Source organism: Edaphobacter sp., from assembly GCF_028283685.1.
GTDB lineage: Bacteria > Acidobacteriota > Terriglobia > Terriglobales > Acidobacteriaceae > Edaphobacter.
In genome coordinates, this window is sequence record NZ_JAPWKF010000008.1 from 1 (window position 1) to 57,671 (window position 57,671).

At 59.7% G+C, this 57,671-nt stretch carries 35 protein-coding genes (1 of these 35 running past the window's edge); 15 read left to right on the plus strand and 20 right to left on the minus strand.

Features of this window, described 5'->3' with window-relative positions:
* The 3 genes from PW789_RS15090 to PW789_RS15100 all read right to left on the minus strand — a co-directional run.
* On the minus strand, window positions 1–241 hold a 241-nt coding region (locus tag PW789_RS15090; protein WP_299377945.1), incomplete at its 3' end, for a hypothetical protein.
* Window positions 242–338: 97 nt separating this feature from the next.
* Window positions 339–3,893, minus strand: coding sequence for a TonB-dependent receptor (locus tag PW789_RS15095; protein ID WP_299377948.1), 3,555 nt, complete (start codon window positions 3,891–3,893; stop codon window positions 339–341).
* Between the two features lie 221 nt (window positions 3,894–4,114).
* Window positions 4,115–5,143 carry a LacI family DNA-binding transcriptional regulator gene (locus PW789_RS15100; protein ID WP_299377950.1) on the minus strand — a complete coding sequence of 343 codons (1,029 nt, stop codon included), beginning with the start codon at window positions 5,141–5,143 and terminating at the stop codon, window positions 4,115–4,117.
* 147 nt (window positions 5,144–5,290) lie between these two features.
* On the opposite strand from PW789_RS15100, the gene PW789_RS15105 reads away from it, so the two are divergent.
* Entirely contained in the window at window positions 5,291–6,898 is a 1,608-nt protein-coding gene (locus PW789_RS15105; RefSeq protein WP_299377953.1) for an arylsulfatase, read from the plus strand.
* A gap of 4 nt (window positions 6,899–6,902) precedes the next feature.
* Here the strand turns inward: PW789_RS15105 and PW789_RS15110 are convergent, their stop codons facing one another.
* Both PW789_RS15110 and PW789_RS15115 read right to left on the minus strand, forming a co-directional pair.
* The gene (locus tag PW789_RS15110) at window positions 6,903–8,468 is read right to left on the minus strand and encodes an acido-empty-quinoprotein group A (RefSeq protein WP_299377955.1); all 1,566 of its coding nucleotides are present in this window, start codon (window positions 8,466–8,468) and stop codon (window positions 6,903–6,905) included.
* Entirely contained in the window at window positions 8,465–9,193 is a 729-nt protein-coding gene (locus PW789_RS15115; protein ID WP_299377958.1) for a c-type cytochrome, read from the minus strand. The genes PW789_RS15110 and PW789_RS15115 overlap by 4 nt, the downstream gene beginning before the upstream one ends.
* Before the next feature lie 166 nt (window positions 9,194–9,359).
* Between PW789_RS15115 and PW789_RS15120 the strand changes: the two genes are divergently transcribed.
* Window positions 9,360–10,253, plus strand: a complete 894-nt coding sequence (locus tag PW789_RS15120; protein WP_299377960.1) for a TIM barrel protein — start codon at window positions 9,360–9,362, stop codon at window positions 10,251–10,253.
* Window positions 10,254–10,485: 232 nt separating this feature from the next.
* On the opposite strand, the gene PW789_RS15125 is transcribed toward PW789_RS15120, so the two are convergent.
* Both PW789_RS15125 and PW789_RS15130 read right to left on the minus strand, forming a co-directional pair.
* A complete protein-coding gene (locus PW789_RS15125) occupies window positions 10,486–11,388 on the minus strand; it encodes a DNA-formamidopyrimidine glycosylase family protein (RefSeq protein ID WP_299377962.1) in 903 nt (300 codons plus the stop codon).
* Window positions 11,381–16,162: a DEAD/DEAH box helicase gene (locus PW789_RS15130; protein WP_299377964.1), complete on the minus strand. Its 4,782-nt coding sequence runs from the start codon at window positions 16,160–16,162 to the stop codon at window positions 11,381–11,383. The genes PW789_RS15125 and PW789_RS15130 overlap by 8 nt, the downstream gene beginning before the upstream one ends.
* A 224-nt stretch (window positions 16,163–16,386) precedes the next feature.
* On the opposite strand from PW789_RS15130, the gene serB reads away from it, so the two are divergent.
* The 3 genes from serB (at window position 16,387) to PW789_RS15145 (ending at window position 18,798) form a co-directional block, all read left to right on the plus strand.
* Window positions 16,387–17,601, plus strand: coding sequence for a phosphoserine phosphatase SerB (gene serB, locus PW789_RS15135; protein ID WP_299377966.1), 1,215 nt, complete (start codon window positions 16,387–16,389; stop codon window positions 17,599–17,601).
* A gap of 151 nt (window positions 17,602–17,752) precedes the next feature.
* Window positions 17,753–18,082 carry a PadR family transcriptional regulator gene (locus tag PW789_RS15140; RefSeq protein ID WP_299377967.1) on the plus strand — a complete coding sequence of 110 codons (330 nt, stop codon included), beginning with the start codon at window positions 17,753–17,755 and terminating at the stop codon, window positions 18,080–18,082.
* Window positions 18,079–18,798 (plus strand): hypothetical protein, encoded by a 720-nt coding sequence (locus PW789_RS15145; RefSeq protein WP_299377969.1) that lies wholly within the window; start codon window positions 18,079–18,081, stop codon window positions 18,796–18,798. Before PW789_RS15140 ends, PW789_RS15145 begins: the two co-directional genes overlap by 4 nt.
* A 40-nt stretch (window positions 18,799–18,838) precedes the next feature.
* On the opposite strand, the gene PW789_RS15150 is transcribed toward PW789_RS15145, so the two are convergent.
* Together PW789_RS15150 and PW789_RS15155 are read right to left on the minus strand one after the other, a co-directional pair.
* Complete coding sequence (locus tag PW789_RS15150; protein WP_299377970.1) at window positions 18,839–20,254, minus strand: hypothetical protein; 1,416 nt, start codon at window positions 20,252–20,254, stop codon at window positions 18,839–18,841.
* A complete protein-coding gene (locus PW789_RS15155; RefSeq protein WP_299377972.1) occupies window positions 20,254–21,462 on the minus strand; it encodes a hypothetical protein in 1,209 nt (402 codons plus the stop codon). Before PW789_RS15155 ends, PW789_RS15150 begins: the two co-directional genes overlap by 1 nt.
* A 156-nt stretch (window positions 21,463–21,618) precedes the next feature.
* Here PW789_RS15155 and PW789_RS15160 point away from each other — a divergent pair, with 156 nt between their 5' ends.
* Window positions 21,619–22,842, plus strand: coding sequence for a dipeptidase (locus tag PW789_RS15160; RefSeq protein ID WP_299377974.1), 1,224 nt, complete (start codon window positions 21,619–21,621; stop codon window positions 22,840–22,842).
* Window positions 22,843–22,914: 72 nt separating this feature from the next.
* Here PW789_RS15160 and PW789_RS15165 read toward each other — a convergent pair whose 3' ends face one another.
* Window positions 22,915–24,348: a sulfatase-like hydrolase/transferase gene (locus tag PW789_RS15165; protein WP_299377975.1), complete on the minus strand. Its 1,434-nt coding sequence runs from the start codon at window positions 24,346–24,348 to the stop codon at window positions 22,915–22,917.
* A 367-nt stretch (window positions 24,349–24,715) separates the two neighbouring features.
* Here PW789_RS15165 and PW789_RS15170 point away from each other — a divergent pair, with 367 nt between their 5' ends.
* From PW789_RS15170 to PW789_RS15185, 4 genes are read left to right on the plus strand one after another with little or no spacing between them, the layout of a single operon-like run.
* A complete protein-coding gene (locus PW789_RS15170) occupies window positions 24,716–26,248 on the plus strand; it encodes a sodium:solute symporter family protein (RefSeq protein WP_299377977.1) in 1,533 nt (510 codons plus the stop codon).
* A 10-nt stretch (window positions 26,249–26,258) separates the two neighbouring features.
* On the plus strand, window positions 26,259–27,041 hold the full coding sequence (locus PW789_RS15175) for a 6-phosphogluconolactonase (protein WP_299377979.1): 783 nt from the start codon (window positions 26,259–26,261) through the stop codon (window positions 27,039–27,041).
* Window positions 27,038–28,204: an amidohydrolase family protein gene (locus tag PW789_RS15180; RefSeq protein ID WP_299377981.1), complete on the plus strand. Its 1,167-nt coding sequence runs from the start codon at window positions 27,038–27,040 to the stop codon at window positions 28,202–28,204. The genes PW789_RS15175 and PW789_RS15180 overlap by 4 nt, the downstream gene beginning before the upstream one ends.
* Window positions 28,201–30,504, plus strand: coding sequence for a family 20 glycosylhydrolase (locus tag PW789_RS15185; RefSeq protein WP_299377983.1), 2,304 nt, complete (start codon window positions 28,201–28,203; stop codon window positions 30,502–30,504). Before PW789_RS15180 ends, PW789_RS15185 begins: the two co-directional genes overlap by 4 nt.
* Before the next feature lie 33 nt (window positions 30,505–30,537).
* Here the strand turns inward: PW789_RS15185 and PW789_RS15190 are convergent, their stop codons facing one another.
* The 3 genes from PW789_RS15190 to PW789_RS15200 form a co-directional block, all read right to left on the minus strand.
* Window positions 30,538–31,350, minus strand: a complete 813-nt coding sequence (locus tag PW789_RS15190) for a GntR family transcriptional regulator (protein WP_299377985.1) — start codon at window positions 31,348–31,350, stop codon at window positions 30,538–30,540.
* Between the two features lie 453 nt (window positions 31,351–31,803).
* Window positions 31,804–33,132 (minus strand): cytochrome P450, encoded by a 1,329-nt coding sequence (locus PW789_RS15195; protein WP_299377987.1) that lies wholly within the window; start codon window positions 33,130–33,132, stop codon window positions 31,804–31,806.
* Window positions 33,133–33,290: 158 nt separating this feature from the next.
* On the minus strand, window positions 33,291–34,250 hold the full coding sequence (locus tag PW789_RS15200) for a fatty acid desaturase (protein ID WP_299377989.1): 960 nt from the start codon (window positions 34,248–34,250) through the stop codon (window positions 33,291–33,293).
* A gap of 518 nt (window positions 34,251–34,768) precedes the next feature.
* Between PW789_RS15200 and PW789_RS15205 the strand changes: the two genes are divergently transcribed.
* Window positions 34,769–38,041, plus strand: a complete 3,273-nt coding sequence (locus PW789_RS15205) for a fatty acyl-AMP ligase (RefSeq protein ID WP_299377990.1) — start codon at window positions 34,769–34,771, stop codon at window positions 38,039–38,041.
* Between the two features lie 10 nt (window positions 38,042–38,051).
* Here the strand turns inward: PW789_RS15205 and PW789_RS15210 are convergent, their stop codons facing one another.
* Window positions 38,052–38,753 (minus strand): hypothetical protein, encoded by a 702-nt coding sequence (locus PW789_RS15210; RefSeq protein WP_299377991.1) that lies wholly within the window; start codon window positions 38,751–38,753, stop codon window positions 38,052–38,054.
* A 307-nt stretch (window positions 38,754–39,060) separates the two neighbouring features.
* Between PW789_RS15210 and PW789_RS15215 the strand changes: the two genes are divergently transcribed.
* A complete protein-coding gene (locus tag PW789_RS15215) occupies window positions 39,061–41,307 on the plus strand; it encodes an MMPL family transporter (RefSeq protein ID WP_299377992.1) in 2,247 nt (748 codons plus the stop codon).
* A 96-nt stretch (window positions 41,308–41,403) separates the two neighbouring features.
* On the opposite strand, the gene PW789_RS15220 is transcribed toward PW789_RS15215, so the two are convergent.
* Both PW789_RS15220 and PW789_RS15225 read right to left on the minus strand, forming a co-directional pair.
* The gene (locus PW789_RS15220; protein ID WP_299377993.1) at window positions 41,404–42,207 is read right to left on the minus strand and encodes a hypothetical protein; all 804 of its coding nucleotides are present in this window, start codon (window positions 42,205–42,207) and stop codon (window positions 41,404–41,406) included.
* On the minus strand, window positions 42,207–45,554 hold the full coding sequence (locus PW789_RS15225) for a TonB-dependent receptor (RefSeq protein ID WP_299377995.1): 3,348 nt from the start codon (window positions 45,552–45,554) through the stop codon (window positions 42,207–42,209). The genes PW789_RS15220 and PW789_RS15225 overlap by 1 nt, the downstream gene beginning before the upstream one ends.
* 310 nt (window positions 45,555–45,864) lie before the next feature.
* On the opposite strand from PW789_RS15225, the gene PW789_RS15230 reads away from it, so the two are divergent.
* Window positions 45,865–47,247: a hypothetical protein gene (locus tag PW789_RS15230; protein WP_299377997.1), complete on the plus strand. Its 1,383-nt coding sequence runs from the start codon at window positions 45,865–45,867 to the stop codon at window positions 47,245–47,247.
* Window positions 47,248–47,271: 24 nt separating this feature from the next.
* On the opposite strand, the gene PW789_RS15235 is transcribed toward PW789_RS15230, so the two are convergent.
* Genes PW789_RS15235 through PW789_RS15245 form a run of 3 tightly spaced genes read right to left on the minus strand, consistent with a single transcriptional unit; the run spans window position 47,272 to window position 51,038 of the window.
* Window positions 47,272–47,898 carry a response regulator transcription factor gene (locus PW789_RS15235; protein WP_299377999.1) on the minus strand — a complete coding sequence of 209 codons (627 nt, stop codon included), beginning with the start codon at window positions 47,896–47,898 and terminating at the stop codon, window positions 47,272–47,274.
* Window positions 47,899–50,082 carry a sensor histidine kinase gene (locus PW789_RS15240; protein ID WP_299378001.1) on the minus strand — a complete coding sequence of 728 codons (2,184 nt, stop codon included), beginning with the start codon at window positions 50,080–50,082 and terminating at the stop codon, window positions 47,899–47,901.
* Complete coding sequence (locus tag PW789_RS15245; RefSeq protein WP_299378003.1) at window positions 50,079–51,038, minus strand: substrate-binding domain-containing protein; 960 nt, start codon at window positions 51,036–51,038, stop codon at window positions 50,079–50,081. The genes PW789_RS15240 and PW789_RS15245 overlap by 4 nt, the downstream gene beginning before the upstream one ends.
* Before the next feature lie 403 nt (window positions 51,039–51,441).
* Between PW789_RS15245 and PW789_RS15250 the strand changes: the two genes are divergently transcribed.
* Together PW789_RS15250 and PW789_RS15255 are read left to right on the plus strand one after the other, a co-directional pair.
* Entirely contained in the window at window positions 51,442–54,720 is a 3,279-nt protein-coding gene (locus PW789_RS15250; protein WP_299378005.1) for a carboxypeptidase-like regulatory domain-containing protein, read from the plus strand.
* A 59-nt stretch (window positions 54,721–54,779) separates the two neighbouring features.
* On the plus strand, window positions 54,780–56,369 hold the full coding sequence (locus PW789_RS15255; protein ID WP_299378008.1) for a sulfatase-like hydrolase/transferase: 1,590 nt from the start codon (window positions 54,780–54,782) through the stop codon (window positions 56,367–56,369).
* 103 nt (window positions 56,370–56,472) lie between these two features.
* Here the strand turns inward: PW789_RS15255 and PW789_RS15260 are convergent, their stop codons facing one another.
* On the minus strand, window positions 56,473–57,671 hold the 3' portion of the coding sequence (locus PW789_RS15260; RefSeq protein WP_299378012.1) for a uroporphyrinogen-III synthase. It continues 460 nt past the right edge of the window; only the last 1,199 of its 1,659 coding nucleotides appear in the window; the start codon falls outside the window, past its right edge — the gene reads right to left on this strand; it ends in the stop codon at window positions 56,473–56,475.

Below are 57,671 nucleotides of genomic sequence, written 5' to 3' on the forward strand. Positions count from 1 at the left end.
GTCCGGGCTTGAGCGTGGGGGACTGGAAGTCGTGTTCGTAGAGGGCGTGGCCGATGTAGCGGCGGTACTTCTCGTCGGCGGGCCAGCAGTGCGGGATGGAGACGGGTTCGGGTTTGTCGGCGAGGGTGGGCTTGAAGGTCCAGCCGGGGCCGTCGAGCGAGATGCGTTCCGCAGCATGTGCGGCGAGGGGAAGTGCGGGGAGAAGAGCGGCCAGCAGAAGGCGGCGTCGCAGCTTGTTCATAAGTGTCCTCAGTGTCCTCGGGTGGCAGGGAAGATTCTACGAGACGAAAAGAAGGGCAGAGTTTGCGCTCTGCCCCTCCAGTAGGTATGCGGCAAATTTAGAAGATGAGTTTGGCTGCGAGCTGGAGTGAGCGACCATCGGCTGCGCTGGTGATGGCGCCGAAGGAGCCGTTGGTGTTGCAGCCGCCTGATCCCGAGGTGGGGGTACCGAAACTGTCTCGCGCCGTGATGGTGCAGGGAGCAGCGATACCGTTGTTGCCGCCTGCGGGAACGGTGTTGGCGGAAGCGGAGAAGGAGGTGTTCGGCAGGCCGAAGTTGGCGTGGTTGAGGACGTTGAAGGCTTCGGCGCGAAGCTGAATCTTCCAGCGCTCGGTGATCTCCGTGGTCTTGAAGATGGAGAAGTCGAAGTTTTCGGTTCCCGGTCCGCGCAGGCGGGGCAGCGAGCGCGGGACGTTGCCGAAGGTGTAGTCGGTGGGGTTCTGAAAGGCGAAGGTGTTGAACCACTTTGCGGTGCTGGGGTTCTTGATGCTGGCTGATTCGCCGGGAACGTAGTTGGGGCGGGTTGCGCTATAGGCGTTGGCGCCGGTGATGTTGAGCGGTGTTCCGGTCTGGAAGACACCGATGAGGTTGAACTGGAAGCCGCCGATGGCGCGATTGATCCAGGCGTTGCCGGAGGAGAACTTCTGGTTGCGGCCGAAGGGCAGGTTGTAGAGGGCGCTGACGGTGGCGCGCTGCGAGACGTCGGAGGGGTCAAGCGAGTACTCCGCGTGACGGTTATAGACGTTCTGGTAGCCGTTGTTGGCGGCCAGTCCGTTGAGGTAGGCGAGTGGAGAGGTGATGCTGTCTTCGAGTGTCTTGCTCATGGTGTAGCCGAAGAGCAGGATGAGCCCGTTGCGTGCCTGACGCTGTGCGGAGAGCTGCAGGGCGTGCGACATCAGGTTGGCATCGTGCGGATTGTAGACGGAGACTGAGCTGTAGTACGGGTAGGGCAGCAGGGACTGGGCGCGGGTGATGGTGGCGGCGCCGAGTGAGCCGGTGATCTGTCCTGCGTAGGGATTGGGCACGGAGGCCTGCAGGGCAAGGCGTCCCAGGCTGAAGTACTTGGGGTCGAGCGAATTCATGTTGTAACCACCGGCGGGCAGATGAACGCCATGATTGCCGACGTAGGTGGCCTGAACAACGATGGAGTAGGGAATCTCACGCTGCACGCTGAGCGTGTATTGCTGCGACATGGGCGTCTTCCAGCGAGTGGGATCCTGATACCCGGGCGACTGGCCGAGGAAGCCGAGGGGACCGAAGGCGGCGCCGAGCGGCTGCAGCGGATTGGTGGGGAAGCCGTTTTTGAACTGGAAGGCTACGAGGCGGGTGTCGTTGCCTGAAGGGTTGTAGCTGGTGTTGGTGGAGGAGAAGCCGTTGGTCTGACCGGTGTAGATCGAGTTGAACATCAGCGGGTAATACATGCCGAAGCCGCCGCGCAGGACGGTCTTGCCGTCGGCGGTGGCCTTGTAGGCGAAGCCGATGCGCGGACCGAAGTCGGTGAAGCTTTCGGGGACGAAGTTGCGGCCTACGCCGCCGGTGTTGGCGTACTGCATGATGCCCTGGAAGCCACCGGAAGAGAGGTTGGGGTTGAAGTTACTGTAGCCGTTGTTCTGCTCATAGGGCTGCTGCTGATAGTCCCAGCGCAGGCCCAGGTTGAGGGTAAGCCGGTCGGTGGGCTGCCAGTCGTCCTGCAGGAAGAAGGAGGTACTGATGGCGCGGTCGGTCTCACCGAGATTGGTGGTGATGCTGGCTGTACTGACGGCTCCGGCAAGGAAGCTGGCGTAGCTGTAGCCGGTGTTGACGAAGCCTGGAGCGGCAGCAGCACCGGAGGGATCGGAGGTGAGACCGGCGGCGAAGCTGAAGTTGCCGGAAGGCGTGTTGCGCTGGAGGTTGCCGCCGATGTTGTAGCGCAGGTCGGTGCCCATCGTCAGGGTATGGCGCTGGATGACCTTGGTGAGCGTGTCGGTGATCTGCGGCAAGGTGTAGGTGCGCAGGCCGATGGTCTGCACGGAGGCGGGCAGGCCGTTACCGACGGTGGGCAGGGCGAAGTTGGGAACGTTGGAGGGCAGGCCGAGTTGCTGGGGCCAGTTGCCGCCGGCGCTGACGGCCTGGAAGGGGAACTCCTGCCGCTCGACGGAGAGGCGCAGGTCGTTGATCAGCGTGGAGGAGAAGGTATGCGTGTCGCCGGCGAGGATTTCTTTGGCGATGTAGGTGTCGTAGCGGTTGGCGACGGTGGGATCGGGATAGTAGGTGCCACCACCGGTTCCGCCGTTGGTGAAGTTGTTGTAGTAGGCGTAGCGGACGAAGACGGTGTCCTTGTCGCTGAGACGGTAGTCGACGCGGCCGAGGGCGTTGTACATGTTGCTGATGCCGCGGTTAAGAAAGAGGAAGTTGTTGGTATTGGTAAACGCGTTGGTCGGGGTGACGTTGGGCAGCGGGTAGAAGGTGTTCTGGTAGTTGAGCGCGACCGGATCGAGGTTGGTGACCTGGTTGTTGAGGTATGGCTGGCGTGTGGCGATATTGCCGTTGATTGTGGTGGTGTAGGGATTGTAGAGCTGGATCTTGTTGCCGTTGGAGTCGGCGAGGCCGGAGAAGTCTCCGGTGCGCTGCGCGGCGGTGGGCACGGAGAGGTACTGCGGGTTGGACTGGATGAAGCGGTAGGCCTCGTAGTTGGCGAAGAAGTAGGCGCGGTTGTGGACGATGGGTCCGCCGATGGCGCCGCCGAACTGGTTGTAGCGCAGGACGGGCTTGGTGAGAGGCGGCCGGGCAAAGTAGTTGCGCGCGTTGAAGACGTCGTTGCGCAGGAACTCGTAGATGGAGCCGTGGAAGTTATTGGTGCCGGAGCGGCTGACCAGATTGACGACTCCGCCGAGGGTAAAGCCGTACTGGGCGGAGAAGGAGCCGCTCTGCACCTTGAACTCCTGGATGGAGTCGGTGTTGGGGTTGACGGCGATCTCGCCGGTGGTGGTGGAGAGATTGCTCTGGCCGTCGAGGATGTAGGAGTTCGATCCTGTGGGCGAGCCGTTGATGGAGATGGCCGAGAGGTTGGTGCCGCGATTGGCGAAGCCGGACTGTGCGACGGTGGTGTTGATGCGGACGCCGGGCGTGAGCGTGGTCAGGGCGATGGTGTTGCGTCCGTTGAGCGGAAGCTCCTGGATGGATTTTTCGCCGACGACGGCGCCGAGGGTGGCGGAGGTGGTGTCGAGGACGGCCTGCGAGGCATCGACCTGTACGGTCTCGGTGGCACCGCCGACGGAGAGCTGCACGTCGGTCTCGACGCGGGAGCCGACGGTGACGGGGATGCCGGTGGTGACGGAGGTCTGGAAGCCCGGGCGCGAGACCGTCACGCGGTAATTGCTGCCGAGCACCAATGGCGGCGAGTTGTAGAAGCCCGCGTCGTTGGTGGTGAGCGTGAACTTGTTCTGCGTGTCGAGGTTTTCGATATCGACGGTGGCACCGGTGACGGTTGCGCCGGTGGAGTCTTTGACTGTGCCGATGATGTTGCCGGTGCCCTGCTGCGCAGAGAGGGGCCCTGCAAGGAAGACAAACAGACCGAAAAAGACGAACAAAGCCGCGAGCCGGTGTCCCCGGCGCCGTGTGAAATGGTTGAACATGCGTCGCTCCTGACCGTGTAACCCGGCGTTCCAAAACGCAAAGTTAATCGGTTAACATTCGCCGGGGAGCTTAGATTCGGCCATAAAGGCTTGTCAAGCAATTTTCTGAAATGCGGCACGTCTTTGGGAAGACCGCAGGCTTGTGAGCTTGCGGCGGTCTGCAGAAAAGTTCAGCTACGGTTGCAAATAACGAAATGTGGCGTGTCCCGTTCGTCGTGGGCTCAGGCGGTTTTGCCTTCGGAGAGAGTGAAGGGAAGCAGGATGCGGCGGCGCGGCTGGGCGGGCTTTTCGATGGAGTCGATGAGCATGTCGGCGGCGAGCTGCCCCATCTCGAAGGTGGGGATGAAGAAGGCGCTGGGTCGCGGCCGCAGACCGCCGGCGTTGGCCGAGTTGGCGCGGGCGAGGATGGCGACGTCGCCGGGAACACTGAGCTGGCGTGCTTCGACGTAGTCGTACATGTGCACGAGCAGAGAGTCGTCGGCGGTGAAGATGGCGGTGGGGCGATCCTTGCGGCGGGAGAACCAGCCATCAAGGATGGTGAAGGCCTTGACCTGGTCGTACTCGGTGCAGCCGATGTGTTCGGGCTTCAGCTCGAGGCCAGCTTCGGTGAGACCACGGCGCAGGCCCTGCAGCAGATGAATGTGGGTGGGCAGCGTGGCGGCTCCGCTGAGGAAGGCGATGCGGCGGTGGCCTCGGTCGACGAGATAGCGTACGGCGGATTCGGCGAGCGCGGCGTCATCGACGCCGACGTAGTTGATCGCCGCACGGCCGTAGTAGGAGTTGATCATCGTGAAGTGAATCTTCGCAGCATCAAGCTCATGGATGGTGTCGTTGATGTCGCGCGTGGTGCAGGAGCGCGTGTTGATGAAGATGAGGCCGTCGGTGAAGCGGCTTTCGAGGATCTGGTCGCGAGTGGCGCGTCCGGGACGGCCGGAGGGCGAATAGATCAGCAGGTTGTAGCCGCGGCGCATGACGGTGGCCTGGATGCCGGAGAGAGCCTGCGCGATGAACTGGTTGAAGAAGATGGGATCGCGCATGGGGACCATGAGGCCGAGCAGGCGGGTGCGCCTTTCGGCGAGGGCTTTGGCGAGCTCGTTGGGAGCGTAGCCGAGTTCCTTGGCGATCTTCTGGATAAGCTCGCGCTTGACGGCGCTGACGCGGGTGGTGTCTTTGTTGTTGAGCGCGATCGATACCGCGGCGACGGAGACGCCTGCACGCTTGGCGATATCGGATAGCTTGGGTGCGGACATGAACGAGGTGCCTCCGGCCGGGTAGATAACAACAACGCCAGTTGCCTTCCAGTCTAAAGAGTTCTGCCGCGTTCGTGTCGCGCGGGTCCGACGTTCCGGGACTTCAATGATGCTTTATGCTGCAAGGGACCAGAGGGAGAGGGCCGGATGGACCGCAGAGAATTTATTGCGTATGGCGCTTCTGCGCTATTGAAGGCAAAGAGCAACCCGGCGGAAGAAGCCCAGCCGGTGGTTGGAGCGTCGAGCAATGTGCAGGCCCTGGCATCTGTCGGCAAGACGAACATTGTGATGATTATGGCGGACCAGCTGCGCCAGGACTGCGTGGGCGTGTATGGCAACCGGGTGATTCGGACGCCGCACCTGGACCGGCTTGGGAACGAGGGAATTATCTTCGAGCAGGCCTATAGCTCGACGCCAAGCTGCACGCCCGCCCGAAGTGCGCTGATGACGGGGATGAGTCCGTGGAAGCACGGGATGCTTGGCTACTCCAATATTGCGACCAATCCCTATCCGGTGGAGAAGGCGCGCGCGTTGTCGGAGGCGGGATATTTCACGATGGCCGTGGGGAAGAACCACTACTATCCGATTACGAATCCGCATGGTTACAACCATATGGTGACGGACGAGCACTGCAGCTACTGGTTCGATCAAAGTGGACCGCAGACGGCTCAATCGTATGAGCCGCGTTGTGATTACGAGTCGTGGTTCTGGTCGCAGATGCCGGACAAAGATCCGCACAAGACGGGCCTGGGCTGGAATGACCGTACGGCCAAACCATTTGTCTTTCCGGAAGAGATGCACGCCACGTATTGGACGGGGACGACGGCGGTGCGGTTTCTGGAGCAGTACGAGCGCAAGGATCCGTTCTTTCTGAAGGTGTCATTCATTCGTCCGCACAGCCCGTACGATCCGCCGGAACGATTCTTCAAGATGTATGAAAAGGCCGACCTGCCCAAAGCAGAGGCCGGTGAGTGGGCAGTGAAGTATGAGCCGCGCAGCAGCGAGCGCGACGACCTGTGGCATGGCAAGCTGAGCGACGAGATGATCCGCAACTCGCGCCAGGGCTACTACGGCTCGGTCTCATTCATGGATGAGCAGGTCGGACGCATTCTTGAGGTGTTGGAGCGGCGGGGCATTCTTGAGAGTACGCTGATCGTCTTTTTCTCGGACCACGGGGATATGCTGGGCGATCAGAACATGTGGCGCAAATCGTATGCGTATGAGCAGTCGGCGCATATTCCCATGCTGATGCGAGTGCCGAAGTCGATGGGGCTGCGGCGCGGTCAACGGGTGGAGGGCACGGTGGAGCTGCGGGATGTGCTGCCGACGTTTCTTGAGGTCGCCGGGGTGGATGCTCCGAAGAGCATGGACGGCCGCAGCATGCTGGAGCTGGTGCGCAACGGGAAAGAAGGATGGAGGGAGTACCTCGATCTGGAGCACGACCTGACGTACGACAGGACAAATCACTGGACAGCACTGACGGATGGCAGGTGGAAGTACATCTTCCATGCCTTCGATGGGCAGGAGCAGCTCTTCGACCTGAAGAAGGATCCCAATGAGCTGAACGATCTTGTGGCGAAGAGCAGTTCCGGCAAAGATCTGGCGATGTGGCGCGGCCGCATGGTGGAGCATCTGCGCGAGCGCGGGCCGGAGTGGGTGGAGGGCGACAGACTCATGCTGCGCCCGAAGAGCATGCTGCACTCGCCGAACTTTCCGGGCTACGTCCCGATGGAGAAGATCGCCGGGTGGCGATGAGGCTTCAGCGCAGGACGAAGGCGTAGAGCGTGTCGCCTGCGGCGGCGACGAGGTACTGGAGGCCGTCGAGCTCGTAGGTGATGGGGCCGTTGCTGACGATGCTGCCTAGTCCAGCGTGCCAGAGGATGGTGCCGTTGGCTGCGTTGAAGGCGACGAGGTTGGTGGTGGTGTCGCCGGTGAAGAGCAGATTGCCCGCAGTGGTGAGGATGCCGGAGCGTCCGCCGGAGCTGGGCCACTTGTGATTCCAGCGCACCTTGCCGGTGCGGTAGTCGAAGGCACGCAAGGAGGCCTCGGACCAGCCGCCGCGATCGTTACCCGCCCAGCCTTCGGGCTTCTTGTTGTTGTCGTAGATGTAGTAGACGCTGTAGGCGTCGTACGCCGGAACATAGAAGAGGCCGGTCTGCGGGCTGTAGCTGGGCGGATACCAGTTGGCTGCGCCTGCCTGGTTGGGCGAGACGAGTGCGCCGTTAGTGTGGGCCATCTTCTCCGGGTTGGGGATGGGTGAGCCGTTCTTGCTGACGCCGAGGGTCCAGTTCTGCATGGCGAAGGGGGTGCTCAGCAGGTTTTTTCCGGTAGCGCGATCGAGCAGGAAGTACCAGCCGTTGCGGCTGGCCTGCGCGACGAGCTTGCGATGCTTGCCATCGATGATGCCGTCGATCAGCACGGGCGTCTGCACGGCGTCCCAGTCGTGGGTGTCGTGCGGATTGGGCTGGAAGTACCAGACGAGCTTGCCGGTGTCGGGGTTGAGGGCGCAGATGGTGGAGGTGTAGAGATTGTCGCCGAGGCGGGCGAGACCATTGATGACGGGCTGCGCGTTGCCGGTGCCGAAGTAGTAGAGATTGAGTTCGGGATCGTAGGTGCCTGCCACCCAGGTCATGCCGCCGCCGTGCATCATGGCCTCGTCGTTGGGCCAGGTCTTGGCCTCGGGATCGCCGGGGTTGGGATGGTCGTACCAGCGCCATTGCAGGGCTCCGGTCTCGGGATCGTGAGCCTCGATGTAGCCGGGGTTATCGAAGTCGTCGCCGCTGATGCCGACCATGACGTGGTTCTTGACGATGACGGGAGCGACGCTGCCGAAGTAGAACTGGTCCGGATTGCCGATGGAGGCATGCCACTTTTCTTTGCCCGTGGTGCGATCGATGGCGACGAGGTTGCAGTCTTCGGTCTCGAAGTAGACGGTGTTGCCGAGGACGGCGGCGCCACGGTTGCCGATGGTCTCACCACCCTTGCTGGCCCAGTCGAACTGCCAGAGCTTGCGGCCGGTACGCGCGTCGACGGCCCAGACGTGGCTGGGCACGGTGAAGTAGAGTACGCCATCGACCTCGAGCGGCGTGGCGGAGATGCGCTTGCCGCCGCCGGTGGTCGTCTCGACGCGGAAGTTCCACGCGGGCTGGAGCTGTTTGACGGTGGCGGTGTTGATCTTCGTCAGCGGGCTATAGCGGCGGCCGGAGTAATCGCCGTTGTAGGTGGGCCAGCTGTCGGTGAGCTTGTTGAGCGCGGCGGTGTCCTGTGCGCGCACGCAGGCAGGGGCGAGAGACAGGGCGAGGAGAGAGGCCGTCAGCAGCTTCATTTCAGGGAGTCCAGATAGGTGGTCATGTTGTGCATGTCGGCGTTGGTGTACTTGCGGAGCAGTTCCTCATGCGCTGTGTAGGGATTGTCGGTGGTGACGGTGATGCCGGGGACGCGGTTGAAGGAGAGCGTCTCGCCGGACTTTTCGCGGAGCATGACGGTGAAGTCGTCGATGTGAACGACGTCGCCGGTGTAGGTCTTACCGGAGCGCAGCTTCACGGTGACCTGTACTTTTTTCTTGAGGAAGAGGCCGGAGTTGGGGAAGAGGAACTTCTGCTGCAGCGCGGAGGCGGAGTACTTTTTACCGATGCCTGCGAGGTCACCGGTGACGGAGTGGCACTTGGTGCAGCCGCCGGCGCCGTTGAAGTAGGCCTCGCCAGCCTGGGCGTCACCGTTGAGCAGGCCGGTGGGCTGCGAGTTGCCGCCGCTGCGCAGAATGCCGTTGATGGAGGCGGTGAGGAACTGCGAGAGATCGCCGAGCTGCTTGTCGTTGAACTTGTAACTGTGACCGGGCAGTGTGGTCAGCAGCGGTCCGAGCTCCTTGCCGTAGAGCATCTCGCGGCGATCGTGGAGGACGGGAAGCGAACGGATGAGGTCGGGTCCGTTGGCGGTGCCTCGCGCGTCGTCGCCGTGGCAGCTGGCGCATTTGCCCGCGTAGATAGCGGCTCCGCGATCGCGGCGGTCGGGATCAACGGGCGAGTGGGGGAACTGTGCCAGCAGGGGCACAGATATCAGGGGTAACAGGGCAGTGACCTGCAGAGATCTCAGCAACAGCCATTTCACTTCGTCCAACTCCAGGGCCGATGGGTTGTTCAGCAGTTTACAGAATGACGCGTAACGTGTGCCTGCGGCAGCACATCCTTTATACTGGCTCGCCAGCACAGGAGACAGGATGAACCGTCGCGAATTTTCAAGATTGTCGGCCGCCGCATCACTTGCAACACTGCTTCCGGGCCATAAGGCCCTTGCCTCCAACGCAGCAATGCCGCCTGTGAGTGGCGGGCAAAAGTTTTCGGTGATGTTGTGGTCCTTGCCCAAGGGGCTGAGCTTTGATCAGCGGCTGGAGCTGGCTGCTGCCGCAGGATTCAACGGTGTCGAAGTCGGCAACGAGTACGAGAAGTGGACCAAAGACGAGTGGAAGCACAACCTGGACAAGCTGCATGAACTGGGTCTTGCAGTAGACAGCGCTGTACCGGGGCGCAATCCGCTGGCGAACCACGCCAAGCGGCAGGCGCTGCACGACGACCTGATGGCCGCGATCCCGGGAGCGAAGGAGCTGGGCTGCAAGCAGTTCATCTATACGGCTTATACGCGCGTACCGGGGCAGACGCCGGAGCAGCAGCGGGCTGCGATCGTCGACTCGCTGAAGTATGCGGCGGACCTTCTGGAGAAGGACGAGATCGAGATCGTACTGGAGCCGATCGATCTGTTGGAGTATAAGGATGAGGCTGTGAACAGCGTGGCCGAGGCCTTTGAGATCACACGCGCGGTAGGCAGTCCGCGGATCAAGGTCCTGTACGACTTCTACCATGAGCAGCGCCAGGCCGGAAATCTGATCGAGAAGCTGGAGAAGAACATCGACCAGGTGGGGCTGGTGCATATCGCCGATGTGCCCGGGCGTCATCAGCCGGGTACCGGTGAAGTTAACTACAGCAACATCTATCGCAAGCTGGCGGAGCTGCACTACGACCGCTATATCTGCATGGAGTTTTCGCCGGTGGGCGATCCGGTGAAGGTGCTGAAGGCCGCACGGCTTGAGGCGATTGAAGCGATGAAGCTTGGGTGAAGCTCGTCGCGGAGAAGGGCTGAGGATGATTTATCCTCAGCCCCTCTAACACCACTCTTTGATTAAAGAGTTCCTCGGCCAACCCTCGGCACGGTGCGCTATCGAGCGCAGATTATGTGCGTACGATGTTCCTCAACCATGCAGTCAACGTCCAAAACGATCTTCGCCTGACGCGGGTTACAGCATTCCGCTTCTTCGTGTGGGAGGCGTTTTGCTTGATGCGTGTTGGCGTTCAGCAGCCGATTCTGCCGCGTTTCACGATGGTGCTGGTGCCGACGGGAGCTGCGCCTTCACCGGTCCACGGCTGACACTGCGGGCACCAGTAGGTGGAGCGTGCGCCGAGTCCCTGCCTGCGCATCATGATGGCGGTGCCGCAGCGGCGGCATTCCTGCCCCTGGCGGCCGTAGACCCACAGTCGTTCTTCGCGATCCATCGCGTGCGTTGTGCGGCGGTTGCCGGAGTACGTGACGATGGCGTGGCTGCCGTCGTTGATGTTGGCGCGCATGTAACGCTGCGCGAAGTCGACCATCGTCTCCATCTCTGTTTGCGTCAGCGTAGGCATCGTCCGAAACGGATGCACCCTGGCCGCGAAGGCGACCTCGCTCTTGTAGACGTTACCGAGACCTGCCATCACGCGCTGGTTGAGCAGGGCGTTGCCGACCTCTGCTTCGGGATGTTCGCGAGCGAATGTCTTCAGCTGCTCGACGCCTGCTGCGACGGTGAAGTCCTGCGAGAGGATATCGGGGCCGAGCTTCGGCACCTGTGAGCTGCGTTCGAGTGTGCGTGTGGTGTAGAACTCCGCGATGGGCACGTTGAAGGCGACGGCCTCCCAGTCTGCGGTGCGGATGACGACGCGCATGCGCGAGCGTCCCATTTTCCAACGCTCGCCGGTTCGGTAGAGGTGCCAGCTTCCGCTCATCAACATGTGGGTGACGAGGATGAGGTCGCCGCTGAAGAAGATGAGCAACCACTTGCCGCGCGATTCGACTTTTTCGATGGTGCGTCCGGTGAGCGGTGTGTCGTCGTTGACACGCGCAAGTTTTGCCAGCCCTGTTTCGAAGCCGGTGACGATTTTGCCGCCGATGGCGCGTTCGAGCGCGCGGGCGGAGCGAAAGATGGTATCGCCCTCAGGCATTGGGCCGCGCCTCGCTGCGGTGGCTGCCGAGCGGAGGCAGCATGCGCCGCACGTTGAAGCCGGTGGGCGCAGCAGCGAATCCTGCATCGAGCAAGGCACGCGCAATGGGATGCTCGGCGACGTTGATGCCGTTGATGGTGGCGATTAACATGCCTGCGCGGCTGTCACCGTCTTCACTGCGTTCGTGGACGCGGGAGACAAAGAACTCCGCGAGCGCACGCGCCACCTGCGAGCGCTGCGGCTCTTCCTCGGGCAGGAAGACTTGTACGTTGGGATTGCCGCGGCGGAGATATGCGGCGAGCGCGCCGTCGCAGAGGATAACGCGTGCGCCGACGCTGCGTGTGAGCGAAGAGCTGCTGTCCGGCGCCGCGGGCCAGCGCAGCAACGCGCCGTAAGGATTCGCCGGGTCGGTGGCGGCCAGTTGCAGCAGCTCCATCTTCTCTTCGTTGCGAGCGCGCAGCGAGCGCAGCAGATCGACTGCCGCAGGCATAGCGAACTGGGTTGCGCCGAGGTCGGCGGCGAAGTAGCCGCGCCGGATGCGGCCACTCTCTTCCATGGCTTTCAGCACGTCGTAGATGGCGGAGAAGCCGCCAGGAAGATTTTCCGACTGAGCCATTTCGCGAAAGACGACGCCATAGCGCGTCAGCAGTTGCTGCGCCATGGCGTGACTCCACTCGGTGGCGGAGCGCGACGCCTCGAAGGCTGCGGCCTGGAGAGCCCATCGTCCCTGCCCGGTGGGCGGCGTCGTGCGTCGCGAGCGGAAGGCTGTCTGTGCGCCCTGGCGATGAATGCGTCGTGCCGGTTTTCCTGCGGGAGAGGGTTTATCGCAGTAGGCGCGCAGCGCGGCGAGTCCGTCGTTGGTGACGAGGCCCTTCCACACCAGCGACCAGAGGGCCTCCAGCGTCTCGCCGGGATAGCCGCCGCCGAGGCGATCGTGGAGATCCTGGAAGAAGGACGCGCCTTTTGTCTGCAGCTCCGAGACGATGGCGCTCTCCTTTTCGGAAAGCTCGGGTGCGGGACGCGGAGGCCAGAGCGCAGGCAGCTTATCGGAGAGATAGAGGCCGATGCGTCCGTCGCGTTCGCCAAGCGGCTCGAAGCCTGCCCACGCGACCTCGCCTGCGGCGATCAGCGTATCGAGGTCGCTGGGCTTGTAGCCGATGATGCGCGCGGGGAGGATCTCGGTCTCGAGGATGGAGGCAGGTAGCGGCGCGCCCTGCAGATTTTCGATGACGTCGAGCAAGGCGTCGAGTCCGCGGCGCGGCTGCACGACTCCCTGCCAGCGCGTGAAGAGGCGCGCCAGCGTTTGCTGTTCGACGGGTTCGACCTCTTTACGCAGACGCGCGAGCGATTTGCGTCGGATGGTGCGCAGCACCTCTTCGTCACACCACTCGCGATGAATGCCGCCGGGGCGGAAGCCGCCTTCGACGACGCGGCCCATCTGAATGAGGCGCTGCAAGACGGACTCCGCGGTTGCGGCGGGAAGTGCGAAGCGTCCGGCGATCTCCTGCGTGGTGAAGGGGCCGTGCGTGCGGGCGAAGCGGCGTAGCAGGTCGAGCATGGCGTCGGGTACCGCCTGTTGAAATGCGACAGGAAGACCGGGAGGTAGCGGCACGCCGAGGGCATCGCGATAACGCGCAGCATCTTCGACGGCGATGAGGCGTTTCTCGCCTGCGATGCCGATCTCGAGCACGCGGCGTGCGCGAATCAATCGCGTGACGGTTTCGGCGACCTCTTCAGAGACGCAACGTCTGCGAAGTTCTTCGCGCGCGAGATCGCCGATGCGCAGCAGGAGGTCGTGGACGCCATCCATGGAGCGCGCCTTGTAGTTTTCAACCAGAGACTGAAGCTGTTCTTCGGTCTCTTCAATGGCGCCGATGTCGAGCAGTTCGCGCAGATCGGCATCGCCCATCAGTTCGCGTAGCTGGTCCTGGTCGATGGAGAGCGCCTGGGCGCGACGCTCGGCGAGTGGGGCGTCGCCGTCGTAGATGTAGTTGGCGACGTAGCTGAAGAGCAGCGCGGAGGCGAAGGGGCTGGGCGTGCGCGAATCAACGGTGTGGACGCGCAGGCTGCGGTTGCCGATGCTGCGCAGCGTCTCCATCAGCGCGGGCATATCGAAGACGTCGCGCAGGCACTCGCGGTAGGCCTCGAGCAGGATGGGGAACGAGGCATAGCGGCTGGCCACACTCAGCAGATCGTAGGAGCGTTTGCGTTGCTGCCACAGTGGCGTGCGACCATCGGCGCGTCGACGAGGTAGCAGGAGCGCACGCGCTGCACCCTCGCGAAACTTCGCGGCGAAGAGGGCGGTCGAGCCGAGTTGCCGTTGAACAAGCTCTGCGGCCTCGGCGGGTTCGAGCAGGATGGGTTCGATGTCAGGCGCCGTGTCCGTTTCGGGGAAGCGGAGGACGAAGCCGTCTTCACTCCACATGGTCTCGACGGCGGGGCCTCCGGTGGCTTGGAGATGCGCGGTGACGGCCATGGCCCAGGGTGCATGCACGCGGCTGCCGAAGGGAGTGAGCACGCAGACGCGCCAGTCGCCCAGCTCGTCGCGCACGCGCTCGATGACGACGTTGCGATCGTCGGGGACGGTTGTGGTTGCGAGCTCCTGGTCGGCGAGATAACGCAAAACGTTTTCAGCGGCGGTGGGGTCGAGGTCGTGTTCGCGGGTGAGCCGCGTCATGGCCACGCTGCGCGGGACGTCGCGTAGTTCGCGGATGAGTGCGCCGATGCGGCGGCCGAATTCGAGTGGGCGGCCTGCCTGGTCGCCGTGCCAGAAGGGCATCTTGCCCGCCTCGCCGGGTGCGGGGGAGACGAGCACGCGATCGTGTGTGATCTCTTCGATACGCCACGCGGAGGCGCCGAGGAGAAAGGTCTCACCGACGCGGCTCTCGAAGACCATCTCTTCGTCGAGTTCGCCGACGCGCACCGGCTTCGAGCGTTCGCCTGCGAGAAAGACGCCGTAGGTGCCGCGGTCGGGAATGGTGCCGCCGTTGAGGATGGCGATGCGCTTGACACCTGCGCGGGGAGTGATCCAGTTGCGGGTGCGGTCCCAGGTGACGCGTGGGCGCAGTTCGGCGAACTCGTCGGAGGGATAGCGGCCAGCGAGCATGTCGAGCACGCCGTCGAAGAGACCGCGGCTCAGACCGGCGAAGGGGGCAGAGCCGCGGACGAGCTGATAGAGCGCCTCGTAGCTGATGCCGGGGCCTTCGTCTTCCTGGCTGCGCGAGCGATTGCGTTCGGCTTCATCGAGCGTGAGCGGAGGATGCGCGACGATGGCAACGATCTGCTGGGCGAGGATGTCGAGCGGGTTGCGCATGAAGCGCGTCGATTCGACGTGGCCCTCGTGCATGGCGCGGGTGACGGCGGCGCAGGCGATGAGATCGGCGCGATACTTGGGGAAGATGACACCGGTGGATGGCGCGCCAACCTGGTGCCCGGCGCGACCGATGCGCTGCATGCCGCTGGCGACGCTTGGTGGCGCTTCGATCTGCACGACGAGATCGATGGCTCCCATGTCGATGCCGAGCTCAAGCGATGAGGTTGCGACGAGTGCCTTGATGGCGCCTGCCTTCAGCAGCTCTTCCATCTCGCTGCGCTGCGCCGCCGCCAGCGAGCCGTGATGCGCTCTGGCGATGGCCTCGCCCGCCTCTTCGTTGATCGCACCGGCAAGTCTTTCTGCGATGCGGCGTGCGTTGACGAAGATGAGCGTGGAGGTGCGTTCACGGATGAGCTCCAGCAGGCGAGGATAGATCGACTGCCAGATGGAGGTGCGTTTCGGTCCCTGCGATGCCGCGCCACTGGGCTGCGAGTCGATCTCACCGATGCGGGCCATGTCTTCGACGGGGACTTCGACGCGCAGCTCAAGAGCTTTGCGCGCCCCGGCGTTGACGATGGTGACGGGGCGATAGCGGATTGCCTCCGTGTCGGTACTCTGATCGTCGATGGCAGAGGCCATAATCTCGGCGACCTCTTCGGCCGTGTCAGAAGATGCTTTGCGTGCAGTCTTCTTCGCGACAGGAGAACTTTCCGCTCCCCCGAGGAAGCGAGCGACCTCTTCGAGAGGCCGCTGCGTGGCGGAGAGGCCGATGCGCTGGATACGGCGTCCAGTGAGCGCTTCGAGGCGTTCGAGTGAGAGCGCCATGTGAGCGCCGCGTTTCGTCGGCACCAGAGCGTGAATCTCGTCGATGATGACGGTCTCGACCGAGCGCAGCGCTTCGCCAGCCTCGGAGGTCAGCATGAGATAGAGGCTCTCCGGCGTGGTGATGAGGATGTCGCCAGGATGCCGCTTGAAGCGTGCGCGCTCCTTTGGCGAGGTGTCACCGGTGCGAACGCTGATCTCGGGCATACGCACGGTGAGCCCCTCGGCGCGGGCCATGTTGGCGATGCCGACGAGGGGGGAACGCAGGTTTCTTTCTACGTCGACAGCGAGCGCCTTGAGCGGCGAGAGATAGACGACGCGACAGCCGGGTTCGCGCTCCGGCGGCGTGCGCATCATCAGCTTGTCGATGCACCAGAGGAAGGCGGTAAGCGTCTTGCCGGTGCCGGTGGGAGCGAAGATCAGCGTCGATTCGCCGCGTGCGATGGAGGGCCAGCCCTGCACCTGCGGCGGCGTGGGAGCATCGAAGACTGCGCGGAACCACTTGGCCGTGACCGGGTGAAAGAGGTCGAGCGGCGACGAGCCAGTAGAGGGCTCCTCCGGCTGCGCCTTCTTCCGTCCGGCCTTTGCGGCTTCGGCCTTCGTTGTTGTCCCGACTTTCCCGGTCTTCGCTGCGGTCATGGTGAGGTGATCTCGATCGGGACGGACACGATGTCCGCGCCGCCTCTCTCATGAGATGAGATGCGCTTTCAACATGTTCCGTCATTGCGGGCGATGACGGATTGCTTTCTGGTGAAGATGAGCTGATTTCAGGCTTCGATCAGCATGGAGTTGGGAAAGTGATGCCTTATGTGCCCAGCATGGCTCGCTACACTGTTACCCTTTAAGAGCAGGTTTCCGCATCGATGAATAAGACAGTTCTTCTACAGTTTTCAGGCCCCGATCAGCCGGGCCTTATTGCAGTGCTTACGGGTATTCTGGCCGACGCGAATGCATGCGTCCTCGATATCGGGCAGTCGGTCATTCATGAGACGGTTGTGCTCGGGCTGCTGGTGGAGACGGCAGCCGACAAGCTGGAGGAGCTGGAGCGGACGCTTCAGGAGACATCTGCGGATCTTGACCTTCGCTTGACGGTCAACGCCATCTCCCCCGAGGAGCTGGAGCACTGGATCGCGGGGCAGGGCAAGGATCGCTTCATCATCACGATGCTTGGCCGCGCTATCTCAGCGCGGCAGCTGGCGCGGGTGAGCGCGATCATCGCCGAACACGGCTTGAACGTCAGCCGCATTGAGCGGCTCTCGGGCCGTCGCTCGCTGGCCGTGCATACGCCGACTTCTAACGCGTGTGTGGAGTTGCGGGTACGCGGTCATGCTGCGGTCGAGACCTCGATGCGTTCCGCCTTTCTTGCCGCCGCCACGGAGCTGCGCATCGACATCGCGTTTCAGCGGGAGAGCATCTTCCGCCGCAATCGCCGACTGTTTGCCTTCGACATGGACTCGACGCTGATCCAGGGCGAGGTTATCGATGAGCTGGCGAGGATGGCCGGGGTCGGGGATAAGGTGGTCGCTATCACTGAGTCGGCGATGCGTGGTGAGATCGAGTTCCAGGAGAGCTTCCGGCGGCGTGTGGCGCTGCTGCGAGGGTTGCCGGAGGCGAAGGTGCTGGAGCTGCTTGGGTCGATTCCGCTGGTTGACGGCGCGGAGCAGTTGATCGGAACGCTCAAGAAGCTGGGCTACAAGACAGCAATCCTCTCGGGTGGTTTCACCTTCTTTGCGCGGCATCTGCAGCAAAGGCTGGGCATTGACTATGTCTACGCCAACGAGCTGGACATTGTGGACGGCGCCGTGACCGGCGAGGTGACGACCGAGATCGTGGACGGCGCTCGCAAGGCAGCGCTGCTGCGCGAGATTGCGAGACGAGAGAACATCTCTCTGGAACAGGTCGTAGCCGTCGGCGACGGCGCCAACGATCTGCCGATGTTGGGGATCGCGGGCATGGGCATCGCCTTTCGTGCCAAGCCGATCGTAAGGCAGACCGCCGGGCACGCGGTCTCGTTCCTTGGACTGGACAGCCTGCTGTATCTCATCGGCGTACGAGAGCGCGACCGCGCGCTGGAATAAATCGCTGCGATTGCTCCAGTGCTGACCACAGGAAACTGTCTCATCCTGATGGACTTCCTGCGCCTTCGCGGGGATGCGGCCGTGCGCGGCTGTAGCCTGCCGAAAAGATGTAGTTGACGACGGCGTTTATTACTATCACAATGCAATACAAATGATTGGCGAATTTGAATACGTTCTGCTTACAGCGGCCTCCGCATTGGGTGATGATGCTTACGGTGTCTCCATCCGCGAGCAGATTGAGAGCGCCACGGGACGGCGCTGTTCGATCGGTGCGCTGTACACGACGATCGACCGTCTGGAGTCCAAGGGCCTTGTCACCACCTGGCTGGGAGGCGCGACCACGGAACGAGGCGGCCGCTCCAAACGCATGGTGCAACTCACACCGCAGGGGGTGAGCGCGGCCAGGGAGTTTTACAACGCCATTATGCGCGTCAGCCGCGATGCCTCGTGGGCGGTGGAGCGCGGGAAGGGGATCGTATGAGCCTCTCGTCTGCTGTCCTTGAAGCCGTCTCGCGTCTGCTGGAGCCTTGTGAGCGCGAGGTCGTGCTCGGCGACCTGGTGGAGCTTGGTGAGACTGGCTGGAGAAGTGTCTTCGATATCGTGAGCATCTGTCTTCGCCGTCAGCTTGGCCTGTGGCGGAACTGGCGTCCCTGGCTGGCTGCCTTCGGGTTGGCCATACCATCGAGCCTTCTGCTGATGGGACTCTCCGTCTCTATCGCGCAGGGAGGACAGCGCTGGATCAATGGTACGGTGCTCGACGGAATGCGCGTCACGCTTGGCCCGGGGTCTGCTCTTCTGCTCTCGAACGTGCTGCTGCTTACGGCGTGGTCGTTTACAGGCGCGTTTGTGATGGGGGCGATCTCGCGGCGCACCGTGCGCATCAGCGTCGTGCTCTCGTTCGTCCCCTGTGTCTTCTGCGTGGCGCGCTTTCATATCGAATCGCTCTCGCGCCTATGCCTTTTGCTCTTCGTGATTCCGGCCGCGTGGGGGCTGAACCGTGGACTGCGCTTTGCCCGCATCCGCCTGCGTACGGCCTTCTTCTTCGCCGCGGCCATTACCCTGCTCACGATCCCGGCCTGGACGAGCAAGGGAGCATGGCTGCCCAACTGGGCGCTGAGCTGGCCGGCCTGGTACCTGGTGGTCTCGGCGGTGCGCGGCTCTCATTCGTTCAAACCCCGCCCATGGCAGACCAGCTGATGCTCTACGTGTAGCAATCTATTGAGGCTGCTGGTATCGGTCAGGTTTGTTGAAACTGCGACTCCTTCGTTGCCTGATAGCTCAGGTTGAGGTGGGCAGTCTCCAGTCGCTGATTCAGATGATGCCGTGAGTTCAGGCACGCCTCAAGAACGCCGGTTGTCAGCAGCGCACGGTGTAATGGCGCCTGTGCTGTGCGGGTCTGGTACATCGCGTCGATCCTCGCGGCGAGGCATGCTGAATATCCCTGGTTTGGTGCGACCGGCATGAGAAACTGCGCCGAGACTGGTTCAGCTCCGCTAATGCTGACCGCAATGTTGTAGTCGCGGATGGCACCGTTGAGCATCAGCAATGTTGCCTTGGTTCCGTCGTTGTACTCGATGCAGTATGCGGCTGGATCTTTGACCAGCTGGGGCAATGCGCCGCTGCTTACCAGCTCCGGAGCGCGTCCATCGAGCACTGTCAGCCCCAGAGGCGTATCGCTGCGCGAGAGGGCCGAGACCAGCAAGTCCTTCGACCAGCGTCCCGCCTGCATCGCCGTCCACACATCGTCGCCTTCCAGCAGCTGCACGGCCTTCACGCCGGTCTCGCCGCCCTTGCGCCGCTCCAGCATGGCCTGCATGGCTTCGAGCGCGTCGAAGTCCATGTTGTCCATGCCGCCGACGCCGACCATGACCGCCTCTTCGACCTTTGCGCCGAAGGGGACATCCACGCCGGGCAGCCGCCAGGTGACAGGCATCGACGATCCCGACATCAGCGGAAACCTCAGTCGCTCCGAGGTCTTCACCATCTCCTGCGCTTCGAGGAAGCCATATGAGAGCTGTTTGTGATTGAAGTACGGCACGGAGTGTTTCTCGGTCTCGAAGACCTGAGCGCACTGCTGAAAGAAGTCGTAACGCGGCAGCAGCACCTGGCCCTTATCGTTGACCGGGTAGGGATATTCGTGGCACTGCTCCACGATGACGAGTACGGCATCGACGGCGATCTTCTCGCCACCGCAACGCAGAGCCTCAGGAATATTGCGGCACAGCCTGAAGCCGAACTGCTTCGCGCGCGCCGCGCTCAGGTCGCCCGGCAGTTTCGTGTCTTCCTTCACAGGCAGTGCCGGTGCATGCTTTTGTTCCGACGGGAGTTCCGGAAGCGCATGCAAATTGGTCTTGCCGCTCATCGCAAGCTGATATGCGCCCGGCGCTGCCGCGTCGCGGCGTGTGTACTCATCGACGTAAAGCGAGACCACCTGCACGTTCGGCTGATGCCAGTCGCCTTCAAAGGGAAAGCCCACGAGGAAGCGATCCGCGATGGTCTGCAGATCGGAATCCAGCGTGTAGGTGCTGCCGATGATCGCAAGACGCACCGGCTTCTGCGCATCCTGCGCCAGCGCGGAGCGCATCAGCGGCGGATAGGCCAGCATGGAAGAACCAAGCGCGGAGTAACCAACAAAACGACGGCGTGTAATCATCAGCTCCTCCAGAAGGTCGATTTGGGAATCGGTTGATATTGCACGGCGGCTAGATTCGGCGTCTCCAACCGCTTGCCCTGCCTGTAGCTCTCGACGCCTTCGATCAGCAGGCCACTGGTCATCAGGTTGCGCTCGATGGGGTACTGCTGTTTGCCGGTGAGAAACATCTGCTCCGCGTTGTAAACCAGAGGGCTGAAGAAGCTTGCCAGCGTGGTGCGGCCATCGGGCATCGGCAGATACATCTGCGTGGAGAAGGGCTTTGCGTGCCCGTCGATATTGGCGGCGAAGGTGAAGTCGCGTACAAGGCCGTTCAGCAGGAGCATCGTGCACCGCAGGCCGTCGCGATGCTTATAGTGATAGGCCACGGGCTCCGGCACCAGCGCTTTCATCTGCTCGAGCGTGGGAAAGATATTGGTAAAGGTGGGATCGGCAGGGCGTAGCGTCGAACTGCGGCTCAGTGCTGCGCGCATCAGCTCCTTCGACCACACGCCCTCTTCATAGGCCTTCCAGAAGGCATCCTTCGTGTAAGTCTGAATCCATTCGACGCCGGTCTCACCGCCTTTGCGTCGCTCCACCATGCACTGGATCGTCTCCAGGCCGTGGAAGTCGTAGCTGGTCATGCCGCCGTAGCCGATGGAGAGCGCCTCTTTCGCGGTGGCTCCCAGCGGGAACTCGACTGACGGGAGCCTCCACGTCACTGCGAGGCTCGATCCGCTCTGAAACGGAAAGCCAAGCTCATGCGAGACGTCGACCATCTTCTTCGACCAGTCCCAGCGCCACGACAACTCCTTGTCGTTGAAGTACGGCACGGCGCGGCCGCTGGAGCGGTAGACGTTCGTGATCTTCTCGAAGAACTCGTAGTGCGGACGCATCATGATGCCGTTCGGGCTGAGCGGGTAGACGCCATGCTCGGCGACGACGACCACGCCATCGACGGCGAGTTTGCTGGTGCCCAGCGTCAGCGCTTCTTCAATGCTGGGGCAGATCTTCATCTCCGGATGCCGGTCGGCGCGCTCCTGCGTCAGGTCGCCTTCATCGCGCTGATCGACGTACAGGGACACCACATCCATCTGTGGCCGGTGATAGGTCCCGTTCCAGCCATAGCCGTCGAGCAGGCGATCGACGACATGCTGCGGATGGAGATACTTTTTATACGCGGTGACCACGGCGGCAAGGCGCGGCCGCCTGGAAGGTGCATTCGGTGCCATGGTGATCCTTAGACGATCGTCGTTTGTGCGAAAGATGCGATGGCGGAATCTTACCTACCGCGTGGGGCTCTGCCATAGGCCAAATGTCTTGCCCGCCGCTGCCGCTGCCGGAATACTCTTGCATAGAGTCCTTCAATCCTTGTCAGGAGACCATCGTTGCTGACCCGTCGCCAGTTCATCGGTTCCAGTGCCTATGCTGCGTTTGCCTGGAAGCAGGCGCTTTCGCAGGCTGGCCAGCCGGCGCCTCAGATCTCTGCCCGCGCCCGGGCGATTCATCAGCGCGCCTTCGTCTTCGACGCACACGTTCACGCACTCGACCGTGAGTTTTACGATGGCGGCAGCATGGGCGTTCGCAAGTCTGATGGCCAGTGGGATCTTCCGCGTGCGCGTGAAGGCGGCGAGGATGCGTTCTTCCTCTCCGTCTATGTGCCGGAAGAGTATTACCCCAGCCGCTTTGAGACGCGCCAGACGCTGAGGCGCATCGACCATGCCCTGCGGCAGCTGCATGAGAACCGCGGCCAGGTGGAGCTTGCACTCAACGGCGCAGACATGGATCGGATTCGTTCCAGCGGCAAAATGGGCGCCGTGCTCGACATCGAAGGCAGCTACGACCTCGACGGCGACCTCGGCATCCTCCGCGATATGCATGCGCTCGGACTGCGTTCCGCGCAGCTCTCGGCGCACAACTGGGACCAGAACTACGCTGATTCCTGCTGCTCCATGCCGAAGTGGAATGGTCTCACGGCGCATGGCCGCGAGCTGATCCGCGAGATGAATCGTCTTGGTATGGTCATCAACGTCTCGCACTCCGGCGACGAGACTATCTCGCAGGTGCTCGATGTCAGCGAGCGGCCGGTCGTTGCAACGCACCACGGTCTGCGCAGCGTCAACGACATCCCGCGCAATATGCCGGACGAACTGATCAAGAAGCTCGTCGATAAGGGGGGCATCTTCTGCTTCCAGATCGGCAGCGAGTTTCACTATCCGCGCGAGTATCAGTGGCTCACGGCGCAGCGTGGCAAGACCTTCTTCGATACCACCAGCATTCCGGATCGCGTCCGAGGTAAGAGCATCTACCAGGTGGATTCACTCGTCGGGCCGACCTTTCCCATGAAGGGGGCCACGGTTCCCGACTCCGTCGCAATGTCGGTGGATGATTGGGTGGAGGTGGTTGACCGCGCCATCCAGCTCGTCGGCGAGGATCACGTCGGTCTAGGCACTGATTTTGACGGAGGCCCCACGCTGGCGCGCGGCATGCGCGATGTCCGCGATCTGCCGATGGTTACCGACGCGATGCTGCGCCGCGGCTACAGCGAAACACGCATCCGCAAGTTCTGGGGAGGAAACCTGCTGCGTGTCTTTCGCCAGATCACGGCATAATTCGAGCAAAGAAGATTCCAGCAAGAGAAGGAGTCCCGCCGGGACTTCCTCTCTTTGCTCATAAGCCGCATCTCACAATGCGGATGAAACCTGCTTCGGGTGATCGATATCCATCGGATCGTCCAGCTCTTTCTGCTTTGCCTTCAGCTTCTGAATCAGCTCCTGCTTCACCGTAGCGTACGCAGGCTCGTCGACCAGGTCATGCATCTCCCACGGATCCTTCTCCAGATCGAAGACCTGGTAGCGGTTGAGGTGCGCATAGAAGATCAGCTTGTGTTTCTTCGTTCGGATCGAGCGCTGCAGGCCATCTAACCAGCCGAACATGGCGTCGTTGATCGGCTGCGGATTTTCCTCGTGCAGCATCGGCGCCAGAGAGGGAAACTCCACGTGCTGGGGAATCGGTACGTGGGCCAGGTCGCAGGTCGTGGCATACATGGAGTGCTGGTAGACCATCTCGTCGACTTGCTTTCCTGCCTTGATCCCAGGCCCCTTGATGATCAGCGGCATACGCATCGAGCACTCGTACTGATTCTGCTTACCCATCAGTCCGTGTTCGCCGACTGCCAGTCCGTGGTCAGCCGTCATGATGACGTAGGTATTGTCCGCCTTGCCCGAAGCCTCCAATGCGTCCAGGATGCGCCCGATCTGCGCGTCCATGTGCGTGATGATGGCGTAGTACTCGCGGCGATGGACGCGGACGTCGTACTCTGTGCGAGGGAACGGCGCCAGAACCTCGTCGCGTGTCTTATGCGCGCCCTGGTCGAAGGGATGCTCGGGCAGAAAGTTCGGGGGAATCGCAATCTTCTCGACCGGATACATGTCGAGATACTCCTGCGGAGCCTGACGCGGATCGTGCGGCGCGTTGAAGCCGACGTACATGAAGAACGGATTCTTCTGCTGCGGCACCGACTCCTTCAGGTACTTGATCGCGGCATCGGCATACAGCTCGCTCGAGTGCTGGATCGTGTCATCGCCGCGCCGGCTCGTCCACAGGCCCTGCTTCAACCAGTGACCGAAGAGAGTCTTATCGCTTGGGTTCCAGTTGTTGCCCGGCGCGGGGCGGTTGTACTCCGCTGCCGTCGAAGGCAGAAAGCCCGGAGCTACCGGGCCCATCTCGCTGAAGGCACGCTGCAGGCTTACCGCATCCAGGTGCCACTTGCCTGTGATGTAGGTGTCGTAGCCTGCCTCGCGCAGCGTCTGTCCCCACACTGGCTTGTTCGTCGCCGTGTTGGCCGAGTCCTCGCGGTTCGCGTGGAATGCAGTGAGGCCCGTATTGAGCATGGTCCTGCTGGCGACGCAGACCGCGCCGGTCCACGAACCCTGATGGAAACAATGCGTAAAGTGGCAGCCCGACCGGACAAGCCTGTCCATATTCGGGGTATGTACTTCAGGATTGTTGATCGAGTTGATGGTGCGGAACATCAGGTCGTCCGCGATGATGAACAGAAAATTCGGCTGCTGGCTACTGCCAGCGGCAGGAGCAGCATGTGCAGAGGAAGCCGGCAAGCCAGCCAAAGCAAGCGATGAGCTGAGTCCAATAAAGCGTCGTCTATTCAATGGCTATACCCGTTTCTTTTGACGAAATAGCAGGTGCATCATCATGAACGGAGGCACTTCAACGCAGGCGCGAAACCGTCCCATCAGCCGCAACTGTACCTGACTACACTTTAATGCAAGCTCCCAGCGCTGCAGATCAACACGCTATGAGTGCTCGTTCGCAAAACCCGTTCTTTGCATGTGAGCCCGTCATGCAAATCTCGCGGTGGCATTCGTGTGGTCGCTGACTTCTATAGGACTTGCCTTCTTCTGCTTTGTGATATATCAGTATGAAGTGGTCAGTCGACCCGATTTTACCGGCTATGGAGGAAGAGACTTGTCGCAGCTGTCATGGCTTGTGCTCTCGTGTTATTTCGTCCTGATGCTGGCGGTTGGGCTATGGGTGCGGAGCCGCGTCAAAGATGCAAAGGACTTCTTTACCGCCGGTGGAAAGATGCCGTGGTGGCTTGCGGGCATCTCGCATCATATGTCGGGCTACAGCTCCGCGGCGTTCGTCGGCTACGCAGCGATCGCTTACAGCGACGGCATCAGCCTCTACCTGTGGTGGGCCTGTTCGATTGCCATCGCACTTCTGATTGGCTCGTTCGTCTTCCCTGGTCAGTGGGTGCGTCTCCGTCTCTACACGGGAATGATCTCGCCTTTGGAGTATCTGAAGGCGCGCTACAGCGTTGGCGTACAGCAGGTGCTTGCGATCAGCGGAACGCTGCTGAAAGTCTTCGACGTTGGCGCAAAGTGGACGGCCTCTGCGCTTCTGCTCAATTTTTATGCGGGCGTGCCGATCTTCTGGGGCGTCCTGCTGACCGGCGGCGTGACCCTTGTCTACTCTGTCGTTGGTGGCCTGTGGGCCGATGCTGTGACAGACCTCAGCCAGTTCCTGATTCAGCTTGTCTCCGGCCTTCTCATCTTTGTCGCTGTCGTGGCCCGTCTCGGCGGGGTCCATTCGCTCTGGACGGTGTGGAAACAGCTTCCGGCGTCACATCATATGCCCTTTCACGGCAAGTACACGCTGACGTTCATGCTGGTCTATACCATCATTAATCTGCTCTCGTACAACGGTGGCACCTGGAGCCTGGCGCAGCGCTTCCTGGCCTCTCCGGACGAGCAGTCCGCAATCCGATCTTCGCGACTCTCCGCGGCGCTCTATGTCGTGTGGCCGCTGGTGCTGTTCTTCCCCATGTGGGTAGCTCCGGTGCTATTGCCGCATCTCGTCGACCCCTCGCAGAGCTACGCTCGTCTATCGCAGGAGCTGCTGCCTCACGGTCTCATCGGCCTGGTGCTGGCAGGACTGATCGCGCACTCCATGGCGATGACCTCTTCTGATGCCAATGCGATTGCGGCCGTCGTCATCCGCGATATTGTGCCTGTCTTCTTCCCGCATTCTTCGGCGGCGCAGGAGCAGGGACAGCTGTTCGCTGCGCGTGTCTTCACCTTCTGCTTTCTGCTGGCCAGCATGATCGTCGCCCTGCTGGCGCCGCATATGGGCGGCGTGCTGGGCCTGATTCTGCTCTGGTATGCAGCCCTCGTTGGGCCAATCGCCGTGCCGATGCTGTTCGGTATGTTGCCTGCTTTGCGCCGCTGCGGCTCGCGCGCTGCGCTGCTCTCCTATGTCTCAGGGTTGATCGCTTTTGTTGCGACCAAGGTCTTTCTGTCGCCGCAGATGCAGGAGAGCGCCAACGGCTTTGTGCTTGCCGTGGGAGGACCCACGCTCGTCTCCGTCTTTGTCTTCCTGATCAGCGGTCTCATCGCGCCACAGCAGACGCCGCAGTCCATGGAACTGTTTCGTAGCATCCAGCATTCTTCTTCGTCGGCCATGATGAAAGAGGCTGGAATTTCGTTAAGTAAAGGTTGAGTCTTTCGTCATGGTGGAAGTCCAGGATCAGCAGGTGCACATAGAACCGACTCGGGCCGCAATGGGCGCGCTGGCAGCCCGTCAGGTTGCAGCATATCTGCGAGAGGTACTGTCGCAGAAGCACGCGGCGCGAATGATCTTCGCCGCCGCGCCCAGCCAGAGTGAGATGCTGGCCGCCCTCGTCGAGGAGAAGGACATCGACTGGGCGCGCGTAGAAGCCTTCCATATGGATGAGTACATCGGCCTACCGCCTGAGGCTCCGCAAAATTTTCGCAACTGGCTGAAGTCGGCCTTCTTCGATCGCGTTCCGCTCGGCCATGTTCATCTCATCGAACCGGCGGCAGACGCTGAAGCCTGCGCGGCTGGATACGCGGAGCTGCTCGCAGCTCATCCCATCGATATCGTCTGCATGGGCATTGGCATGAACGGCCATATCGCCTTCAACGATCCTTCCACCACGTTTGACGATCCGCTCGACGTCAAGATCGTCGTGCTGCAGGAGGAGAGCCGTCAGCAGCAGGTCTTCGACGGCCTGTTTCCTGTGCTTGATGCCGTACCGGAGCGAGCCATCTCGCTGACCATTCCTCGCCTGCTGCGCGCCGATCGTCTCTTTTGCTGCGTTCCCGGCAAGCTGAAAGAGCCGGCGGTGACAAGAGCGCTGCGCGGTCCGATCACTCCTGACTCACCGGCTTCGATCTTGCGAACGCATAAAGGGTGTTCCATATATCTTGACGCAGAGTCCTCCGCCGGCCTCTCCGGCAGCGACGGCTACGCACAGGCAGGAAGCCGGTGATCACTCTTCGCGGCCGCGATCCAGATACCGGTCAGCTGTTGCAGGTGAAGTGTGCCGGTGACCGCATAACCTCCGTCGATGGTTTGCCTGAGGAGACATGCGACGACTGGCTCAGCGCTGGCTTCATCGACCTTCAGGTTAATGGCTATGGCGGAATCGATCTGAACCGCGACGATCTCGCGGTTCAGGATGTCATCGCCCTTACGGACAAACTCGCGCTGCTGGGCACGACGCGCTACCTGCCGACCATCATCACGGGCAGCAGGCAAAAGATCGCGCATTGCATCGAGATTATTCGGCAGGCCAGGGAAGAGAATGCGCAGGTGCATCATGCCGTGGCCGGTATTCATTTGGAGGGCCCGTATCTGTCTCCTGAAGACGGATATCGCGGTGCGCACGATGCGTCGCAGATCAGGCGGCCGTCGCTGGATGAGTTTGCCGAGTGGCAGCGCGCATGCGGCGGCCTCATTCGCCTCATCACGCTCTCGCCTCACTGGCCGGGCGTTGCTGCATTCATTCGTGCGGTGTGTGCCATGGGCGTGCGCGTCGCAATCGGCCACACGTCGGCGACCGGCGAACAGATCAAGACAGCGGTTGATGCTGGTGCCACACTCTCGACGCATCTTGGAAATGGACTGCCCTCTCAGCTTGCACGCCATCCGAACCCTATCTGGAGTCAGCTGGCGGAAGACAGTCTTTCAGCATCGTTCATCGCCGATGGCGTTCACGTCGACGCCGCTACGCTTACCAGCATGATCCGGTGCAAAGGAAAGAGTCGCAGCATCCTCATCTCCGATTCCGTCGCTCTCGCAGGCGGCAGCCCGGGACGCTATCGGGCAAGCGTTGGCGGCGATGTATCGGTTGAGGAGGATGGATCGATTCGCATGAGTTCTTCTTCATTGCTCGCGGGTTCGGGTATCGCGCTGCGCGACGCCGTTGCAAGGGCTCCAGGATTGGCTGGGGTCACGCTCGGCGATGCCGTGGAGATGGCATCGAGGCATCCGGCTGCGCTTCTCGACCTGAAGACCGGCCTCGTCGCTGGTGCACCCGCAGATCTTGTGCTCTTCCGCTGGAAGCCGCACGAAACAACACTACAGATTCGTAATGTCATGGTTCAGGGCACATGGCTTAGACAGCCCGATACCGGAAATGAGGAAGGATGAAGTTACCTGAAAATGCGGGAGCGAAGTTTCTCCGCACCGTCGTTGTTGCTGCGCTTGTCTGCGCCCCTTGTCTTTCTCCTGCCGAAGCTGCTTCTCCGCGTCCGGTGATCATTCCTCAGCCTGCCAGCATGAAATCTGAGCCGGGCACATTGGATATCTCGCACGGAATCAGAATCGTGCTTCCGAAAGCTGATCCTGCGGCAGCGTCCGCGAAGGCCTATCTGCTTTCGCTCAATGCAAAACAGCCTGCGTTTGCTTTAGCGGAGAAGGCGCCTGTAACGTTGCGCTTTGAGCATCGCGCCTCTTCTGCCGAGTCAGCGCAGAACGACGAGAGCTACAGCCTTCGCATCACTCCGGCAGGTGCCACCATTCTCGCCAGCTCGCAGGCAGGTTATCTCTATGGCGCCATCACCTTCTGGCAGATCGCGCAGTCGTCAGGCAAGCAGGTTGGCGCGGTTGAGATCGAAGATCAGCCGCGCTTTCGCTGGCGCGGATTCATGCTCGACTCGGCGCGCCACATCCAGAGCGAGGCCTTCATCTATCAGCTGCTCGACTACATGGCGCTGCACAAGATGAACGTCTTCCACTGGCATCTGGTTGACGACCAGGGTTGGCGCATCGAGATTAAAAAATATCCTCGCCTCACGCAGGTCGGCGGCTTCCGTGGCCCCATCATGCCGCCCTATCAGAGCACAGCCGCGATCAAGCCCTATGGCGGCTACTTCAGTCAGCAGCAGATCCGTGCCATTGTTGCCTATGCGCAGCAACGGAATATCACCATCGTGCCCGAGATCGAGATGCCGGGCCATTCCACTGCGGCCATCGCGGCTTACCCGGAGCTCAGCAGCACGTCGACACCGCCCACCGGTCCTGCCACCGGCTGGGGCATCTTTCCCAATCTGTATAACGTCGACGACAACACCTTCGACTTCATCCAGAACGTTCTCCTTGAAGTCATGCAGCTCTTTCCCAGTCACTACATTCACATTGGTGGCGACGAGGCGATCAAGAATCAATGGAAGTCCAATCCAAAGGTGCAGGCGCGTATGCGCGAACTCGGCATCAAGGACGAAGACGCTATGCAGAGCTGGTTCGTCGGGCGTATTGAAAAATTTCTCAATGCGCATGGACGAAGCATGGTGGGATGGGACGAGATTCTGCAGGGAGGGCTCTCGCCCAATGCAACGGTCATGTCCTGGCGCGGGACAGAGGGAGGCATCGCTGCGGCGAAGCAGAATCACGATGTTGTGATGACACCGAGCCGCCCGCTTTACTTCAACTATCGCCAGAGTGACTCGGCGACGGAGCCCCCAGGGCGCGTGCCTGTCAACGCCCTTCGCGATATCTACAACTTCAATATCGCGATCGACTCACTGACGCCCGAGCAGTTTCGCCACGTCCTCGGCGTGGAAGCCTGCATGTGGTCAGAGTTCATCCTTCCAACTGAGAACGTCGAGCACATGCTGTTTCCTCGCCTTGCAGCGCTCTCCGAACTGGCATGGACTCCCGCCTCGCAGAAAGATTATTCCAGTTTCCTGAAGCGGCTTCCGGTAGAGCTGGATCGCGATAAGGCGGCGCATCTGCGTCCGGCAGAGAGTGTCTTCGAAGTTCGCACGGACGCGAAGCTATCGCAGGACGGAACCAGCGCAGCGTTCCATCTCTCCACGCAGTCCGACATCGCGCAGATTCGTTACACGCTGGACGGATCACCTGTGAGCGCGGCGTCCCCACTCTACGGCGCGCCGTTCGATGCACCGCTTGCACATTCGCTGACGGCGCAGGCATTTATGGATGGAGCCCCCGTGGGACAGCCAACCGTCATGCCTCTCACGCTGACAAATATCCTCCGTCGCGATGCCCGTGAGTTAGATGCCTGCGAGACTGTCGCACAGATGCAGATCGAGCAGGACCCGCCGCGCAATGCTGAGCGGCCCGTCTTTCGTGTCTCGTATCACCGGCCCTGCTGGATCGATCGTGCGGTTCCGATGGACCTGGTGCAGAAGATGGACATTCAGGTAGGCAGCATGCCGGATATCTTTGCGACCTCAATGAAACCAGTCACCATCGCGGCCGGCGGCTCACAGCCCGATCCTCGCGTCGACGTCTATGTGGATCGTTGCGATGGACAGTTGCTGACCTCCATCGATGCGCGCAGCGCCGTCCGTAAAGACGGAGTCATTACGTTGCATGCTCCGGAACTCGCGTCTGTTCACGGAACGCACGATCTGTGTTTCGATTTCAAGTCCAGCGACCCGAACACCAGCTGGCTGATGCATGCTATAGAACCTATGCCGCGCTAAACCAGATAAGGGGCATGCGGGTGCGCACTCCCCTTATCGCGCTGTCTTACGCTTCTTCGAGGTCTTTACGGCGGGCGATGTTATTGCGGAAGTCTTCTTGCCCGTGGGCTTGGCTGTCTTGGCTGTACGGCGATCCTTTGAGGACCGCGTCTGGGAGATGCGGCCGATCGGAGGGAGATTCATGCTGAAACGTTTGGAGATGGCTTCCTGAATCTCGCCCATACCGGAACGGATATGCCGTCCCATGGCCAACGCCGCGTCATCAGGATCTTTTCCCGTCAGTACCTTTGCCAGTTCGCCGTGCCATCCCTCGGGCATGCGCGAATGGGCGTTGATATCGAACAGCCAGTTGAAGACCAGCACCTGGTTCTTCTCCAGGTTCTCGCACAGCAGCGTGCTGCCCGCCCAAAGAGCGATCTGCATATGAAATTGCAGATGAAAAGACTGAAAGCCGTACTGCTCCTTCGGATCGCAGGAGACGATTTGCGACTCCTGGTCGAGCCGCTCGGCCATCTCCAGCAGACCTTCACGCTCGACCGGGTTGGCACGCTCGCAAAACAGGCGCGCAGACTGAGTCTCCAGCGCCTCGCGCATAATGTAGCGCTCGCGCACGTCGTTCGGCGTAGGAATTTTGACCCGCGTGCCGACGCGTGGACGGCTCTCCAACAGGCCCTCATCCTCCAAGCGTTGCAGCGCCTCGGTGATCGGCACAAAGCTCATGGAGAACTCCGCGGCGAGATGACGGCGCGAGAGCACGCCTCCCATGGGGATCTCCCCGCGCAAAATCTTCTCCCGGGTCATCAGATACGCCTGGTGCGCCAGACTCGTCCCTCGTGCAATCTCCACGTTCCAGCCCTTCAAAATGCGATTCTAACCACGCAATTTTAGTATGTCGATTCGCGAACGCATACATCGTCTTGTAAGAGGCGACCGTCGGCACGCTATCTTTTGCAAAGGCCGGGCTTCAGAGGCCGTCAGCTGAACGGTATCTGCCTTCGTCGCGCTGTTGCATGCGCCAGGCGATAGCATCGACGGACCCGAGGTCGGGTATCAGCTATTCGTAAGGTTGTCGTTGATGAAGTATTGAAATGTCATCTGGTTGATGTCGTCGATATGATGACCCCGCCACAGACCAGATGTTGTTTATCAGAACTCCAATCGATCAGGCGATCACTCCGCGGCGGTGGCCTGCTGGATGCAACGATGGAAGGCCCTATGCCGAACTTACCCTGCCCTGTCGGCGTGCTCGTAGTTGGCAGTAGAAATATGGGGCCGGCGCCGTAGATCAACGGTGACGGATTAGAGCGCGTTGGCTGGAGCGGCTGCCTGCCGCTCGACGACAGCAGCTCGTGTGAAGCGCATCTGAATGCCATTCTTCGGTCGGAGAATCACCATCGCGCGCTCGACGATATTCTGTCCGGGAACCAGATCGAAGTCGTAGCGACGTAAGAGCGTGCTCAGAATCATTAAAATCTGCAGCATCGCGTATTGATTGCCGATGCAGACACGCGGTCCCCCGCCGAAGGGAAGATAGGTGAATGGTGTGCGTAGTTTCTCGCTACCCTTGACGAATCTCTCGGGCTGAAACTCCTCGGGGTCGTCCCACGCGCGACTGGCGTGGTGCGCGCCGTAGACGTACACAATTACCATCGAGCCGGCAGGGATGGCGACATCACCGATCTGATCGTCATTGACAGCCATGCGGTCAATCATCCAGAACGGAGGATAGAGACGCAATGCCTCCTGGATGACCTGTGTCGTATACGGAAACTTCATGACGTCACCGTGGCTCAGGAGCGTGTCGCCGAGCACGGAGTCAAACTCATCCCGTACGCGCTCCAGGCAGTCCGGCCGCGTGCTGAGAAGATACAGCAGCCAGGACAGGCCATTGGATGACGTCTCGTGGCCTGCGACCAGGAGCTGCATGCTTTCGCTCAGCACCAGTTCGTCGCTCATGCCTTCGCCGTCGGCATAGCGGGCGTCCATCAGGCTCTGCAACAGATCGCTTCCGGGCGGTTGAAGGCGACGCTCCTTGATGTATTCGAGGAGCACGTTGTCGGCGCGGACGCGCATGTCTTCATGCTTCTTCAGCTCGCCCGACGCCGCAAACCAGGGGTTTAAATATGGCTGCAGCGTCTGCCGCACAATGAACTCCTGCACGGTGCAGATGGTGTGGCTGACGAGGTCAATATCTTCGCGCTTCAGGCGTGCGCCGAACAGCGAGCGTGCCACCATCGCGAAGGTCATCTCCATTAGCTGCGGGTAGATATCGACGGGGCCGTCCTGGATGCGTCGGTCGAACTCGCGAATCGACTCGGTCAGCGAGTCCTGCATGATCGAGGAGAGCGCGTCGAGCTGCTTGCGATCGAAGCCTTTCTGGATGAGGCGCCGCTGCGTCTTCCAGGGTTCGCCGTGTGTCGTCAGCAGGCCTTTGCCAAGGAAGTGTCCCATCCGCCTTACCTGGATCTCAGACTTCCGATAGTTCTCGGCGTTGGTCTTCAGCACATGCTGAATAACGGCGGGGTCCGTCGTTACGATGGCCTCTTTGAGGCCGCCGAGATAGAAGCGGAACGTGTCTCCGTAGAGCTTGAGATAGGTGGAAAGGACCGGCACTGGATTCTGCGCCATAGCGGATGAATCCGTAAACGAGCGCCAACGCGAAACAGCGGGAATGGATACCGACAATGTCATACCTCACCGCGGACACGGGCTACAGCGGAGTAGAGCGATACATTCGCTACCTGAATTGCAGCCGCACCTTGGGGTCTGGAGTTAAAGACGAGGGGTCACGACCACGTGCCGTTGCCCAATTGCTTCAAAAGTATCAGGTGGTGCCATACGGCACGTGTCATTGTGGGGTGCTGGCGATAAGGAACCCCAAATTCTTCAGCAGTTTCCTTCACGATCCGGGTAAGCGGAGCGTAATGGGTGTGGCATACAAACGGACACAAGTGATGCACGATGTGATGGTTGAGCCCGCCTGCGAGCCAGCCGACCATCGGATTGGTGGTGGCGTAGTCCGCTGTCGTCGCAAAGATGTGGTACACGCCGTTCTCGAACTCGTTGCGGCCTTCGGGGAAGTACGTGCTGTCGACTGTGTGTGTCGTCTGGAAGACCAGCGCTACGCTGAGTCCGACGATCAGATGCACGAGGACGAAGGCCCCCACGACGAGCAGGATGGGCTTGTGGAGCAGCACCACCGGAAGGACCAGCATGTAGGTGAGATAGAACAGTTTGCCGGCAAAGAGGATGACATATTCGCGAGCGGGATGCCGGGTGCGTCTCAGGTAATCGTGCATCGGACGGAAGAAGCACTCGAAGTCCCTGACGAAGACATAATCCAGAGAAAAAACGGCGTATAAAAGCAGGGCGTAAAGGTGTTGAAAGCGCTGCATGGGGCGAAGTGGCTCATGTGGCGTAAACCGGAGCAGGCCGCGTCCCGTCAGGGCATCGTCCTCGCCATGCACATTGACACAGGAATGATGGCCGCGATGATGCAAAATGCGCCACATATACGAACTGATCCCGCACACGTCAAAGACGTAATTGAGTGTCTTGTTGACGGAGGCATCCGACGAAATGGCATTGTGATTGCTGTCGTGAGCAATATTCAGGAGAAGGAAGGTCTGAGCGAGGCCGCCGAGCACGTACAGGGCGAGAAACAACCCCGAAGCGGGGTGCAGCGCGTAGATGGCGGCCCAGCTGGCGGCAAGCACACCCAGCCCGACGGCAATCTTTGTCCACATGGTCCGATCCGCCTTTGGAGACAGGTTCTGAGCTGTGAAATATTGATCGAGGCGGCGGCGCAACACCTTTGGAAACGATGGGTTACCGAGAGTTCCGGCAGGCTCGGGAGCGGTTTCGTGCGGGACGAGATCGTCCTCTGTGTACGGCAGGGAGACCGCGATGTCGTTGGGGGATGCCAGGGCTGTCAGCTCACAATAATTTTCGGAAGGTTAAAGTCCGACCGTCGCTATGTTAGCATGGTCGCAACACACATTAAGAGAGTGGAGACAGCTTGATCTGCACCGAGAGATCCCAGATCAGGTTAGGTTGTCTGTTCTTCCGTGTGGCGTTCCGCCTCTTGCCATCTCAAGGTACGGAATGCACCTCGCACCTCCGACCCACCATTTCAGATCATTGCCGCGTCCAGGGTGCACATATCGATTTTATGGAGCGGCACCGAGAAGCAAGGCCGCAAGAGTCGATAGGGGCAAGGCTCACGTGTTTTACCACCGTTCAAAAGGGGCTTTACTGATTCACTATGGCGTCGATTATTCATGAGTTGGACCGGCTTGCTGAGGTTCATCCGCACAAGCTCCTTTACACCTACCTCGATTTGAATGGAAACACGCTCGAGAGCTACACGTATGCCTCTTTTCAGGCGCGGACGAAGGCGATCGCAGGGCACCTGCTGAAGGACGGCCGGTTCGCCGAGGGAGACCGCCTGCTGCTGGCGTATCCGCCCGGAATGGAGATGATCTGTACCTTCTTCGGCTGCGCGCGCGCGGGCATGATCCCCGTACCGGTCTATCCGCCCAGCTCACGCGGTTTCCAGAGTGCCCTCTACAAGATGGTGCACATTGCGCGGGACTGCCAGGCCGCCGGCATCCTTACCAGCAGCGACTATCACGCATCTCTGAAGACAAACCTCACCCGGAGTGGCGTGGCCGCCTCGGGCGTGGATGTGGACTACATTGCAGGATTGCCGTGGGTCGTTACCGAGGAGTTCACCGAACAGGTTTCACAGGTAAGCTTTCCGGCCGGGGGGAAGATCCTTTTCCTGCAATACACTTCGGGCTCCACGATGGAGCCCAAGGGCGTGATCGTGACGCATGAGAACATCCTGCGCACGGCACCGCTGGTCATCGACCATACTTCGCCTGTCGTGGTTTCGTGGCTTCCGCAGTACCACGACATGGGACTGATCGGAACGTATCTCTACCCGGCGCTGCGCGGGGGAACCACCTACGGCTTCTCACCGACAGATTTCATTCAGAGGCCCGCGCTGTGGTTCGACGCAATGAGCACGTACAGAGCCACCGCGACCGCCGCACCCAACTTCGCATACGAATACTGCCTGCGCGCGGGACGTATCTCGAAGGAAAGCCTTGAGTTGTGCGACCTGAGTTCGCTGCGCGTGCTGATGGTGGCGGCAGAGCCGGTGAAGGCGGAGACATACACACGTTTTCTCGAAGCGTTTCAGTCCTACGGGCTGAAGTCGGAGGCGTTCTATGCCGCCTACGGGCTGGCGGAGAACACGCTGGCTGTATCGCTGGGCGGACGCAACATCCTTTCGGTGAACAAGAGCGCGCTTGCCATGGGCCGGGCGCGCCTGGCCACGGAAGTTTCGGAGATCGGCTCCTCCACGAAGGTGGTCAGCTGCGGTCGCCCTCTGCCGGGAATCGACGTTAGGATCGTCGACCCGGAACTCCATAACGTTCTCCAGGACGGTGGTATCGGCGAAATTTGGATCGCCGGAGTGGGCAAATGCGTCGGCTACTGGAACAATTCCGAGCTGACGCTGAAACAGTTCCGTGCACGCCTTGTGGACGATACGCCATACGATGACGGCTTCCTCCGCACGGGAGATATGGGCTTCTTCCATGACGGTGAGCTGTTCGTGTGCGGGCGCATTAAGGACATGATCATTCTGCGGGGGCAGAACTACTACCCGCAGGACATCGAAGGCGTGGTGGAGCGTGCTTCGCCGCTCATCCGTGCGCACTGCGTCGCGGCGTTTCAGATTCACGAAGAGAGCGAACCCGCGCTGGCCATTGTGGCCGAAGTCAAGAATCCGAATCAACTGCCGGACGCACGCAAGATTGCGCAGGCTGTGCGCAACTACCTTAATGTAGAGGTGGCGTTGATCTCGTTCATCGCGCCTCGCGCCATTCCGCGCACCAGTTCCGGCAAAATCATGCGGCACAAAGCCAAGCAGATGTGGGTTGCTGGCCAGTTCAGCGTGTTGAATGAGTTTTCGCGCGAGAAGGATGCCGGAGCATCGTGTTCAGACCCGGAAAAGCAAACGCCCTTTGACGAACTCAAGTTGCGTTACAACCTTACAGGCAATGAGTCTTACAACCTCATCGAGGCGGGGCTGGACTCTCTCGATCTTGTGATTTTCATGCATGAGATCAAGGAGCTGTTGAAGCACCGTGGCGCCGATGTGCTCGCGCGCCAGGTCGACATCGGCGTTATTCAGCGTGTCAGCGTGGCGGAGCTGTTCCAGCTTGCCGAACAGCTGGAGAGCGCACCGGAGGAGGCGCTGGAGCACCTGCGTCAGGCACTGCAGGTGTTTCGTCAGGAACAGCGAGACTCGGAGCGCCAAATGATGACGGAGGATCGCACGATGGTCTTCGATCCTCCGGTGCCGGCTCCTACGCCTGAAGTGCCCACCCCGCGGCACGTCTTTCTTACGGGAGGCACCGGCTTTATCGGGCCGTTCCTGATCAAGAGCCTCCTGGAGCAGACCTCGGCGGACATATACGTCCTGGTGCGAGCGTCGGATGAGGAGCAGGGTAAGCAGCGGCTTCGTTCGGCGATGGATTCGATGGGATCCCCGGACGACCAGCTGATGGAGATGTTCGAAGCACGTGTGACACCCATGTGCGGCGACCTCGGCCATGCCAACCTTGGCCTGGCTCCGGAAGCCTGGGAGTTCCTGAGGGACGAGTGCGATTCCATCTTCCATAACGGCGCAACGGTGAACTACCTGTTCAACTACGACCGCATGCGCGATGCAAACGTCATGGGTACCAACGAGGTGCTTCGACTCGCCTTCGAGGGCCGGGAGAAGGAGTTCAACTACGTCTCGACAACCTTTGTCTTCGGCTGGGCGGTAAAAGATGTCTTGTGGGAGACGGACTTCAACGAGAACCTCGACCTGTTGGACTTCGGCTACAGCCAGACCAAGTGGGTTGCGGAGCAGGTGGTTGCAGATGCCCGCAGCAAGGGGTTGTCGACCCGAATCTTCCGTCCGGCGCTGGTCAGTCCGTCGGTGGACGGCGGAGGCAACAACTTCGACATCGCCGTGCGTCTCGTCGCCTTCATGGTGAACCATGGCATCGGAGTCGACGCTCTGAACCAGGTAAGCTTTGTGCCTGCGGACATCGTTGCCAACAACATTGTGGCGGTCTCGACCACGGCCGGCACCGCCAACCAGACCTTCCACATCGTGCGCGACGACTACGCCAACATGATGGACATCACCAATTTGATTACGAAGTCCACAGGACGTGAGTTCGAAATCTTCTCTGTCGATGATTTTGTCCCGGAGTTGATCCGTCGCTGTCGCAAGGAAGACCTGCTCTTCCCATTGCTGGACTTCCTTGTGGGATCGGTGGACAACATCACGGCGATGGAGTTCAAACGCTACGACAACTCGACCTACCAGGCCGCTCGCGATGCTTCTGCATGGGGACAGGCGGATCCAACACTTGAGGACACCGTCAACGGCATCCTCAAGTTCATGCACCGCAAGGGGATCATTTCGGTAGCTCCGCAGGAGATTGAACGGGCGGTCGCAGCGGACTAGCTGCGGCCACCTATTTGCGTTCGAAGGCGAGCTTCTCCGTAAAGCGCTGACCTGTCTCCAGTGTTCCTGTGGCGGTCAGCGTCATGGTCTTCCCATCGGGAGCAACGCTCCATCGATCCTTCTGCGTGACCTGCTGATCGCGCCGGTAGATTGCATCGAGGGTGTGGGCGTCGACCTGGGAGAGCTGCACCGTATCGTTGCGCGAGTCGTGAAGGTCGTACTGCTTCCCATCCAGGTGCGCGGTATAGCTGTAGTCATAGGCAAAGCGCACGCCATCATTGCCAACCGCATCAATCGTCAGAGGTATGCCCTGGCGCATGCGGGTCTTGCTTACGTCCTGGATCCAATCGCCTGAGAACGGATCACGTACTCCCTTGGACGCGCTGGTGCGCACCCAGATGGAGATTTGATCCGGGTGTCCGGGGCGCGAGGTGGTCAGCGTGAGTTCCTTGTTGTCCTTCGACAGGACATTGCGAATCGTTGCCGCAAGTGCACCGTTCTTCTTTTCGATGACGTCGACCTGCTTACGGCCCTTGCGGTGGAGCTGGACCTCGTCGAATAAGGGATTTGAGGGGGCAGGCGTTTGCTTGCCGTCGGACTTCGCCGTGAAGTCGAGGCGAGTCTCTCCCGTCATCGAGACGTGCACTGTGCCATCGGTAGAGACGATGACGAGCTTGTCCGGTGGATCGAGGGACGACTGTGCGGACGTCAATGTCCAGGCACCCGTCCGCGGGTCAGCTGCAAGTGCGGAAGAAGCGGGAAGCAGAACAACGAGGAGCGCGCAGGTCGCAGGAAGAATGGTCGCAGGTCTAAAGATGAGTGTCCCCCAACCGCAACGCGGTCACTAGGATGTCCAGAATTGGGCTAAAAAAGCACGCCGCGCCACAGTGTATCCTGACTCGATACGAAGCGCCACGCTTCGCTTTGGTTGCCTCAGCGAACATCGCATCGTCTTACGCAGCCATCTATACATTCAAGCCGCTCTTTCCGGCGGAAGGTGCAACGAGTTTCTAACGATTATGAGATTTCTGCAATCGCGACGCTTCTGGGCTGCCACCGTGCTTATCGGCGTCCTCGTGCTGCTCCCTTTCTCCTTTCACTCCGAACAGCACCTTGAGACTGCCACGCGCGTCGAAGGTAGCGATGCGGAGAAGGTAGCGAGTGAGTTGAAGACTCGCTTCAACTCACCGTTCGTCGACCAGGTCGTGCTGGTGATCAAGGGACTGCCATCGCTGGATACGTCCGAGGGTACGCAAGCGCTATCAGGCATCGTGGATGGACTCAAGAGCGAGCCCGGCATCTCTGGAGTCGTTTCGTACCTCGACCTGCACGATGCGATTTTCGTTGGCAAAGGTGGCGGAACCTACGTTGTGATGGGGCTCGGCTCGCCGGACATTTCTGTTGAGTCCATGGTTCCGGTGCTTAAGGCGCACGCGAAGACGCTCGAGTCACAGCTTCGACCGCGCTATCCAAACATTAGCCTCAAACTGACGGGTGAACTCCCGCTGAACTTCGACATCCGTAAGGCAAGCGCAGATGAAGTCCAGCACAGTGAGAGCGTGGCGATTCCTGCCACTCTGGCACTGCTGCTGCTGGCGTTCGGCAGCCTGGTCGCCTCAGCGATCCCTCTCGCCGTCGGGCAGTTGGCAATCGCCGCGACACTGGCGATCGCAGGCCTGCTCGCTGCTCGTTTTCACCTCTCCATTCTGGTTCAGAATCTGGCAACCATGCTCGGCCTCGGGCTTGGCATCGACTACACGTTGCTCATGGTAAGCCGCTTCCGCGAGGCGATTGCCGAAGGCCACGACGGAATAACGGCCTCGCGGATGGCATCGCAGCGGGCCAGCCACACGCTGCTTGTCTCGGCATCCACAGTAGCGATCGGCTTCGTCGCGCTGCTTACTGTACCGATCAGCGAAATCCGCTCGATCGGGGTAGCCGGTTGCCTGGTGGCAGCGACGAGCGTGTTGCTCGCCAACACACTCGTGCCGGAGGCGCTGGCACTACTCGGCCGGCGAATCGACACAGGCCGTCTGCCGTTCGTACCGCACATGGATGAGAGACGATCCGAGAGGATAGGCATGCGTTGGCGCCGCTGGGGTCAGAAGATAGTAGCCCATCCGTGGCTCGCGCTTGTGCTGGCAACTGCGCCGCTGCTCCTTCTCGCGTGGCAGGGAGCCCAATTGGATACGAGCCTTCCCAAAGGCGACTGGTTGCCCAAAGCTGCGGACTCGGTGGGTGCGCTGCATGAGTTGGAACAGATGGACCGCGCCGGGGTCGTGCAGACCATTCGCGTCCTGGTTGAACTCCCGAACGACTCCATCGTGAATAGCGATGCAGGCTGGGCTGCGCTCGATCGCGCGAGTAAAACTTTGGAGAGCGATCCGCGCTGCGAACGAGTCATCTCTCTCTCAACGCTTGCAGGCGGCGATCGTTCGTTTCTCACAAACATCTCGCGGGAGTCGCGGCGCACGTTCGTCAGCAGCGATGGACACGCGGCGTTGCTTGAGGTGATGCCAAAGACCTCGGTCTCGCTGCGAAGCCAGGTCGACTGGGTACGCGAATTGCGCAAGGTAGGGGCTCCGGCGCTGACTGGCGTTCCCTCCGCCACATTTCTTGTTGGCGGAATTCCAGCTTTGAATGCCGATTATCAAACGATTATCGACAGCAGATTTCCCTCCGTGACCGCCATGGTTGTCGTGGGTACTCTTTTCGCACTCTTCGCAGGGTTCCGTTCGTTCGTTGTGGCCATCAAGGCTGTCGCGTTGAACCTGCTTTCGGTGGCAGCTTCATTTGGGGCTCTGGTGCTGATCTTCCAGAAGGGCTATGGCAGCGGTCTGATCGGCTTTCCCGGCGGCACCGGCGGTATCTTTCCCCTTGTGCCCATTGTTGCGTTTGCCATCGTGTTTGGTCTCAGCATGGATTATGAGGTGTTCCTGGTAGCTCGTGTACTGGAAGCGAGGAGAAGCGGCTTGAGCGAGCGCGACGCCATTCCGGAGGCGATGGCCCGCACCTCCGGCCTGATCACCAGCGCTGCGGCGATCATGATCGTCGTCTTCGCGGCGTTCACGTTCGGGGACTTCTTAGTGATTAAAATGATTGGGCTTACCCTGTCGGTCGCCGTGCTGATTGATGCAACGGTGGTCCGCATGGTCATTGGCCCCGCGCTGCTCTGCCTCGCCGGAGATTGGAACTGGTGGCCCGGCGGCCTCGCGAAATCGAGTCCCGCAAGTCCCTCCTCAAAGGTTGATTCCACGCTGAAATAGCGCTGCCTTTCTGGTGCCCCGCTGAGGTCTTGAACCCTTCAAAGGTATGTTCCAGGAGCTGGAACGTTTACATTGGCCGCAGAAGCACGCTTGTGTTTACCGATTCGGAAGTAGGCTCTCGACCATCTCTGTTCTTTTGCGCTCAATCGTCCAGAGGTGTCCTGGCTTTGCCATGTCCCAGTCGAAGGCCTGGCCGTTGGTTGGGATCGTGATCGTACGAACGTACTCCAGTCGAGCACCGGCGGCGGGTAGCTTCAGGACATACATCTCCGGCAGGTCATGCCCGGTCACGTAGAGGAAGCCGTCCTTTCCCCATCGTCCGCCAGAGGCACTCATATGCCCGAATCGTTCGAGTACGTTTTGAGGAAACACCCATGAGCCCTGCTCCACAAACTGTGGGGTGTACTTCACGAGCAAGGTTGCGTTGTGATCGCGTGTGGGATCGCCACCTCTCCCATCGTAGTTGGCGTAGCAGATCCACCAAGAGCCGTCATGCCAGTCAACCCAGGTCATCGATCCGCGCGCCGCTCCGAAGCTATGGCTGCGCAGATGTTTCAGCGTATGCGTGCTGAACCATTCCACGGAGCTGATCTGGGGCAGATTGGGAAAGTTCGACAGGGCGCAGACTAATTCCTCCGCGACGACCGAACAGCTGTTCATGTGAATGAAGACGGCGGGATCGCCTTCAAACAGTTCGACTCGCTTGCCGGTGGTCTTGTCGTATTTGCCGATCCTGCTGTCAGCTATCGCGAAGACAAAGCTCCTATCGGAGGCGACACCCTGGTGGGCCTCATCGGCCGGGAGGCGCCGTAACTCCTTCGCTGCGGGATTCTCCTGGGTTTGTGCGCTGGCCAACCCGGCCAGCGCGGCCACTGCCACAGCTATGACTCGTCGTCGCATCAGTAGATCACCTTGACACCGAACTGAAGAATACGCGATGGGAAAGTGCTCGAGACCGTTCCACCGGAGGTTGGCGTACCTCCGACGGTACCGCTCATGCTGCTGTTGGTCGGCGAGACAAAGTTGGTGTGGTTGAAGAGGTTGTAGGCCTCCGTGCGGAACTGCACTTTGAGCCCCTGATCGCGCGCGCCGAAGGTCTTATTCAAGGCGAGGTCCGTGTTGTAGTACGACGGCCCAAGTCCCGGATTGCGCCCGAGGTTGCCAAAGGGATTGGGATTGCTGCTGGTGTTGGGCAGGGAGATCGCAGCGAAGTTCACCCACTGGATCGTGCTGCCGCTCTGGGTGCGTTTTACCAGCGGCTGACCTGCCACGCGATTAGGACGATACTGATTCGCACCACGATTGGTGGCCGTGAGGCCGGGGGAAACCTGGTTAGCCGAGGGCGGACTGTAGGTGACGTTGAACGGAGTTCCGGAAGAGAACTGGTTGATGGCGCTGAGCTGCCATCCGCCGATGAACTGATTCACGATACGACCGCTGCTCCCGAGAAAGGCTTTGCCGTAGCCGAAGGGAAGCTCATAGACGAGGCTGAGCGAGTCGATGATGGGCTGGTTGTAGTCTGACTGCGCATACTCGGCGGCCGGGTTGTTGGCGTCCTGTGGTGAGGGGCCGTTGCTGTCCTGTGAGGCGCTGTCGTTATCCATGCTCTTGCCCCAGGTGAAGGAGTTGAGCAGTGTGAGGCCGGCGAGAAAACGCTGCTCATACCGGACCTGCAACGAGTTGTAGTTGGAGTAGCCCGCATTGCGGGGATTGGTGATCTCGCTCCAGGTGGGGATCGGCCGTGCGAAGTTCTTGCTGGGATCGCGCTGGTTGTAGTTGCCAATCGTCTGGAGCTTCAGTCCATGGTTGCCGACATAAGCGACATCGAGGAGGGTATTCTTCATGAGCTGGCGCTGCACGGAGGCATAGTAGCTGTGCGCATAGCTGTCTCGTGTATGCCGCGGCATGTAGATGATGGTTGTCTTCAGAGGATCGAAGGTGTCGGTGAGACCGGCCGGGAAGCCCTCCTGCAGCCTGCGATAGCCTGAACCACCCGGAGTTTGCGCCACTGAGACGCTGATGGCCTGAGGTGCATTGATGGCAAGCAGCACTCCAGGACCTGCACGGGTGTAGTGGACATAACCGACGCCGTAGCCTCCGCGCAGTGAGGTCTTCTGATCGACCGAGTAGGCAAAGCCAAGGCGCGGCGCCCAGTCGTTGAGATCGGGGTCCATGAGAGTGCGGTCATAGACGCCACCACTTTTGGCGTGAAGCAATGTCGCAGTCGCGGGATCGAAGTTGGTGACGCGGTTGTCGCGATCGTAGTAAGGGGAGCCGTACTCCCAGCGAACGCCGAGGTTCAGTGTCAGTTTGGGGCTGACCTTCCAATCGTCCTGCGCATAGACATTGTGCATGTTCTGGCGCAGATAGGCGATGAAATAGCTGGAGAGAGCGTATTGGCTCGATGCCCCGAAGAGGAAGTCCGCCCAGTAGGTGTCCTGCGCAGCGGAGGTGCTGGTGCAGCCTGCCGCAGAGCGGGCGCACTTGCTGAAACCACCGCTGAAGCTGAAGCTGCCGCCGAGGGGATCGGTGTTCTGGACGGCCATCCACAGACGCTCAAACTCATAGCCAAACTTCAGAGAGTGCCTGCCATGCACGTAGGAGTAGTTGATCTTTGGATCGAGAATCGCGGGGTTCTGCCACTGCGGATTGGTGGACTGCCGCCCCAGGGTCGAGAAGCCGCCCGAGATCGACATCGTTGAGAGGCCGCCGAAGACAACAGGGTTGGTTGGACGTCCGGGGATGTCGAAGGAGGTATCTCCGATAGAGAGTGAGGCTTTGGATGCCTTGGTCCGATCGAGGCCGAGACGCACGTCGAGCAGCTGGTTGTTGGAGATGGTGTGTGTCCAGCCAAGTACGATCTGCTGATCGAGGATGCGTTGCACACCGTTGGACCCACCGTCGAGGGGCAGCGGCAACGTGGGGAAGTTGACGGCGTTCTCTTTGCGATCACTGATCCGCGCGAACAGAGCATCGCGCCTGCTGGCCTGCCAATCGAGGCGCAGGCTGCCCTTATCCGAATTGTCGGTAAAACGCGAGGTGCCGCGATAGCTGTTCGTAGTCGAGGTGATGCTCGGGTCGATGGGGACCAGTTGATTGAGGTAGTTGACGACCTGCATCGAGATGGGAGAGATGTTCGGCGAGTTCAGAATGGAGGAACCGCGCGTGTAGGTTGTGCCGTTATAGGGGTCCTGCACGTCGACGGCAAGGATGCCCTGACGTTCCTTGGCAGTGGGAAGGCTGGCGAAGGCGACAGGAGCGACCACCTGGCGGAAGCCTTCGTAATCAACGAAGTAGAACAGGCGATCCTTGAGCAGCGGTCCGCCGAAGTTAGCGCCGAACTGATTCCGATTGAACTGAGGCTTGACGCCGCCTGTGGGAGCGAAGTATCCGGTCGCGTTCAGCTTGGTGTTGCGGATGAACTCATAGACGGTCGCGTGGAAACGGTTGGTGCCACCGCGCGTGGCGACGTTGACGGTCGCTCCGGGACCGCGGCCGTACTCGGCATTCATGCTGTTGGTGATGACGCTGAACTGGGAGACGGAGTCCGGCGGAGGCGTAATGATCTGATTATCGAAGCCCTGGTTGCTGGCGCTGTAGGAGTTGTTGTCGACGCCATCGAGAAGGAAATTGTTCAGTACCGAGCGCTGTCCGTTCACGCTGAATGTGCCGGCGCGCACCAGGCTGGACGTGTTGGCGCGAGGCGCAGCATCTGTTGTTGCGCGAACGCCGGTCACCAGGCCAAGCAGGTCAGCGTAGTTACGGGTCACCAGGGGAAGTGCCGCACTCTGGTAGTTGGTGACTACCTGCGAGCGCTGGCTGCTTTCTGTCTCAACCTGCAGGGCAACATCGCTGACCTCGATCGTCGTGTCGGTATTGCCTATCTTGAGGCTCAGGTCGATGCGTTGGCGTCCGCCGACGGCCAGGGTGATCTTGTCGGCCACGGCGCGGGAGAATCCGCTGGAGGTCGCCTCGATGCGATAGTTGCCCGGCTGGAGGGAGGAGACCTCGTAGTGTCCGGTCGGATCGCTGGTGGTCGTCGCCTGAATGCCAGTGTCGATGTTGGTGATCTGCACCGTCGCCTTTGGGACGCCGGCTCCGCTACCGTCGGCGATAGTGCCGACGAAGCTGCCGCGATCGAGCTGTGCCAAAGCGAGGCGATCAGCCATACAAAGGGCAAACAGACCGAGGAAGATCATGGTGATACGGGCGGCCAGGGTCGCAAAGGAGTTTCTTTGAGAGCGCATATATTTGTTTCGAGCCTCTTCAGAGTTCAGTGGGACGATCGGGATGCTGCTCCCTGCGGAAGAGAACACACCGCAAACAACCGGGGTTCCTGCAGGACTCGGAGATTGATTCTGCGTATGGAGAGATCGTGACCCAGATTCAGATTTTCGTCTGGACTTTTCACTGCGACTTCACTGTTAAATGCCTGCTAACCAAAAGCAGGCTACCGAGTTACATGTAGCGTCGAAACGCAGATTTCGCGTTCCGCGCCGGCACGATTCACATTCCCGTAATTCACATTCCGTGTAATCAAGCGAACGGACCAATCAGATGATCCTTGAGACAAGCTCTCGCGCGGAACGCGGGTACGTGCCGGAGGACGCCGACAGCCGGCGCAATCTGGTGAAGCGTATCGTCGCGTCCTCGGCCTTTACGAGATCGGCTCGGCTATCGGATTTTTTGAAGTACGTCTACTCTCTCGCGGAGAAGGGCCGGTTCGATGACATTCATGAACAGAACATCGGTTCCGCCGTCTTCGGCAGGACTCGCGATTACGATCCCGCGGTAGACAGCATCGTTCGCTCACATGCCAGCCGTCTACGCCATCGGCTGAAGAAATACTTCGAGGAAGAAGGGCACAACGAGCCGTTGATCCTTACGATCCCTCGGGGAAGCTATATCCCTTCGTTCGAGCCGCGTCCGCTGTGGATACCCCTCACTGAGAACGCACACACCGACACGACGACGGAGATCGCTGAAGAATTGCCATCCGCACTGAGAGAAGAGCCGAAGAAGGCAGCGGCTTCGAACGAAGAGTCTCGCAGCATCCAGCCCACATCGCGAACAACGGTCTTCCGCCTTCGGCTGGCGCTGGCGATCGCCGCAGTCGTCATCCTTTTTCTTGGTGGCGTGCTGGTCGCAAGACAGTCTGGCGCGGCGCACGTCAGGCAGGAGAGGCAAGTCGACCAGCATCCACTGTGGAAGGAATTTATTCCGGGCAGCGGAATGAAGACAGTTGTGGTTAGTTCAGACAGCGGTCTGGTGATGTACCAGCATCTGACGGGGCAACGCGTCTCACTGGCATCCTATGTTCGCGGCGACTATCTGAACGATACGAACTCTGCGTCGGTGTCTCGAGAGATTGTGCGGAAGTTCGGAACGAGACGATACACGCCCGCCGTCGATCTTTCGGTGCTCGAACGAGTAACGCGCATCTTCGAAGGGCGGCACGAACAATTCTCATTCCGGTACGCGAGAGATCTGCGCCTTGAAGACCTGAAGCAAGGTAATGCCATCCTGCTGGGCTCGGCTGAATCCAATCCGTGGGTGCAACTGTACGAGCCGTCGCTAAATTTTCATTTTCAGGATGACCTTCTGCACGACAAGGCACAGATGATTAACCTGCATCCCCGGCTGGGGGAGGCGACGCACTATGATTCAACGCCCCAGGATCCCACGCCGACGATCTATGGAGTTGCCGCCTATCGTTCGAATCTGCAGACGTCGGGCCATGTGCTCATCCTCGAAGGCCAGACGATGGCCGGAACTCAAACTGCGGCGGACTTCATCTTTGACGATGCCTATCTTCGTCCATTTCTCAAGAAGATCGAGAAGACAGGCGGAGTCATTCCAGGCTTCGAGGTCCTGCTCCGTTCCCGAAGCTTTGCAGGCCAGAGCTCGCGAATTGAGATCGTTGCTTATCGGGCGGACTAGAGCATCCAGAATCTGACCTAAGAATCAATCATCAAGACGTACCAGACCCTTCTGGATGGAGAGCGCGACTCCTTCGGTTCGGTTGGTGGTGCCGAGTTTCTTCAGCACGTTGATAACGTGATTGCGAACTGTATTTTCGCTGATGAATAGTTTGTTGGCTATCTCGCGGTTACGATAGCCGCGCGCCATAAGCTGCAGGACTTCGCCTTCGCGCACACTGAGGGCCTGCTCCGCAACTTTTTCCGCTAATTTGCTTGCTATATAGGGAGGGATGGCGCGCTGGCCCGCATGGACAGAGCGCACGGCGTCGAGGATTTCTTCCATGGACGCCGTTTTGAGAATAAAGCCCATGGCGCCCGCCTTGATGGCACGGAAGACATCTTCAGCCGAGTGGTAGTTGGTGAGGATGACGGCTTCGACGTGGGGCTGAAGTTTGCGCACCTCGGCCAGCAGCTCATCGCCACCCATGCCAGGCATCCGCAGATCGGTGAGCAAGACATCGATCGGTCGGCTCTGCAGAATGCCTAAAGCCTCCGTGCCCGAAGCGGCGGTCCCGACGACGTCGATACTGGTTTCGTAACGAAGCATGGCATGAAGTCCCATGCGCACGACGTTGTGGTCATCCACGATGAAGATCCGGATCGGGTTCATTTATGCCTCGCTCCTGGGGCGCCTTGAAATTCGGAATGGAGAAAAGCGAATGCGTGTGCGGACAAGTGTGCCATGTGGAGCCGTTACGCATAGGCATGTCCCCCTGCCGGGAGTTGAATCGATGTGAAGCGACGCCTTTACGGCAGCGCAGCGTTTCTGCATGGCTTGCAGACCAAGATGCGGTGTTACGGAGTCAGGCGAAAAGCCGATTCCGTCGTCTTCCAGTGTAAGGGTGACGGCATCTTGCGTGTAGTCGAGCGCGAGCCGCACGGTTGAGGCCTGGGCGTGGCGAAGAACGTTTGCCATGCCTTCGAGGGCAACTCGAAAGAGCACATCGGCGAGAGCTGGATCGAGGATGCAAGGTTCGCCGGAACGGCTGGTATGAATGGAAGGTCCGTGGTTGGCGCAAAGGTTGATGCTTGCCCGTTCGATGAGGCTGAGCAGGTCGCTGTTCTCGTGCCCCGTTGGATGGAGTGCAGCAATGAAGGCGCTGGCTTCACGATGCGTGCCGGCTACGACCTGGTAGATTTCATCGAGCTCCTCGACAAGACGTTCTTTGGGTACATTATTTCCTCGAGCATGTTTGCGCAGCCCCTGTAGGCGATAGCTGATGCCAGCGAAGCTTTGCGCCAGTGTGTCATGTACCTGGTGGGAGAGGCGTTCGCGCTCAGCGGTTATATCTGCTGCTCGAGATCGCGACGAGTGCATGACGATGTAGACGGCAGCCCCTGAGGCAAGTAATCCTGCAGCAGCGAGACAAAAGAGGCGCCAGCCTGCCAGCCATGATGGGCCTGAGAGGACATCGATATCGGCAGCGGATTGCACAAGGATCGTGAAGCTGCTGTTGAAGGAAGAACTGGCGGCGATCGTCGAGATGCCTCTCAGTCGAAGTGTGCTGCCGGATTGCAGCTTGCTTCTGCGCGAGCCGAAAGGGGCATTCTGAACCAATGCGTCAAAGTCCTGCCCGTCAGCATGAAGGGAAAGCACAACTGAGCCATTGGGCTGCACGGTACGAGAGACGAGCTGACCGATGACCTCAACGAGAGTTCCTTCAAACATACCGCTCGCTGCTTGTGCAGGAGTGATCGAGAGGGTTGAGAGAGCGGTTCTGTCGCGCGGCCCATCTACAGAGTCTGCGAGGAAGACTGGAACTCCAGCTTGCTCGGCCGGTTGTCCGATGGCATCCACCTCATCTCCGATGCAAAGGGCTCCTGGATCAGGTGGCATGAGACGAATGCCACCTGTCGCATCTTGTATGTAGAACGGTGAAATCGAAGTGATGACTCCATGAAGACGGACCCTGGAGTCAGTGCGCGGAGATGTTCGTGCATCGAGCACCGTGGTCAGTGGAACGGAGTCCGTCCTGTCGAGTTCCTCCTTGGAGATCGAGCGCGAATCCTCCTGCTGCGCCAAAAACGGATAGCCGGGCGGGGAGAAGATGTTGCGCATGCGATTAAGATCCTGCTCCCTGATGGGGTAAGCCGGTTCGGAGAGCGCGGGACCATGTGCGAGGATGCGATCGAGATCAGCCTGAGTCGCTTTGGCGATGGAGATGTCCTTCCAGGCGCTACCGGTATCCGTAGATCGCAGGCCGGCCTGACCATGAGTGATGCAGGTATTGGGAGGGTCCTGCAATGCTGCATATTGATGCATGCCAGTTACAAGATCCACGGCTTCAGCGGCGAGCTTGCATCGGAAGGCAACAACATGAAGACGGTACCAGCGCCCGGTTAGAACGGGCTCGCCCATGAAGACCGGGCGGCTCTCAAGCCACGAGTAGTTCGCTCGTCCCATGACCAGCGAGGCATCATTGGAGCGCAAGCCGACGTAATAACCGCGATAGGCGTTGGGGCCAACTTCTGGATTGCTGACGCGGAGGATGAGGCCCACATCGCCGCCATGTGCCAACAGGCGAAGCGTGGCGGTCATCTGATAGTCGCTCCAATTGGAAAAACCTGTAATCAGCTTGGAGCCTGCTGCATCGGAACCATTGATGACAGCGCCGTTTTGGAGACGCCAGAACCCGCCTACCGGAGTCCATTCCTGCGCTTTTTCAGAAGTAAACGAGTCGTGATATGGAAGTACCTGACGTCGAAGTTTTGTGATGCCAACAGCAAGAAAAATGCTGACGGTCATCAGGAGAACGGATAAGGATATCCAGATCAGGTTGCCGCGCTTCGTCATGGTCGCATCCAGTTGAGCAGAAGCACGCGCTGCGTTGCGTCAGAGTCGATGTCTTCGCGGGTAACGAGTAATGGTGCGACACGCGTGATAGTTGGCACAGGAAGCTGGTGGCGGTCACGCTGCATGTTGGAGATTGCGAGGCGGCCTGTGGTGCGTAAATCCTGTGCGATCACCGAGTCCACATCCCCGTGGCGCAAGGCAGCAAGGACTTCCACGCTTTGATCGAAGGCTATAACCTTAATCCGGTTGCCGGCATTTGCACGATGCACGGTGAGAGCGATCCAGTAAGCAGCATGGCTGTCGAGAGCGATGATCGCGTTGATGCTCGAGTCCTCCGAAAGAGCCTTGACCAACTCAGAGACAAACGCCCGGTTTCCTGAAGAGTTCGTGATGCGTACGGTAACAGTATCTTGCGGTACGGTTTGCTTCAGCGCAGAATCGACCGCAGTAAAACGGTCCTGACTGCCAGAACTGATCGTATCGATGCCGGCTATCAGGATGTGAGTGTGTGGCGGGGTGACAGCCTGAACGCGGGCCGCAGCAAGCTGTGCCGCAACTGCCAAATCTTCGACGACAAAAGAAAGATGCTGTTGCGGGGGGAAAAGAGCAGGATGCATAAGAACCACTGTGGGTATGCCGCGGGAGGCCGCCTGACGCACAACTCCATTAGCAGAGTAGAGGCGTGGAGGAGTGATTGCTATGCCATAGACATTGCGTGCGATGGCCTCTGCAACAATGTCGATCTGGCGCTGGGTATCCCCATCGGGAGGGCCATTGAATCGGACATGCAGGCCAGCATCATCAACAGCCTCATCCATGCCTGCATGCAGACAAAGGGAGGGCATGTCGGTCGAGAAGAGAGGAATCAGATCGATCTCTCGGCTGGGATGCAGGCCCTTGCATGCAGTGAGAGGCAGCGTAAGCAGCAGAAGCTGAAGAAGTCTTGCCAACCGCATCCTGTCTCGATCGAAGAACGCACGCGGCGCAGCGTCTTGCTGTCGCTTTGAATCCACAATGGCCCACCATCGAGTGATGAGGGCAAGTTAGCACCGGCAATTGCACCTGTCAACGTGCGCTCGCTAGCGGAATAGTCCAAATGAACTACTGCAAAATGCGCCGTTCCGCTCGTTGACCGTCCTGCGAATCGACGACTGTAATGGCGGTCGTCCATAGATCAAGGCAGGGCAGTGTGGCAGGAAGAAGGACCGCATGCGGAAGCAGATGATGGTGTTGAAGAAAAGAAAGAATATGTGCGTCATTACACAGCGGTGGCTCATACGATGCACATTGCTCGCAGTTTTTCTCATAGCGAAAAGTGCTTTGCAAGCCCAGGTTCTGACCGGAGAGATTGACGGGGCTGTGAGAGATAATTCTGGTGCGATTGTGCCTGGCGCGACCGTGACAATTACGAACACAGACCAGAATCTCACTGCGCGTGTCGTGAAGAGTGGAGCGCAGGGTGATTTCACAGCTCCTCTGCTCAAAGTGGGAACCTATGCGATTCAGGTTTCCGCCCCGGGATTTGCTTCCGTGAACATCTCCGGCATTGAAGTTCATGTGGGTTCCCCTGCAGCCATTCCCGTGACGCTGTCGCCTGGGGAGGTATCGCAGGCCGTCACGGTTTCGGCCAGCCAGGTAGCACCGCAATTGGATACGGCGGCCTCGGCGACGCTGATTCAAAGCCAACAGGTCACAGGGCTCTCACTGAGCAGCCGTAATTACCTGCAGTTGATGTATATCCAGCCGGGTATCAGCAGCGGAGTTCCGGGACCGGATGATCGCGGCAATATCACGACGAGCGGACAGGTCAATGCTCAGACCTTCTCTGTCAATGGAAATGGAACGGCGGCTAACGGCTACTTCGTGGATGGAGCAGACACGCTGAAGCGTGCAGGGCAGCAACCGGTCGCGTTCCCAGGTGTCGACTTTGTGCAGGAGATTAACCTTCAGCGCGCGAATTACGGTGCGGAGTTTGGCGGAGCCGGTGCGGCATTCGTAAGCGTTCAGACGAAGTCCGGCGCGGCGGACTTTCATGGCGGCGCATTCGGGTTTTTTCGCAGCCAGATCTTCAACGCAAACACCTACTTCAACAATCTGGCGAATGTACCCCGCGGCGGCCAACGCTATGCCGACTTTGGCTACTACCTGAGCGGTCCCGTGTGGATTCCTAAATTGATGGACAGGGCGAACGCAAAGACGTTCTTCTTTCTGGGACAGGAGTTCCTGCGTACACGGAACTCGGTGCAGCAGAATGTCACCAATATTCCTACGCTTGCGCAGCGCTCCGGAAGATTTGGAGTTCCGGTCTGTATCGCGTACACGGCTGGAGTCTGCACCGCGACAACAGAAAGCATTGGCTCGGTCAATCCCACTGCCCAGGGTTATCTCACAGATATCATCAACAAGCTGCCCGTTCCGAATAATCCAAACGATCCCCAGGGCCTGATCACACAGGCCAACGGCGATAACAACGAAACGCAGACGTTGATCCGCATCGATCACCAGTTCAACGACAACCTGAGCGTCTTTATGCGCTACCTGGACGAGCCGTTCAACCTGGTTGTACCGAATGGCTTTCAGGCGCCGACGAGTATCCCGGGAGTTGCCACTTCGCGGATGACGAATGGTTCGACGAACTGGCTTGGGCATGTCACGTGGGTGTTCCATTCGAATCATGTACTGGAAGGCGGCTACTCGCAACGGGCAAACTGGGTGACGGCGCAGGCGATCGGATCGATGCTTGCGACAAACTCGCCTGATATTCAGGTAGCTACACCGTACCCCGTTGTGATCGGCCAGGTGCCTCACCTGAGCATCAATGGTTCGACGTATGCAGTCTATTCTCCCTACAACGAGCGCACGCCGCTGCAGCAGATCTTCGTGAATAACACGAACACGCTTGGACGGCATACGCTGAAGTTTGGTGTGAACATCGAACTGATGAAAGGCGGCAGCACAACGGGATCTGCCAATGCAGGAAACTTTGCATTTGCGCCTGGAGCACTTCCAGCAGGTGGAGCGACGCAGTTTGACCAGGCATTTGCGAACTTCCTGCTCGGCGCTCCCTCGACGTTTACGCAAGGGAGCATCGATCCGGTAGCTGACTACAGAACGAACATCTACGAAGGATATGCGCAAGACGATTTCCATGCATCCAGTCGGCTGACGCTCACAGTGGGTCTGCGCTATACCTACTTTGCGGGAGCAACGAGTTCATCGCTCGGCGATGGTTATGGAAAGCTGCCGCTGCTGAACTTTGATCCCGCGCAGTATGACTCGACGCGCGCACCGACGATCAGCGGCACGGGTGTCATCTGCACCGTGGCACCGTGCGCCGGAGGAAAGGCACCGAACCCAGCGTACAGCCCGCAAAACGGCATTATTATTGGCGGCCAGAACTCTCCCTATGGAAACAACATTCAAACGACGCCTGGCAAAAACTTCGCACCTCGTTTCGGGTTTACCTATGACGTCTTTGGAGATGGAAAGACAGCGGTGCGTGGTGGCTTCGGACTCTACTACTTCTCGATTCCCGGGAACCAGTTCAAGTTTGCGCAATCGCAGAACTATCCAAACATCCTGAATACGACAATTTCGAATCCGTCGTTCGCAAATCCAGGCAATGGCGTACCTCAGTTCAGTGCGTCACCAAATCCTCTACAGGCGCTGCAGACGCACGATCCAGCACCCTATACGGAGCAATACAATCTGGATATCCAGCATCAGCTGCGCTGGGGGACGGTGGTCGACGTTGGCTACTTCGGAAATCATGGAGTGCATCTCTTCAGCAATATCGACATCAATCAGGCACCGCAGGGTGCGTACGCGGCAGCGGGTCTGATTTCGGGAAATGTGGTGACTGCGGCAAACACGCCATATCTTAACCAGATTCGGCCGTATCTGGGATATAGCTCGATTGTCACGCAGGCAAATCTTTTTAGCTCAAATTACAACAGCTTGCAGGCTTCGGTGAGGAAGCAGTTTGAACATGGCGGCGTCCTGACGGTGAACTACACGTTTTCAAAAGCATTAACGAACGCACGCACACCGCAAAACTCCGCAAACATCGCAGCCGAATACAGCCACACGGATCTGGATCGAACACATATTTTCAATGCGAGTGCGGTGTATCCACTGCCGTTCTTTCGTGGGCAAAAAGGATTCGTGGGACGGCTTGCCGGTGGCTTCGAAGTGAGTGGTATCGTCTCGTATGGTTCGGGACAGTACCTGACAGCAACGACATCCTCGGTGGATCCGGGCGGAGTCGGACTCCTCGTTGGTCCAGCGACAGGACGCCCTGACTACATCAGCAATCCGAATACGAACGCACCTCATGTGTTGAAGCAATGGTTCAATACAGGATCGTTTCGGGCGGTACCGGCTGGACAGTACAGGGTGGGCAGCGCTGGCCCTGACAATATTCATGGACCTGGCTATGAGAACTGGGATCTGAGCATGTACCGCACAGTGTCTCTGAAAGAGAAGTTCAGCCTGCAACTCCGTGCTGAAGCCTACAACACGTTTAACCATACGAACTTCACAACCCTGCAGACCCAGCTTGGAACCTCGAACTACGGCCAGGTCACAGGTACCGGCTCGCCGCGTGTACTCCAGTTTGGCGCGAAGGTGAAGTTCTAAAGGTTCAGCCCCGCGAGAAAGAAAAGGAGTATTGGATGGAGCGGAGAGATTTTCTGAAGATGGCAAGCCTGGCACTTGCTGCGCAGGGACTACCGGAGGCACAGGCCCAGGAGCAGAAGGTTGAGAGGCCGAATCTGATTATTGTGATCGCCGATCAGCGGCACTACGGGCTGAGCAAAGCGAATGGATATCCTCTTGACACAAGTCCAACGCTGGACTCGTTGCAGCAGGAGGGAATTGCGTTTAAGAAAAACTACTGCACGACGCCTTTGTGCGTCCCCAGCCGTATCTCTATGCTGACGGGCCGCTGGCCACAGGCACACCATGTCCGTATGAATCTCGATGCTTCCGATGCATTTTTCTCGCAGGACCTGTACCAGGTAGCAAAAGCGAGTGGATACCGCACCGCGTTGACGGGCAAAAATCACACCTATCTCACGAAGGATCGCGTGGATGTGTGGCGGGAGTTTGGGCACGACAGCGGTTACATGGCGCCGGATGCTGCAACGCAGAGTGGAGCATTCGAGCAGTGGCTGAAAGGGCTTCACTTCAATGTAGCGATGGAAGCAAGCCCTTATCCGCTGGAGACCCAGCTTCCATACCGGATCACCTCCGAGGCACTGCGGTTTATCGATGAGACAGGAGATGATCCTTTCCTGTTGCAGGTAAGCTTCCCTGAGCCACATGACCCGGAACAGGTACCTGCGCCTTACTGGAATATGTTTCCGCCTGAATCGATACCACCGAGGTGCGCAGGGCCAGAGGCTCTGCAGCATATGGGGCCTCGGGCGCAATGGGAATACCGGTTGCAGCAGGATAATTTTCCTGCGACCGAAGAACAGTGGCGACGCTACGTCTCCAACTATCTGGGCGCGCTGCGTATGATCGATGACCAGATCAAGCGGCTCGTGGAGCACCTAGAGAAAAAAAGTCTTTCGAAGAAGACGCTGGTGGTGTTTACCTCCGACCATGGCGATTACCTCATGGATTACGGATTGGGGCGCAAGGGCGTGGGACTGTATGAGGATCTTAGCCACACGCCGCAGATATGGTGGGGGTACGGCGTGAAGCCAACGCCACAGGTAAATTCCGCCTTCACCTCCATGGCGGACCTGATGCCCACCATGTGCGAGGCGATGGGCGCAGGGATTCCGGAAGGGGTACAGGGCAGAAGCCTGTGGCCGCTGTTGCGAGGCGAGAATTTTCCGCAGGAAGAGTTCCAAAGCATTTATGCGCAGGTAGGGTTGGGCGGCCTATATTACGACGATCAGGATGCTGTGCCGACCTCGATCTCGCACGAGCCGAAGCGCTCGGGATCATGGGACGAGTTGAACAAGGTAACGCAGAGTGGTTTGCAAGGCATGGTGCGCATGAAGGAGTGGAAGTTGATATACGACATGATGGGTTATGGCCAGCTCTATGATCTGCATCATGACCCGTGTGAGTTGATGAATCTCTTTGGCAAGCCACAGCACGCTGCGCAGCAGAGTCGTCTGATGGCTGAGTTAGCGATGTGGACGATTCGTCTCGAAGATAACTTGCCGACTGGTCCGCAGAATAAAAAATATCAGACTAAGTGGCCCGCAAAACATAACTGGTACAGTCCTTATCGCCATGGGGCTGCAGAGCCGCAGCCATATATCCCGTAACTCTATGCGAATTGAAGCGTATTTGGCTTTGGCCGGTAACGTTGGTGATGGTTCAGGGAAGGCTATTTACGGATCAGAGTTCCAGATGCTCCAACTAGACTATCTAGTCGCGATTCTTGCGAAGTTCTTCCGACAATAGAATTGCGTCCGCAATCTCACGCATGGATTTCCGTCTCTGTCGGCTCTCCCTGTGCATCATCTGATAGGCATCATCTTCAGAGAGCGATAAATCACGTTGAAGAATACTCTTGGCTTTATCGACGGCCTTACGAGTTTCAAGTCGATTGGCGAGCTGAGAATTTTCTGATTCAAGACGCGCGCGTTCGATCTCTGCTCCAACCAGGTAGCCCAGCGTCGAAAGTAGCCGGACCTCATCCGTGCTATGCCGATAGGAGAGGCGATGCTGCAGGTTGATAACTCCAACCACTCTCCCCGCGCAGATGATCGGACTGCATAACATTGCCTCGAAGTGATCTTCCGGAATATTTTTGAATGCCTTGAAGCGGGGATCGTTCGAAGCTCCTGAAGCCAGCGCAACCGGCTGGCGATGCTTCGCCACCCATCCTGTTACTCCCTGCCCAACCTGCACGCCGACGTGGTCCACCAGATCGGCGTGAGGATTCTTTGAAGCTCGCATCACAAGACTGTCGCCTTCAAGCACATAGACGAAGCAGGAATCGCACGGAATCATGCTTGAGATAAAGGATACGATCCGGTCCAGGACCAGATGCAACGAATCCGCTGCGGCGATTCGGCTGCTGATCTCGTGCAGGAAGTCGATCTGCTGCAGTCCATCGCGAAATCCCGCCATCGTTGGTGTCGAAAGAGCGACACGTCGAACCGGCTGTGATGTTTCTTCGTCTCCCTCGCCGTCGTGATCCAGTTCGTCGACCGCAGCGGAAACCGCTTCGATCTTCTTGTTTCTCTTCTCATCGAGAATTCTTCTGGAGTACTGCGCTGCCTCATTCACCAGAAAGCCCATCTTTGGTCGCGAGGGCTCAAAGTCCGGCTGGATGCCATAGTGCGTCAGCTCCTCCGAGGTCGTTGGTCCGATCGAAAGAATAACGATTGACTGTAGAGCTCGTGTCATCTCCTCTGCCAGCGACATCTGCTCGGCGACCTGGAACAGGTGGATCACCTGGACAGCAGTCATAAACAGCACCACATCGATCTCACCGGCTACCAGCGCCGACACGCAATCGCGCATTGGCTGCAGGTCTTCCGGCAATGCCCACTGATAGACAGGAACCTTCAGCAAATCGGCCGACCGATTGCTGAGCTCCGCCAGGAACTCAGGATTCG

What these genes read in the sequence shown, in the direction of transcription:
- PW789_RS15235 (WP_299377999.1), bottom strand. Translation starts at nt 47,898, where the DNA reads ATGAACCCGATCCGGATCTTCATCGTGGATGACCACAACGTCGTGCGC.
- PW789_RS15100 (WP_299377950.1), bottom strand. Translation starts at nt 5,143, where the DNA reads ATGTCCGCACCCAAGCTATCCGATATCGCCAAGCGTGCAGGCGTCTCC.
- PW789_RS15185 (WP_299377983.1), top strand. Translation starts at nt 28,201, where the DNA reads ATGAAGTTACCTGAAAATGCGGGAGCGAAGTTTCTCCGCACCGTCGTT.
- PW789_RS15105 (WP_299377953.1), top strand. Translation starts at nt 5,291, where the DNA reads ATGGACCGCAGAGAATTTATTGCGTATGGCGCTTCTGCGCTATTGAAG.
- PW789_RS15225 (WP_299377995.1), bottom strand. Translation starts at nt 45,554, where the DNA reads ATGCGCTCTCAAAGAAACTCCTTTGCGACCCTGGCCGCCCGTATCACC.
- PW789_RS15120 (WP_299377960.1), top strand. Translation starts at nt 9,360, where the DNA reads ATGAACCGTCGCGAATTTTCAAGATTGTCGGCCGCCGCATCACTTGCA.
- PW789_RS15220 (WP_299377993.1), bottom strand. Translation starts at nt 42,207, where the DNA reads ATGCGACGACGAGTCATAGCTGTGGCAGTGGCCGCGCTGGCCGGGTTG.
- PW789_RS15125 (WP_299377962.1), bottom strand. Translation starts at nt 11,388, where the DNA reads ATGCCTGAGGGCGATACCATCTTTCGCTCCGCCCGCGCGCTCGAACGC.
- PW789_RS15195 (WP_299377987.1), bottom strand. Translation starts at nt 33,132, where the DNA reads ATGGCGCAGAATCCAGTGCCGGTCCTTTCCACCTATCTCAAGCTCTAC.
- PW789_RS15230 (WP_299377997.1), top strand. Translation starts at nt 45,865, where the DNA reads ATGATCCTTGAGACAAGCTCTCGCGCGGAACGCGGGTACGTGCCGGAG.
- PW789_RS15110 (WP_299377955.1), bottom strand. Translation starts at nt 8,468, where the DNA reads ATGAAGCTGCTGACGGCCTCTCTCCTCGCCCTGTCTCTCGCCCCTGCC.
- PW789_RS15155 (WP_299377972.1), bottom strand. Translation starts at nt 21,462, where the DNA reads ATGGCACCGAATGCACCTTCCAGGCGGCCGCGCCTTGCCGCCGTGGTC.
- PW789_RS15205 (WP_299377990.1), top strand. Translation starts at nt 34,769, where the DNA reads ATGGCGTCGATTATTCATGAGTTGGACCGGCTTGCTGAGGTTCATCCG.
- PW789_RS15175 (WP_299377979.1), top strand. Translation starts at nt 26,259, where the DNA reads ATGGTGGAAGTCCAGGATCAGCAGGTGCACATAGAACCGACTCGGGCC.
- PW789_RS15095 (WP_299377948.1), bottom strand. Translation starts at nt 3,893, where the DNA reads ATGTTCAACCATTTCACACGGCGCCGGGGACACCGGCTCGCGGCTTTG.
- serB (WP_299377966.1), top strand. Translation starts at nt 16,387, where the DNA reads ATGAATAAGACAGTTCTTCTACAGTTTTCAGGCCCCGATCAGCCGGGC.
- PW789_RS15255 (WP_299378008.1), top strand. Translation starts at nt 54,780, where the DNA reads ATGGCAAGCCTGGCACTTGCTGCGCAGGGACTACCGGAGGCACAGGCC.
- PW789_RS15215 (WP_299377992.1), top strand. Translation starts at nt 39,061, where the DNA reads ATGAGATTTCTGCAATCGCGACGCTTCTGGGCTGCCACCGTGCTTATC.
- PW789_RS15240 (WP_299378001.1), bottom strand. Translation starts at nt 50,082, where the DNA reads ATGACGAAGCGCGGCAACCTGATCTGGATATCCTTATCCGTTCTCCTG.
- PW789_RS15150 (WP_299377970.1), bottom strand. Translation starts at nt 20,254, where the DNA reads ATGATTACACGCCGTCGTTTTGTTGGTTACTCCGCGCTTGGTTCTTCC.
- PW789_RS15145 (WP_299377969.1), top strand. Translation starts at nt 18,079, where the DNA reads ATGAGCCTCTCGTCTGCTGTCCTTGAAGCCGTCTCGCGTCTGCTGGAG.
- PW789_RS15130 (WP_299377964.1), bottom strand. Translation starts at nt 16,162, where the DNA reads ATGACCGCAGCGAAGACCGGGAAAGTCGGGACAACAACGAAGGCCGAA.
- PW789_RS15200 (WP_299377989.1), bottom strand. Translation starts at nt 34,250, where the DNA reads ATGTGGACAAAGATTGCCGTCGGGCTGGGTGTGCTTGCCGCCAGCTGG.
- PW789_RS15140 (WP_299377967.1), top strand. Translation starts at nt 17,753, where the DNA reads ATGATTGGCGAATTTGAATACGTTCTGCTTACAGCGGCCTCCGCATTG.
- PW789_RS15245 (WP_299378003.1), bottom strand. Translation starts at nt 51,038, where the DNA reads ATGCGGTTGGCAAGACTTCTTCAGCTTCTGCTGCTTACGCTGCCTCTC.